Origin of the sequence: Kamptonema sp. PCC 6506 (genome assembly GCF_000180455.1) — a bacterium.
Classification (GTDB): Bacteria; Cyanobacteriota; Cyanobacteriia; order Cyanobacteriales; family Microcoleaceae; genus Kamptonema; species Kamptonema formosum.
Genome location: NZ_CACA01000001.1, coordinates 1 through 56,031, shown reverse-complemented (window position 1 = coordinate 56,031; position 56,031 = coordinate 1). Strand labels below are relative to the sequence as shown.

Sequence of the window (56,031 nt, the reverse complement as noted above, 5' to 3'; positions counted from 1 at the left end):
AATTTAGGATTTTTGAGGGACAAGTAGGAGATATTAGGAAATAAGAGGAAATAAGAGGAAATAGAAGGGTTAAAATATAAAGCTTTTTATTGCCGTCAGTAACAATTGTGGTGTTGTTTCTTCTTACAAAAAGTTGCACCCTCTGTGTGGAGGATGCAACTCGCGCGCGCTTATTCTTCAAGAGAAACTGCTATTTCTGTCAAAGGCGCTCCTAATTTACTATTTAAAACTTCTCCTTAGTAAACCATTGATATACTAATTTACTAAGCACATAGCCACAAAATATACTCATAATAATAGTTAAGCCTGCGCCCGACCATAAACTATATAGGGATATTTGATTTTGACCTCGATCAATGCGTTGGGAAACGGTAGTTTTAATCGGTTCGTAAAGAATTTGACCAATGGCAATTGTTGCACAAGAACCAGTCAGCAGTTGTCCTAATTTAGCTTGTCGCTGATTCTGTTGTTTTTGAAGAGCTGCGTCATCGATACTAACTTGGGTTTGCACGCTTAACATTAGCTTTTCAAATAGTTGGATGCCTGGAGTTAAAAAGCCAATATTTGATTGAATTTGATCGGTGTAAAAGTTGATATCTTTCTCAAATTCAGTGAAAAATTTAGGTGCTTTCTGCCCTAAATCCTGCTCGATTTGTTTGAGGCGTTCTTGATAGTTGCTAAAATTAATTTTAATGGCTCTAGCTTGGTCTTCCAGAAAAGAAAGTTTTTTATAATATTCCAGAGAATCTTGCGGTAGCTTTTTGAGGGATTCGGTACTCCATTTCTGTTGATGATATTCCTCAGTTAATCGCTCGATATCTTCATAAAGTTGGCTAAGTCTCTTTTTTAAAACAAGGCTTTGCGAATAGAAAAAGTTAATTTTGTGATAGCTGAGGAGCAAGTCTTGAAAAATCCGGTAAACTTCATTAGCTGTTTTTTCGGTTTGTTCGTCTTTATAGATAAAAATACAACTTAACCGGATAGATTCAATTGCATACTCATTAACTTTTTTAACCGTAATCGGTTGTTTATAAATACAAAAAGGGCTATCCATAAACTCATTTTTAATCAGCTTTTCAGGCTCAATTGGTGTTTTGTAGTAGCAAGTGAGACATTTAACAGCTAAGGGTAAAATATCTGCATCTGAATAATCGGATTTGGGTATAATTCCAGCTAGAATTACTGTTTGTCCGACTTCTATCGGCAAGGTTGTAATATGGGGGAAGTCGCCAAATCTGTCAAGATGTTGATTGCCGTATTTGGAGGAAACAAAGCTGGTAAAACGCAGGAAATAGGTATCATTTAAACGGCTGACAGCTAAACGACGGCTAATCGTGCCATCATTTAAGTAAAGTAGGTTGTAATTGACACCATTGGTAGGTTTATAGTCATCTGGAACATTGTTTAAATCAAGGACATTGCCCGCATCAGTTGGTTCTTCATGGGGTGGCATTAATTTGACAACTTCATGTGCTTTTTTGCCAGAAGTGACGGTTAATTGGGAGGTGAATTGCTGCAACTGCTGGCTGAAAGTTTCTCGCCGTTTTTCCAAAGTTTCAAAAGATTCATTGATACCATTTCGCAGCACGTAATGATATAGATGCAGCGTGGGAGATAAAACTTGAACGGTGGTACTAATTTGAGTTTGTTGCATTTTGATTTCGTTGATTGGTCTGATTCCGCACGTTATTTGCCCAGCTTTGCAAAGATTGACAGATATCGCGAGATTCGTTTATTCGCTGTCTGGGATTTTGGCTGATAGCAGTTGCTATATCGTCGGGGTCGCCTGTTTTTTTGACTAGCTTATCGATGCCATCTTCATCTAGGGAATCGTAAATTTCTCCCAACCTTTCGTTAAGATTTTCATTTCCCGGTTTCTGACAAAATGCGGTAATGTAGTTTGCCATTGCTGCTGAGTCAAGTTGTTCGGCTGGCGGTATATTTTGTAAGTAATTGGCAATGGCGAGAGGTGTTTCGCTACCGAATTTTTCTGCTAGTTCAGCAGGGGGACTTGCCAAGATTTGGCTGAAGGCTTCGCAAATGAAAAAATCGCTATCGCTAATCATACTATCGCTGCTACTCATGTTTAACACCCAGTTAGGATAAACGCTGCCCAGTAATAAGGATTCTCGAAGGGGATACCCTCTAAACGTTTAAGTGCCTGCTTCAAACGAAACAGTTCTTTAGATTCTAGTTTACTCAAATCCCAGGTATTTGCCCGTTCTCTCAACTTGTCGGCGGTGCAGTGACGCAGCCAGTTTTGGGCGTTTTGCAGGGCTACAGCTTTATTATACGTCTCCTCTAGTTGACGGTAGAACTCATCGAGGAGAAAGGCAGTTGCGATGGAGTTGACTTTCCACAGACTGCTGACGACTGCTTTCGCACCTGCGAGTAAAAAGCCTGTGGGTAGTCCTAAGTATGCTTCGGTAGGCTGAAAGGCATCCACTACACCAGTGCAGCAAGCGGAGAGGGTTACTAAGTCGGCTTGGGGCATAAACATATCGGCAAAGATGGTACTGAGGGTAAGGTTATCATCACTGTTTTCGGACAGCATCAGGTAGGAGTCGAGGGGATTTTCAAAGTTGTATTCGGCGTGACCGGAAAAATGAAAACCTTCATTACACCTAGCAGCTTCGAGGATGGCTAATTTAGATGCTTGGTCGCCACTAAGAATAAATCCTGTCGATTCTTGCTGGTAAGTCTTGAATCGTTTCCTCAATGCCGCTATCTTTCTTAGAAGCAGCTTCGGCAGCAATATCTGATATCCAGGCTTTTGCAATGCTTTCTAAATAAATATGTTTAACTATCAGGCAAAGGTCTTTGGGAATGAGAGGTGCTTCTGCTCCAGGTAGTATCACCATTGTTACCAATTTATTCTCTATAAAGAAAAACTCAAGGACAGCGGTAGCTGGTGGTAGTAATGATTGAACTTCTGTGAAAGAAATCGGGTAAACCTTGGTTTTAGCGATAAATTCAGGATCGATTTCTACAACTTGGCTATATAAATTTTCTAAGCTTCTTTTAGCTTCAGACCATTTAATACTCAGTTCAGTAATCTGATCCTGTTCTAAATTTTTACTGAGTCCATCAGTATATGCCTGCAAAGTATTTCTTTCCAAAAGTTTAGCTGTTTCTATTTGTTTGGATAGATTTATGGGAAGGTTTTCTGGTAAAGGAGCATCATGTTTGGCAAGTCGCTCAACTAAATATCTGTTTCTGGAAGTTTCAGCATAGAAAAAAGCTGCATTGAAGTCACCAGTTTTAATACAGGAATCTACTAAACTTTGATAAATATCTAGATATTGCTTGATAAGAGAACGTCTTTCCTTTACACCCAAGCCATATTCCATGATTTCAAGATGAATGTTCCCTAAATTGTTATAGTCAGATGCCTGATCAAGCTTATTCTGTAGCAAAATATCTATTTGAAGAGCATTTTCATAAAATTCTTTAGCCTGACTATAATATTCCGTACCAAGTTTTTCGTTAGCATTTCCGAGGTTTTTGTATGCCGATCTTTTTAGTTTTAGGTCGTTATACTTGGAAGCTATGGCTAAAACTTGTCTACTCTGTTCAATAACTTCAGCATAACTACCAGTCCTGAACAGTAAATCACAAAATATATTTCTTGCTTTTCCTTCTATTTCAGGCTCATTAAGATTCGGGCATTTATTAATCAATGCAGTGAGAATAATTAATGCACTACTTAAATTATGATTGTTAATATCTAAACGGGCAATGTCAAGCATAGATTCAGGTATATTTCCACCAGCCACTCCAACTAAAAATAACTGTAATCGCCGAAGTAGCCGAAGTAATGGCATTATTTTAACATTAGTTAAAAGGGGAAATAATTTTATTAAATCTATAGCTATAAATAATATAAAAAATTTCATGACTAGCATAGAAAATGGCACCATTAAGTATAAGAGCCACCCGCTTAGTCTTAGTGAAATGAAAAGGTTAATAAACGGAAAACATAATAAACTAAACTGAAATATATTATAGCTGATTTTTATGATTGGTGACTTTTCAAATGGATCTATTAATACTCGTGTTTGCAATAGTGTGCCTAGCAAAAATAATATAGAATAATACAACATTAAATTAGGCTTAAACATTATAAAAAATAAAAAATGTGTTATTACCAAAGATAAAAATAAGTAAAAAACATCTGCCATGAAAATACTCGATGATTTTTCTGGGTAATTGGGCTTGAATTTCATAGTTTTGCTTGGTAATTAAGAATACAAAGTTTTGTAGAATAGATAGAACTGACTTCTGTACCATTTTCTAAATTGAACAAATCAAGCTGGCTCATATTCATTCTCCAGACGCGATCGCTATTACGGTAAATATTTGTTTCTAATCAAGCTGTAGCAAATTCTGTGAAAGGTCGCTTACTGGGATGATGAAATCCTAAAAGGATATTACTCTTAGGAATTTATGCTGCTAATAAATCGTCAACCACGCACAAATCTTGTTTTAAATTCTCTTCTGGATTCTAGCATGAGAAAGGATAGCGATCGCAGCATTTTGAGTTTCGTTGCGATCGCCCCCAGTTCCCCAACCCCCTGCACTCGACTAAACCATTTCCAACTCCCTCGGTTTCGATTCAGGCGCAGGCGTAAAAGTAGTTCGGGACTGAGACAAAGCTTTTTCCCGTTCTACAATCATCTCTTGGAAACGAGCCGCTGCTTGCTCTGTCAGGGGAATTTGAACCTCCCCGGTGTGAACGTTAGCTTTAAACACGGTGCGCTTGGACTCGTTTCTGACAAAGCAATCTCCATTCGGCTGTACGTAAGCCGTCCATTGGTTGTCGCCAAACTTGAAGTGTTGGGTACTATCGGAAGGAAGGTGCGATCGCATAGCCGCCGTCTGTGGGCACCGCCGTTGCTTGTAGGTTTCCGAAACGACGCTAAAGAGGGTATCTTGCAGAGAAAGCCGCCAGTTGTCAGCTTTAGCGTTAGTGGTATCGCGTTTTCCGTTAAATGCTGTTTCTGGTTTTGAAGCCCGTTCTTGTGGGAGTTTTTGGGGTTGGGGCGTGCTATCATTTTGTGCGATCGCACTACGCCCAGTTTTCCCCAACTCAGAACTTTGAGATACTTCAGGTGAATCGATCGAAGGCAATTGAATTTCAGGCAACCGAATCGATTCGCGATCGACTTTTAGCATAACCGATCTACCGCCCTTATCAGGAAAAAGCATTGCTTCAAAAGTAGTTCCAGGCGGAAACTTAGGACTTTCGGGGGAAAATGTACCCAAGTTTTTCCCGTCCAACTGGATAATGGGAGTGCCTTGAAATCGGTAATATTTCTCGTGAGTGGGAGGTAAATCGATCGTTCCCACTTGCAGAGTTACTTTGCGATCCTTCCATTTTGACTTGGAGAAATCTTCCTCTGAGTAATCGTTATCGGGATGTTTGACATTGACTACTTCTATTTGATTTACCCGATAATTTGACAGTGCGATCGTAAATAATACTCTTGTCCTCTTGAAAGCGCTGCACCAAGTCTTTTGCCCATTGTAATTCGTTTTCTTCCCAATATAAATCATTTTCTTTGCTGTGGCGGTAGTCGATTTCTCGCTCTACTAGGGCATTTTTGTACTGATATGGAACGTGCAATTCTTTGCTTTCTTTTTCGCACCATTCATCTACTTTTTCTAGTAAAGTGTCAGGATTTAGACCTGTGTTCTCTTTCACTTCTTTGGCATCTTTACCCCGCAGCGAATTTTTCTGGTAGTCAACTTCGTACTGTTCCATGATGCTAAGAGCGGCAATAAATCGCTTCTGCTGCTTGAGAAATAGCTTTTCATCTTCGCCGGGGGTGGGGAGTGCTGCTGCTACTTTACCGATGGCTAAAGCGACGATTCCGACTTCATTTTGAGAACTGGCAACTCCGATTTGTTCTAGGGTGGTAAACTTGCGATCGCCTGCTTTAACTTTACCTTCTCTAACTTCGGGGTCGTCTTCTCGATACTTAGCTATTGAAAGATCATGCGTCGCTTAATTCCGTCTTCTGGGTCGTGGATGCTGGCACGTAGTTGGTGAGGGTCGGGATTGGATTTGTCAAGTTTAACTATTATTAATGAGTTCAGTTCTTCTGGTTGAAACATTGCTTGCAGAATCGAGTGGCGCAGGATTTCTGGGTTATTGAAGAACTTGCCTACATTGCGCCCTTTGGCATCAGTGTAAGCGGCATCGAAAACGGGTATTTTGAGTCCTTCTTGGGTGGCAATTGTGGCGACCATGAGTTGATTTCTCCTAATATTTGAGTTGAAAAGGTATGGCGGGACTATCTAAGCGTTAGCAGGTTGAAACTCGGTCAAGTGTTGACCGTTGGAAGTGTTTTTGAGGCGGTTGAAATGGGACTAATGGTTGATGCGATCGCTAGTCCGGATCTGTTTGAAGATGAGGATACCAGGCTGGTGGAGTTGGCGATCAAATTAGTCCAATCGAACTGCTGGAAGTGCAATTAGTGAATGCGATCGCGCCCTTCATTCTCAATAGCCAACTCAAGCCATTACTGATGCGATCGCCCTTTGAGCGACGCTTTATTATCAATGTATCGGCGATGGAAGGACAATTTAATCGAGATAGCAAAACCGCATACCATCCTCATACCAATATGGCAAAAGCGGCTTTAAATATGATGACTCGAACGTCGGCGATGGATTATACCCAAGACAATATTTTTATGAACAGCGTAGACACGGGTTGGATTACTGATGAAAATCCCTATCCGAAAAAGACATCCATACAAACGAAGCAAGGGTTCTACACTCCCTTGGATATTATTGATGGCATGGCAAGAATTTACGATCCAATTGTTCAGGGAATTGAAAATCCTGACACCCCGATGTTTGGTTATTTTCTCAAAGATTATCTCCCCTATCCCTGGTAGCCAACCATGATCGATACATCGCTTCACTGCCCACATCCCAAGCCAATAGAAACTTCATTGGATGTTTTAGATAATCTGATAGTGTCTGCCAGCGTTTGGGTTTGGTAGGGGCGAACAGCCGTTCGCCCCTACGTGTTGTTATGGGATATTTACAAAGCTGAGCGTCTTACAAGCCGAAGTAATGCGCGATCGCAGGTAATATATCTTGACAGGTTTTCACCAATTGTGCAGCACTGGGTAAGCCTTCTGCAATGACTTTTAAGAACCCCATTGCCCGTTTTGCCTGCTTTTGTGCGGTTTCCTTGTTGGGGTTTTGTCCAGCTTCTGCCAGGACTTTTACCTGTTCTAATACTTGCGTTTTGTCATCGTCGGCTAAGTTTGGGTCATTAATTGCCGCTTGCAGTTGAACGAGTAGTTCTTTGATTCCCGGTTTATCGGGTTTGGAGGAGTCGGGTAACTGGTTGATGGCATTCCTCACTCCATGCAGCTTGGTATGACTTGTAATGCCCCAGTCTTCAATGTAAGCTCCCGTGAGAGTAGCACCTTTTAAGTCTGCCTCGTCTAGCTGGGTTTGCACTAATTTTGCTCTCGATAGGTCAGCATCTTGCAATTTGGCTGAGCTTAAGTCGGCTGAGATGAAGCTGGCATCGGCTAGGTTAGCGCCTTGTAAGTTGATACCTCGGAGGTTTTGGCGGTTGAAGTTTTGAGCTTGTCCCTGTCCTGTAATCAGTAATTGCCGTATTTTGGCAATCTGAAGATAAGTGGTTCCGGGGAGGACGCGATCGAGCTTTTTGGCTTGGTACCATTGGGTACGGGTAAGGTTAGCCTTTCTGAAGTCTGTACTTTTGAGCGTGGCAGAGGTGAAGTCGGCATCGGTTAAGTCAGCATTGCGAAAACTGGTGCCGCCTGTAGCAGCAATGACAAGGGCAAATTCTCGAAGCCAGAGCAACCCATCATCACCAGCTATAGCTCGCAAAGCTATAGATATGTAAAAAACCACTGAACCTATGCTCACAGCCATAGTTAAGAGGCAAGTGATAAGTATAACCCAAGTCGCTGTTACGGGATATTTTGAAGCTACAGTAAGACCGATAGTTCCAAAGCCTGCTAAAGGTAAGGATATACTCAGAGCTGGCACTATAAACGAAATTGCACCATATCTATTTCCAAACAAAAGTACAAGTATACATACAGAAGTAGCTCCCTCTAATGAAGTAAGAAGGGTTAAAGAGATAACCAAAAACGCTGAAATAGTTACATATATAGCTTGGGAGCCAAAAACACTCGAAATAGAAGTGGCGATAACAGCTACGCCTATAAGCCACAGAGCTTTTACAAATTGATAGCGCTGAGATATGACGAGGAATGAGGCTACTATCGCTGAAACCACAATAATTGACGCTATTATAGCTGCTTCGTTAGAAGCAGACATTCTAGTTATAGTTGCGAATTCTTTAGTGAGTCCAGGGTTGAGAAATATTGCTGACACAATGCCAAGCATCCCAGAGGTAAATCCTGAGAGTAAGGATAGAATCAACGGAAGTATCGCTAGGCTAATTGTCCAACGGCGCTGTAGTCCAGCCTTAGCCTCCCTGAAGTTGGCATTCCTTAGCTTGGCATTGGTAAAGTTTGCTCCTCGGATGTCGGCTTCACTGAAGTTGACCCCGGATAGGTCTTTTCCTTTGAAGGATTGACCTCTGAGATTTTCTCCACTGAAATCTCGTCTCCCGGCGGCGTATCGCTTCAGAACTTCATCAGCCTTCATGATGTGTTTGCCAGCGTTTGGGTGTTGGTAGAGGCGCAATGCATTGCACCCCTCCTAACATTAGCTCAACCTTCAGGGTACTGGTATTTCCCCGTGGGGAAATATTATTCTCGCTAACGCCTTGGAGCGCAATCAAAAATTGTGCCATCTTCTCCTAGATTGCGATCGCTTTGATCCGCAGTATATATCGTTAAGGTTGGGAAACGAAGTGGGCTTTTGGCATAAACTTTTGACTTTTAGCAAACTGGAAACGAAAGAACCATTATTCCTATAGAAGCGTGGGGAACGCCAATTTATGATAAGAGAGGCAACATTACCTATGGAATAGCAGCCTTTCAAGAAATCACCGAACGCAAGAAAGCGGAAGCAGCACAGACTGCTGCGTAATATAAACTGATCGCGCCGTCCCACTCTCCAGATCGAAATAGGTAGCAAATCGTTTGAGATTACCCGCACTCATCCGATACAGGTAATCCGCCGCCTCAGCCGCCACCCGAACATTCACGCTCTCGCCCTGCAAGTTCAGCACTGCCATCTCATCACAAGATAGGTTATTTGTCAACTCTTCAGGTTTCGGTTTCAAAAGGTCAGGAGCCTGAAGCATCGGAGATGGCAGCCTAGCACATCCCAGCCCCCCAAAATTATAGAACTCCGGGTCAGTTTCCAAAGAACTGCCCAGCAAAATTTGTCCGGCTGCTGCATGATTTCCGCAATCCAAATACCACACGCGGGGAATCTCAGAACGGCTGTAAAATTGGTTTAACTCAAGAACCTGGTTAATTGACGCTCTCCCGGCTGCCGTATCCACGCACCCCACCAGGATAGTCAGCTTGTCGTAGGCGTAGCGAATCAGCTTGGGGTCAAATTCCTGCACGAAAGCCGTCGCGTCCACCCCCCAAGCGATAGAGTATCGCAACGCTAGAGCCTGCGCCTTGGACAGTCCGATTTCCTTGTCGCAGAAAGCCTGCCTGCTGATGTTGGCTTCTTCAACTATATCGGGATCTGCGATCGCAAATTGCACCTTCTTCCCCGACTTGCCCAAACTCCGTGCCAGCCGTGCAATATGGTAAGACAGCCAAGAACCAGTTCCTCCCGCCCCAATTAGCCAAAAGTCAATCGAATCAGCCTGTCTGACAATCAGAGGCGAAGCTGACAAATAATCATAATTAAACATGGGGTAAATTTTTAAAAGTTGTTTACAATTCGATAGAGTCATCTAACAAAGATGGCGCAACAGAACTAGAGTAGAATTTATCAATCAAATCGTTTCTTTCTCCGCCAACTGTGACATCTACAATAAAACTCGGAAATTCAAATATCCAGTTAGCAGGAACGTGCCAGAATTGCCGATAAACTCCCACGCGGCAAATAATTTCAGCACTCGATTCAGTTACTTTCCCCAAAACTGCAAAAATGCGGAAACCCCCTTCATCTACATCATCAGCACCAGAGAAGAAAGCCGCCATTCGATTATGTGAATGTATCTCTACAGTGGCGTTAATGTACGAAGAATCTAAACCGTATTCAATCGCTCTGCATTTACCAGAACTTTGCGTTTGATCTGGAATTACCAGCCGCCATTGTCCTTGTTCCTGATGAATGTGGAAAGTGATTTCTAACGGTGGTTCTGCAAGCGCGGCGATACAACTTTCTTTCCACATTTGGATGAGTATCTGCTGAGGTATTCGTCCAGGAGTTAATCGGACCAAAGGCTCAATCGGTTCTAATCCTCTGATTAACGCGGTAAAAAGTTCCACCGGAATTATCACTTCTAAACCCGGTCTAACTGCTTTAGCAAAGATACCATTGCTGCCAATCAGGTACTCGAACATACTGCTAGAGTGAGGCGGCAGATTGTCTCCGAGTTTGACAATCTTATAATCGACCAATTCTAGCTGGTAAGGATTCAATTTTCGTGGTTCAATCATCAGTTATTACTGCAACTAATTTGGCAATTGTTTGCTGGGTAGCAATTAAATCTTTAACAGGGTAAGATGAACGTTTAACCGCTTTTTCGAGTTGTCCGCGTACATCACTGGGTTGTGCCCTAGATTTGCCATCGCTCAAGTGTCCGTTGAAAGGACTAGAGATGAACATTTCCCAAGCTTTTGTAATATTATTGGGCGAAGCAACAGGCGGTTTATTATCTCCCCAGCAGATGCGTCCGCAAGATTGATACGAATGCAAATAAACATTGGGCAGCGGAACGTGAAAAGCTTCTGCTTCTGGGTCAAACTTCGAGCCTTTAATCGCCCAAACCCAGTAATCAGATTTCAACCCGAAAAACACCATTGCTGGTAAAGGAACTAAGTGCTTTGATTCCAACAAATCTATTTCGTGTTTCTGAGGTGGTACAAATTTGATTGTCCATTCCCCATCTAATAGCTGAGTGGCTTTTTTCCATTCACTTGCTAGGAATTTAATCTCTTGAATCGTCCAGGGTCTTACTTCAAAATTACGATTCCAGTAACTTTCACAGCAAACACTTTGGTCTAGCCAAATAATGCCCGTTTCTAAGTCAAGGAGTGCTAATGCTGTCGGCAAATCGCTGATAGGAGGTGCAACACGACGGGCTAATCTTTTAAGAAGTTTGAAGTTAGTTTTTTCGGGATGTGCAATGTCTTTCAAGCTGTATCCAAACGTGCATTCGTACCACGATTCCCCTTCATCACCTGCTACGGATTCCAACCACCATCTACCTGACTGGGAAAGCGGGAGTAATCTCTGCCATCCGCTTCGCAATGCGTCAATTCCTTCTTCATGGTCTTGCCAATCTACTCCTTTGGGTGAGACAGGAATTTGATAGAGGCGTTCTTCATAAGCACCCTCTATAATTATGTCGTCAATGGGAAACAGATGTTCGCTAACTAGCGAAATAAACTCCAACTCCTTCGGACTGTGACTTTCATCTTCAGAGTAGAGTTCGGATTGGCTTTTTGCCCATTCCAAAGGAAACAATTCCTGGTAAAGAGTGAGTAGCTGATAAGTGTTCAGCTTAGTCCACAAATAATCGGTTGCTGATTTAAAGTCGGTGATTGGTTGGCACTGCTGTAATATTTGCAAAGCGGATTTAGCATTCCAAATTGCAGCCATATCAAAACCCCATTGGAATTGCACCAGCTACAGAGCGACTATTTAACAATCGTTCCTTAGTTCGCTCAACTGCTTTTACATCGTCTGTCCCTTTGGAGATAGCTAACTCAATAGCTTTAGCCATTTCTTTCATAGTGGCACTATCGAGTTCTCCCGAAAGCTCTAACCGTTGTAATTTTCGACACATAGATAGTGCAGGATTGACTTCTTCTGGTGCATTGATGAGAGATTCTAAAGGAGTTATTTTCATAGTTAATTTACTCCTTTAGAGCCATTGCGTTTAGCTACTGTAATCAGTTCTCCCGGCTTTCTAATAATGTCGGCGTTAGCGCAATCTGGGTAGTAAGTTGTTAGCAGTTTACGCAGTTCATTATCATCATTTGCTATGTCTTCATCAACAGGATGCTGTTGTCCCTCAAAGGAAATTAGCACTTTCTTTTTTGCAGTCATTTTTTATCTCCCAAAAGTAGGTAAGTTATTCAAATTCCAAATAATGTCAGTTGCGTTCCAGTAGTTTTAGATTCTGTAGGCGTAATGGTGCTACTTGCTTCGCTTCTGGGTTTATTTGGGTTAGTAGTTCTTTTCTTTAGGTTGCGAGTATTAGCAATCTGTCGCCGCACCTGACGATTGGGAAAATCTGCTACAAGTTCCTTCAGCAGTTCTTTTAGAGGAGGCGGTAATTCTCCCAAGGATGACTCCCTTATCATTTGGCTAACAGGAAAGTCGCCGTGACTGCTTGCTGAAATGATTACAATCCGTCCCTCTGAATGACCATCATTTGGTTTAAATGTCAAGTGCAGTTCGACGGTACATTTATCGAAGATATAAGGTTCTTCTTGAGGTTCGGATTGTAAATGGCTAGATTCTTCGGTTTCAGAGAGAGTATTTTCTTCATCTGACTCTGCCCATTTTTCATCATCTATGAAGTCTAAATCGTTCGCAGAGGTTGATGATTCAGTAGCGACTGGTTTTTTAACTTTAGCTGGCGAGAGTAGAGCTAAATAAGGTTTTTTAGCTTGCCAGCGAGTTCGGTCAAATAGCAGCCCAAGTTTTTGAAATCTCTCCTCTATGGTTTCTTCATCTTCAGGTTGAATTGTATACTCAATTAGCTCTTCGCTCGTTACCGATAAACTGGCAGCAACGACTACATTTTTTGGTGTTAGCCATTTCATTTGAGCGGTGTTATTTAATAGAATATCATAGTGTATCTGGGCGATAGCCCCCCTAACTGGTGTTAATTAAAATCATTTTTGTTCAAACCTCCACTTAGTAATAGAAGTGGCTCATCGGCGTAGGCTTCTATTTCCAAATAATCGGTCATTGCTTCAGCGACAGTGGCTCGCATAGAACCAAGGGTTACGAATAATCTCCCATCTTTAATGGGAAAAGATATATCAAGGTGATTGTCTCCTTCCTCAATCAACATGATAAGTTTACCTCGATAAACTCGGTAAGTAATTCTATCAAATGTTGAAATGTCAAACGAGTGGTTATTGTGTCTTTTCATGGAAAGTTATAATAAATTAATTCAAAAAACGGGTTAGCAGATAGCCATATAATAGCTATCTGCTGTTAGTGAAATCTGCTCAATCCTTTTTCTAAAAACCTTCTGCTAACCGACTCGTGCTTTCACATTCTTATTAGAAGTATCAGTGTTTTTAGGAATTGCTTTTTCTTTACTTCCAGTCTTCTGTGTGGTAGAATGAGTTTTCTGAGAGTTGGCAGTAGTACGATTAGAAATTATCTCAGTGGCAGCGGTCAGATTTGATGGCACGATTCCGTATTCAACTCTGAGTTTACGCTCAATTCGAGTACCATCAACGGGAATGCCTCGTTTCCAATCTGCTAGTATTTTGCGTTTGTTGGGTGTAACAACTAACTTTTCTGTCCGGTACTCTGTTGGCAAATCGCAAGGATTGATTAACACTTCGCAACTTGGCGGATTTTCCTTGAGTCGAATGTGACGGGAATGGCCGACAATCTCTGTGGGAATTACTCCCTTTAAGTGAAATTCTAGCAGAGTTTTATCCAGATTATTGCGCCACCGTTCCAGTCGTTCAATTGCCTGATTATGCAGTTCTACTAAGTGCTTTAAGCGTGCTTTGACTGCACATATTTCAGCATCTAGTTGGTCTGCTAGTTCGGCTTGCGTATCAGCAGCAGTTTCCTGGTCTGTCTGAATTTCCCAAATTTCTTTGAGGATAACCTCTTCTTCTTCGGGAGTTTCAGCAGTTTCCAATTGATTCCAGAGTTCAACTGCTTGAATCGAATATCTGGCTAACAAATCTTTAGCTAAATACATTAGTTACCACCTTCCACAACAATGAAAATATTCATCAAAAGTTTCAATTCGAGCGAGTATGGCTAGGGTTCCTGGCGTGAGTTCATCTGGTTCAATTTCTTCATCCCCTACTTCCTTACTTTGCATCTCTGGTATTAGTTCTAGGGAGTCAGATTTGAAATCCACTCCTCCAACTAAATGAGCATTAGTGTAGGGAATGAGGATATCAGCTTCATATTTTTGCAGGGACATATTTGTGTAAAACCTCGTCTCAAGTTTAGGAGTTTAAGAATGCCTGCCATTTCGGTTAGAACCCCTTAAAGTTTCAACCTTTTTCAAAGCAGGAACTCGCTGCTTGCGAGAGGGGATTTTTTCTTCAAATATGTCTGGTAATTCTTCTGAAAGGTCATCTTCATCGTCTTCAATATCGTCATTAGTGAAATCAGCATCGTTATCCTCATCCGCGTCATCCACTTCGCTTTCATCTGTCTGGACTTCTGGTTCAGGCGATACAGCAGGTAAGGTAGTGGAGGTAGCGATGATGTCATAGCCGAGTTCTAGGATTAGCGAATTTACTACGCTTTCCATCTGCTGTTCCGATAACCCAGGAGTCGTTTTCTTGAGTTCCTGCTGTTTCATTAGCATCCACACTTCCAGAGTTTCTTCTGGTGTTGCAGTCTTCAATGCCAATTTGATTTTTCTAGTCAGTTTGTCCCGCGTCGATTTGAGACGGTCTGTGGCGATTTTTTGTGTATTATTGGGCTGATTTGTAGGCATAAGTAGTGGCGTACCAAATTATTATTTCCACCCCAATATCTGGGCGTTATCCCATTTATCAGTCGATGACATCGGAAATTAGGTAGAGGTGTGTATAATTCCTTGGTCTGATGAGATACGACGCGCATATTTAGTAAGTTAAATAGTGAAAATATACATAATTTGAGCTTGTACATCGCCTACAAAAAGCATAACTATGAGCCAAATAAGAGGCTTTTATCCAGTTATTCTTATCCCTGATTCAATTCGTCAGTTCTGCGCGGATAACCCGATACCTATTTGGGAAGAAAGTGCTAGTCCTACAATAAAACCGCCTTTTCCGCCGCGACTGCCAGTTTTCACTAATTCCCGTTACTATTTGGTAATTATGCTTTGGATAGCCAGTGTTGGGGTGGTAATGTTGGTTAACTGGCTGTTTGGCATGAGTTCTATAGCTTTTTGGTCAGCGCTGGTGTGTGCGTCAGTTAGTGCAGTAGCGGCTTTTTCTTATCTGCGATTTGTGGATTTTCAAGTGCGCGATTGTTACAAGCAACGACTAGCTGAGTATCAACAACAGTTAGTTAAATATGAAAGTCATCAATTGCGTCGCTTGCAGTCAAAAGGCAAGGAATTTGAGAGATATAATTTTATGCTACAGAAGCGATCTAAGCGGTTTTTGAGATTGTTGAAAGAGATTGTTGAACAGCCCGCAGGTCAGGGTAAGGGAGGAGTACAGCAAGGGGTCAGTGAAAAGCAGTTTTTTGTTTACTTATGCCGTTATTTTTATGGGTTTTATGACTTCTGTATGGGGGGTGAGTTTTCTATACCTGGTACATCTTTGCGTTACACTGCTGATTTTATTCTAGTTCACCAACCGATTGGTTTAGCGATAGATATCGAGATTGATGAACCTTATGAGGGGCGAACAGGAAAGCCTCATCATTGTGTGGATAGGGGGAAAGATAGTCAGCGCAATCAGTTTTTCTTAGAGAGAAATTGGGCGGTGATTCGGTTTTCTGAGTTGCAAGTTGTCAAATACCCGGACTCGTGTTGTAAAGTTATTGCTAGAGTCATTTTTCAAATCACAGGTGATTATAGAGGTTTAGTTCAATTACAAAATGTTAAAGACTTACTACCTCAGAAACAATGGAAAGTTAAGGAAGCTGTTTATATGGGTAAAACTAAATTTCGCAACTCTTACTTGACAAAATGTTCCTCAAACTGAATAAGGTTTGTAAGTTAGAGTCGCCCAAAAAACAGCATTGATAATTGTAGAGCTTCTTATTCGGGCTGGCTTCGGACTGTTTCTATTGCCTCATTGAGCCAATCTAGATAGGTCTGTTCTCGTCGCGTTACCAACTCCAGTACCAACCCCTGCATTTTCTGCTCGCGAGATGCTTTGGAATCGTCCTTGGAAAGAAGAGCGATCGCCTTGCATTCAGCTAGTTTCTCATGCCGCGCTGCCAACTCTTGCTCTAGCAAATGAATAATCGCCTGATTCGGTAGCTGAGCAGCAAAGTAGAGTTGCACTACCAAGGGTTCTCGCAGAATTGGTAGAGGCTGATGAGTCCCAAGCCATTGATTTAATGCCGCTTCACCTGCTTCTGTAATCTGGTAAACCTTGCGATTAGGGCGATCGTGCTGAATTTCCACCGTGCAGGTAATCCAACCTTGTGCCTCTAGTTTTTCCAATGTGCGATAAATCTGTGCCTGATCTGCTGGCCACAGGTGGGCAATACAATCGTCAAAACACTGAGTTTTGAGGTCGTAGCCAGTCCGCTCCTGTTGCTGAAGCAGACCGAGAATAACGTGGGCGAGAGACATAGACGGTTTACCGAATTAAGGAGTGATACAAGCCCTACTCGTGAGTCTTATATACTACTATACTTCACGCTGCAACCAGGCGCATCCGTTGTCCAAAGAGTACCGAAAGAATACAATGCCTTTGCATATCTGCTGGATGGTTCTGGTTTGTTTGGCACCGAACAGGAGCGCGGTGACGATGGGCAAATGGTGATGTTTGCACCAGATGGGGATGAGGTTGTAATTACCAATCCTGCTGATGCTCAACAACCCCTCGATTTCCTACTAATTGCAGGTGTACCGTTGAATGAGCCTGTGGTGCGCTACGGCCCGTTTGTGATGAACACCGAAGCTGAAATTATACAAGCGATCGCAGATTACCAAAATGGAAGGATGGGACGGATTCATGTTTAATACACTTCAACACCGGATTAATCGACATCAACTTTTGAGCGAGTTACGAATCAAATTGCTGGACTTGCACAAAATATTGTTGAATGCTGAGCGCGTCACTTACGAACAAGTGCGGGGAACTGTTTCCAGAGGGGAATTGCTACAACTGGCGATTAATGACGCTCGATTTGCTTGGTTGCATCAACTCTCCCAATTGATTGTGCAAATTGAGGATCTGATCCATGCCGATGAGCCTGTTACAAAAGAAGCGATCGCTACTCTCATTACTGAGGTTCGGATTTTGCTCACACCTGACGCATCGGGAAATGATTTTGCGATGAAGTATGATGCAGCCCTGCAAAGCAATCCTGATGTGGTGTTAGCCCATGCTGATGTTGTCATGGTGCTAGCTAATAGTGAACAATAAACTGATTCTGTTTGTCCAAGTTGAGTGCAATTTGGACAAACTATTTCTTCAAATTCATTACATTAGGAGATGACTTTGACAACAAACACAATTAGCTACAAGCTACTGCTGCATAATCAGCAATAACAACATCAGAGCGAGTTAAGAGCGAAGTAAATATGAACCAGATGAATCCCGATTCGATTACCGGAACGATTTCGCTAACCGTGCAGCCTCAGACTAATGGACAGTATACGTGCCAGATGTCAACAGATTTGAGTGACTGCCCCACTGCGGACATCCGTTGCTACGGTCAAACAAAGGAACATACAATTGCGATCGCCTTAGAGCAGTTAGCCGAGCGTTATCGCCAGATTGCTGAGGAACGTCAGAATCGAGACTGGGATGCCGTAGAGCGAACTGAGGCAGGTTTGGCGATCGCTAAACATTATCATGTAATTTTGCACTATGAACGTATTGCTGAAGCCGAATCAAAGTTTGAGGCAATGCACGATACGATGATGGGAAATACGGTTGTTGAGAATGCGAAAATTACTATAGTCGAAATTGCTGCTAATTTGCCGATTGAGCCACTGACTTGAACGGTACAACTGTATTTGTGAATGATTGACTGCATATCTGAAAATTTTAGGTGGAATTGGAGGTAATTTGAATTGCATCAACTATTATTAAAATCTATTAATTGAGAGCGCAATTCCAACTCGTCAGCCCCAGTCTTTTGAGTTCTGCAACCATCAATGGATACGCTTCTAAATTCGGGTCACTCTTAACAATTACTACTGCCATACAACGAGCTAAATTCAGCAAATCCTCATCATCCAGTATATTCGCCAAAGCAAATTCTGAAATTCCCGATTGGCGATAGCCCATCACAACTCCCGGCCCACGCAATCGCAAATCCATCTCCGAAATAAAGAACCCATCAGTAGACTTTTCCAACACCTCAAGACGTGCCTTGGCTTCTGCTGTTTTACTGGTATCTAGCAGCAAACAATAGGAACGGTGCGAACCCCGACCGACGCGACCTCTTAACTGGTGCAGTTGAGCTAAGCCAAAGCGATCGGCATGGTCAATTAAAATGACTGTAGCATTGGGAACATCGACGCCCACTTCAACCACAGTGGTGGAAACCAAGATTTGAGTTTTGTTGTCGCGGAAGGATTTGAGCGCTTCATCTTTCTCGGCTGATGTCATCCGACCGTGCAGCAATCCTACCCTAAATTCGGGGAAAATTTCTGTTGAAAGTCGCTCGTATTCGGCTACTGCTGCTCTCAAATCTAGCTTTTCCGATTCTTCCACCAGGGGAAGAATGATGTACGCCTGACGACCTTGAAGTACCTGATGGTGGATGAAATCGTAAGCTGGAGCGCCTTTATTAATCACTTTCGTGTGAATCTTCTGTCGCCCTGGCGGTAACTCGTCAATCTGACTGACATCCAAATCTCCGTGCAACGTCAGTGCTAAGGTACGTGGAATAGGAGTCGCCGTCATTGTCAGTACATGAGGTCTATTTCCCTTGTTGAGTAAATTCTGCCGCTGCTGTACTCCGAATCTATGCTGTTCGTCAATCACCACCAAACCGAGTTGATTGAAGTTGACTTTTTCTTGCAGCAGTGCGTGAGTTCCCACTAACAGGGAAAGTTCGCCCGTTTCCAGTTGGGCGTGGATTTCTCTGCGTTTGGCAGTTTTCGTAGAACCCGTCAGCAATTGAACAGAAACCCCAAGGGGTTCAAACCATGTAGCAATCTTCCTATAATGCTGTTCGGCTAACACTTCTGTAGGGGCCATCAGTGCCGCTTGGTAGCCGGATTGAATAGCGACGAGGATAGCAACGACTGCAACAACCGTTTTACCAGAACCAACATCCCCCTGTACCAATCGGTTCATCGGGGTTTTGGCAGTCATGTCGTTGAGAATATCGTTGATGACCTGACGTTGAGCTAAGGTAAGCGAGAAGGGAAGTTGAGAGTAAAACTGTTCTACCAGTGGGCTAGTAGGGGTTATTTTTGTAATAGCTGAACGTGCTAAAAGTTGACGGCGGCGCACGAGGAATGATAGCTGAAGATAGAAGAATTCATCAAATACCAGGCGACGGCGGGCAGCTTCTAGTTGGGGTTCGTCTGGGGGTTGGTGGATATTTGCGATCGCTACCTGTAATTCCATCAAACCACATTTTCGTCGGAGATGCTGCGGTAGGGGGTCAATTAGTAGCTCAGTCATTTCCAAAGCTGAGGATACTGCTTCTTGAACGATTTCGTTGCTAACTCCTTTTGTTAATGGATAAATCGGGATAATTGAGTTTTTCGTATCCCTTACTTGGTCTAAATCAATTAGTTGAATTTCAGGGGAAGTTAATATCATTCCATAATACCGGTCTGCCTTAACTACCCCCGATACAGTAACAATGCTTCCATTAACGTACATCAAATTTTGCTCGTTTCTCCACTGTTGAGATTGATAATAGGTATGATTGAAGAAACGTTTACAGGCTATGTTACCTGTTTTATCCTTGACGATAAGTGTTTGGATTGTTAGTCGAGGATTTTTAGGCGGACTGATAATTTCGTGTTTCTTAATTTTGCCCACAATTGTGACAGAATCTCCTATTTGTAAACCGGCTATTTTAACTCGCCGATACTTGATGTAGTCGCGGGGAAAGTAAAGCAGTAGGTCGAGGATGCTGGTAATGCCAAGTTTTTCAAGCAGTCGGCAATTGTTTCTGCTTAACGCTGGCAGAGCATGAATTGGTAAATGCAGGTTCATGGGATTTAATAAGTTGAAAGCGCTCGTGCGGCTGCGTTAGCAGCGAGAAAGTAAAAATATTTCTCTTGCTTTCAAAAATAATCAAGGGCTTATTGAAGCGAAAAAGCGCTTTCATTAATACTCTGAAACCGAGAGAATTTGCCCAAAAACAGTTCTCTGTAAAGTGCTTAAATATCAAATGCGATCGCTTTACTGCTGCATGATAGGAAATGTACAAGACACGAACATAGTCTTTTGATTGCTAATCCAAGCTCAAACCAGAATTGCTATCGCGTAATGTGTTCTCTGGCACATCACTTGTTTGATCAACTTCATCTGATTGGGTTTCCATTTCTTGAACATCGGTTATCAGTATCCCATTCCACCCACTAATACCGGGGTTTATTCGTTTGGCTTGAGGTAGTATCGAGATAATTTCTTGGGACAATTTCTCGCCAAATTCATCTCCTTTCAAACCGACTACTATCGCGGGAATACCTCTGAGAAATTCTGTTGGCAAGGAAGATATAGCATCGATACTTAAGTACAAAGTCGGTTTGCGATCAAAATCGGGGTCGAGAGCGATCGCAGACAGCATTTCCACCGGATTGCTGGCAATAACGGCTCTTTCAATATCGTTTTGAGTCGCTATCCAGAAAATACCTTGTTCGCTGTCTTTTGCAAGTGATATTCCCGCATTACTGCCAATGGAAAATGTTCCATTAGACTCCCAAGTGCAGGTTCCCATATAATCTCCGGTAAGCGTGCGGAGAGTAAACACAGCACGGGCTTGGCCATCTATATCTATCCACCCTTTATCGTGTAACAGGTCTATCAATTCGGAGGGGAGGCAGGCATTTTCTACCAGCCTTTCTCGCACGGATTGCCAGTGAAGAGTTAAATCTGGTTCGTTTGTCTCTTGATTTAATGGTTCATCCAGGGATACATCTTCTGACTTAACATTTGAAGAATCAGTGGCACTCTCTTCAACAGACGTTCCTTATTAAAACTGCGAGAAGCTGGTGCCAAGTCGTACTTTTCTTCCAATTTTTGAATCAATTTTTCGCTGCGTAGATAGTTCCAGCTATCGGATACGCAAGTTCCTTTTTCATCCAATTTGATGCGGCTGGCTGCAATATGAATGTGGTCGTGTTCGCGGTCGGTATGGCGGATAATGGCAAATAGGTTTTGATCGAGTCCCATTCCTTCTAGGTAATCAAGAGCGATCGCCCGCCATTTGGCATCGGGGATATACTCGCCAGAAGGTACGCTTAAGGTGGCATGGTAAACTGGTTTTTCAACTCTAGGATTGAGTTGTTTGGAGAAGAGAAACTCCGCAGCTAGTTCCTGGGCATTTTCTCCTACCATATTTCCTCCAATCAGTAAAGCTCCTTCTTTGGAGAAGAGGTAATTGAGCAATGGGGTAAAAGTTTTACCGATTTTCTGCTTACCAATCATTACTAAGCTTAAAACTTGTGTAGTAAAACAAGTGATAATTTGTGGATTTTTTTATTAATAATCTTCGCTAAAACATTCTAAATTTCCCTCAATATCGCTTAAATTCATTAGAACTGGGACGTTCATTTGCTGTTGCTGTACTTGCTTAAGCAGTGCTAAAGTTTCCTCAATCAAATCCTTAAAGTTGGCTGGTTGTGTAATTTTTTCCCCCATCCATAATGCTTGTTCTGTAGCAAGGGCAATCGGTTTAAGCCGGAGGTTAAGTTCAGCTAATTTTTGGCACAAAGCAGGTTGATGTTGTTGTTTAAAAGTGTGGTATCGGAATAAACCGCTGATACTCAATTGGAGATTTTTAGCCAAAGATCCAGCAAGTTGAAGTTCTTCTGGTGTTAGGTATATGGCTATTCTTTTGATTCGTTTGGATTTCGACATGGCTATTTGGTGTTGGGGTAACAAGCTTAGGACTTATGCACTGTAACGCCAGCACAAGGGTTTCAGCTTCTTTACAAGCGCCAAGAATAGGGTAATTTGGCACGGGAGTGCGTAAGTCTTAGAACTTTATCCTTCGATTGCGATCGCTCTGCGCGTTGGTCTAGCCAGTGGTAGGCATATCGAGTAGGCTCAGCAACCATCCTGTCTGGGCGACTTAGACGCACCTCTGACACAGCTTGCTACCAAAAGCTTCGTTTTAGCCTAAGCCGTGAGTCCGATTTTTAGAGGTGCTGGGATTCAGACAACTGGCTGAGGGAGGGGAGGTTTTAGGAGGGTTAATAAGTAGTAAGTGCGTTTTAATCCCTCAATAGCTGTTGTTTTACAGCCTTCTTGTGAGGTAGCACGCTTGGCTTGGCGTGAAAGTTATTTCTGCACGCCCAAAGGTACAGGGCTATTTTTTTACCACTCTTGAAACTTCAATTAGGAAGACTTGCAATATGAGTGAAACTACTATCGAAACTATCTGGCCTCAAGCGATCGCGGCCTACGATTATGGGGGGTCAGCTACCAAAATTCTCTACGCAGGGCCAAAGAATCAAATTCGACTGCTGTGCATGGAACCGGAGGTCGTATCTGTACCGCAGGAATCAGTTTTGGCTTATACCAGAGACCAGTTGGGGTTAGCTGAGCCTGAGAATACGGCTTGGGTTGCCTTTAGGAATGATTACAGAGCAGTGGGGTATTTGGCGAAAGAGAGGTTTCACGCCAATGCTGGCCTTTCGGAACTCAAGTACGAAAGGGCGCTGCACAAAACTCTGGCTGGGATGTGGGCGATTAAGGAAAAGCTGAATTTGCCTGCAAAATTTACGGCGGCGATCGCCGTGTTGTTGCCACCGGGGGAATATGAAGACCGAAATCGGTTCGAGCGGGTGCTGCGTGAAGCTTTAGCGGATTATCAAACTCCTACAGGCTCAATGAGCGTGGAATTGTTGGCGTTTAACTGCAAGCCAGAGGGGGGTGGCATTTACTTAATGCACAACAAGAAAGTTGGTTCTGTTTTGAAAGAGCGGGTGTGTGCGATCGCGATGATTGGCTACCGCAATGCTAGCCTGCTGGTTGTTCAGCGGGGAGATGTCAGGCCGGGAAAAACGAGCGATTTGGGCTTCATCCGCATGGTGGAGAGGGTGGTAGCTAGGACTTCGGGGCAGACTGCTGAGCGATTGACTCCCGCGATCGCCGCAGCGGGATCTGAGTTTAAGGCAGGTTCTTTGATGCGGTTGGCTCGCAGCACGACTAAGCAAGGGCGGGCGGAAGAAGTACAGCAGATGATAGCAGCAATTAAAGAGGCGCGGCCTGAATATGTGCGGAGTCTCACGAGTTGGTTGGATGAGAATTTGCCGCTGGATTGCGATGAATTGGTGTTCTGTGGTGGGACGGCTGATTATCTCCGTAGGGAGTTAAACGAACATTACGATCGCTTCCCGCTTATTTGGAATGCGGAAGTTGCTATGCCACCTATTTTGGCTATGCCGTGCGGCTTTGTTTAGTGAGGATGAGAAGAAGTTTTACGAAGCAGATCGGATTTTTGAATTGGCGTTTGAGAAGAGCGTGATTGTCAATTTACCGGCTCAGGTTTATCCTTTGGTGACTAAGTGGATGGGAAGGAACAATTTAATTGAGTTGGGGAAGCAATCTCGTATTAGTTTTTGCAAGTGGTTTATTTGCACGGGGGGCTACGATAGCGTGCAACTCTTTTTGAAGTCAGTTAAGCATTTTGATAATAAGATTGCTCACGTTCTTGTCCGCAATTTGGGATTGGAGGATGATTGGAGTTCTGTGGAAGAGATGGAGGAGGTGCAGAATGCGATTAAAAAGTATGAGGTGAAGGTGATTGATTTTCCTAAGTTTTATTCGCGGGAAAGGAATGCGATTGATGCTCAGGGGATAACTTTTGATTTGGCAAGAAATAGTCAGGAACTCGGTGTGTTGGGCCGGCAGCGGATTAAGTCGTTTATGTTGTCTGCTTATGAGGCGTTTGAAACTACGGGGATGTTGCCGTGAGTTATGGTGCTGTTGATACTAAATCTTTGCTGGATATTGCTTTAGAGGGGCAATCTGAGGAGTATCGGCGCAAGGTTTTGGAGTTGGCTTTTAAGGGGAAAATTGAGCCGACTGACCCGATTTTTTTGATTTTGTTGGCTACTGGTCGATTGGAAGTATTGATTCAAGAGAGTCCTAAACCGGAGGATTTTGAGTTAGCATTCTAATTATCAGCTACATAATTAACAAATAGCTGAATTAGTATTTCTAGGAAGCGGTATGCAGGCTATAAAAAAGCACCTGTAGGGGTTGTCTCTTGGCAAAAGCTTAACAAAGATTCCACACTGACAGGCTGATTAGCTTGTATTGCTTTATTTAATGCACGACTAATTATTAATTCAACTATATCAGAAGGTGTAAAGCCTATTTCTTTACCATTGATTATTTTGGGTTGTGTAGCTTCTACTAGCCTATCTATATCATCTTTATTGAATCCCATACCTTGTAAAGATGATTCCAATAATATTTGACGGGCTTTTTCATCAGGTCTCTTGAATTCATAATAGTAGCTACGTCGCAATAATGCCGGATCAATCCGTCCTGTTAAATTTGTAGCAAACAAAGCGACAACTCGTGCTTGTAGTCCTTTGCGTAAACTATCTACACCAATAATAATTGAATCGACTATTGCTAAATTCTCTTGCGCTCCCGAACTTGAATCAGTTTGTTCGCGTGAGCCTACCATAGCTTCAGCTTCGTCAAAAAAAAGAATTATAGGTTCTTTATGTTTAATATACTCTTTTTTAACCTGTTCAAATAGTTTTACAATCATGCTACTAGCTCGTCCCTGATATCCCATGCCTCGCATCATCAGCCCCAGGTGTTTAAAATGAACTTTCTCACCTAACTTTTTCGCTAATGCCACTCCCATACTGGTTGCTAGTGCTGTTTTTCCAGTGCCAGGATCGCCACCAAAAACAATTACAGGAGCTTTGTTTGCAGTAGTCAGAAGTGCAGGTAATACAGTTTGATAATATTGCTGACTCCACTTCTCTTTTTTTTCAAATGGAGTTAACAAACTTATCACTTCTAGAAGTATTTCTTCCTTAGCGATCCCAACTAGCGATTTATAAATTTCCATGTAATAAAAATCTAGCTTTTGAGGATTGAATGTTATCTGAAACGTAACAAGTTCATCTAATTCGGAAGTTGGTAAAGGGTCCATAATTATATCTCCTTGAGCTAACGAAGATTTATTAAAATCTTTTTCTGAACTGACATGAAAAGTAGTGGTGTTGTCAACTGTGAAATTGGTAGGTGGATCGATTCTTTCCAGATGTGCAGAAAAGCTTTGTTTTGCACCTCCAACTATTACGGTGATTTTTTCTAAGTACATTCCTATATCACTGGCACTTATTTTTTGTCCTATAATGTGTTGACGAAGCGATTGAATGATAGCTTTTTCTGTTGTGCTAGTTATTGGAAAAAAGCCATAGTCCCAGCAAATCATCCAAAATAAAGATGGCATTTTAGATCCCCTTATCCTAATTTACCTAGAGTTTAGTTTTCCCTAATGTTATCAATCAAAGTATCAAAGGCAGTGCCAATGCACCTTCCCCAGATCGTAGAAATAGCAGTTTTGCCCAAAAAAATAAATAATTTTCCTGTTCTAGTATCCCACCATTTCGGCTGACTTTTTACGGATTTTGCTAACTCCTTCCTAGCATTATCTTTTGCTTTTTTTACATTGTCATTATCATTTTTATCTTCATAGTAAGTAACCTCCTTTGCCATCGTAGTAGCCAAATCGCGAACTTTTTTAACTTCATCGTAAAATTCCTTATCTTGCAGTGATATTCGTGTAACGTTCAACTCCAGAGATTGATCTTGCCAATTAGCTTTTTCTGTAACTAAATAATTATTAATCAAACTGGATATTTTATAAATTTGATTGCTATTTGCTAACTCAAATCCTTTAGCATTGATTTCTTGAATAATATTTTCTACAGATACTAAAGTTGGCAGGCTTAATCGATTAGGTGAAATAGTCAAAGTTGTTTGAATTACTGAAGATGTAGGCAGTTTTAAAAGCTGATAAACTTGCTCCGGTAGATAGAGAAATAAATGTAAATGGCTCATAATTGTTAATTTTAATTTGTTACTAAAATTGATATTTTTCAAGCTTTTTTAAACTTCCAAACTTGCACTTCAACTCCAAGATTACCGCTAGCATAAAGCCCTAAGCTGCTCCAATTTTCTCCCTCGTATCTACGCTGAAAACTGGAGTTTTCTCCTGGTATTGACCATCTTGTATTACTCACAATACTTCTTTGTTGTTCTTTTGACAAATTTGACATAGTATCTGACCAAATAACCCAAGAAGTAAATACTGCTGAACTCGGAATCCAGACTGCTTCTACGGGTTTTCCTCCCGTTCCCTGACGACCTCCATTTGTTACAGATGTGACATCTCCACCTAGAAGAACTTTATATCGATACTCGTGATATACAAGATTTGAGTTAGTTGGATCATATATGCTGAATCCTATATCAGAAACAGCATTATTTATTAGAAGAGTCATAAAGTTATCTTCTAAATCATCGGCTTCATCTGAAGAAAGAAGATTTGGGTAAGCTTTACTTAGACTTTTTAAATCCCTTTTAACCTGTTGAGCTACATAAATTATATCATTTCCGGTAATCGATATCGATGTGGAAATAACAATGCTTTTCATTTTTATCTACCTATAAGTTGAGTTAACATCAAAGCTAGTCTTTAGTGGTAATTAATAATGCGTTTTAAATAATTCAACCAGCCTCTTTTTTTTTTAAAATAAGAGAATCGCTTTTTTCAAAAATTGTATTTTTTATATATAGTTGGTCTTCCTCGGATGTACGTTTAAATTTTTCGGTAAATTTAAGCTGAATTTTCAGGCAGGAATACTCTTTATTTTCTTGATATTGCTCTATTATTAAAGGTAAAGGTTCTCCGGATCGAACTAAATTATTGCTTGAATTCAGTTCAAACTTCCATTGAATTATAATAAGTTTTTTATGATTCTCTAAAATTGAAAACTCTACTCCTCGAATATAATTATTAAGAAAACATTTTTGTAGATCATTAGTAATTTGCTTTGCTGAAATACTACCAAGTAGTTCTGTTTCCGAAGCAAGTTTCAAAAGTTCATTCTCTATTATACTTAAGTCAATACATATATTAGAGTCATTTATTTTTTGCTCTAATGATTCATGTTTATCTCGTAACCCAAGTTTTTTTGAACTTCTATCTAAATCGTTAGTGATTGTATAATTTTTATCCCAAATAGTGTTACAGAGAAGCTTTTCCTGGGAGGGGGGATCTAGCTCTAAAAATTGAGACGACCATTTTACAACACAATCTAAGTATGCTTCTTGTTTAATCTTATTGAGTGATGCAAGAATTGTTTGGATATCTATACCAATTCGTTCTGGGTAATTTTTATCGCTTAAATTGTAACTCCATTTCAATAACTCTTGCTTGTCGCGACCATTGCGTACTGATAGTTCAATCACATCTGCAAGTTCATTAATCAGACAAGTCTCGATACTATCAAAAATATCCGACCTTTCTTCCGCACTTAACACATGGGGATACTGAGAGCGAATATGTCTAAGCTCGGAATTAATTTCATGGGCTATTCCCAAAATGTCCATTATTTTTTCTCCTTGAGTGCATAAGAGTCCGCAGCAGAGTAAGTATGAATTAAATATGAATGTAACCAAACAGCTTACCAACTTAGTAAAATCTTAAGAATTTCTACATAAGATGTATTACCCAGTTCTCTCTGCTCCAGCTTATGCAGTCCACCCCCATATACGCACTCCTCAGCCATCACCACCTCATCAGAAATCTGATCGAGCGCCTGTCACACCTCTTTGAGCAATTCTGGCTTATCCGAAAATATATTGTCAAGAGCAGGTTTAGGATACAACATCAAATAAACATTGGTAGCCGTTGCCCTTGAGTGATCCAGGATAAATCGAAAAGGTCTACCTCTACCAGTATCCTGACGATCCATATAGGTAGAGAGGAACGGCGAAGGAGGATGCTTTTCCTGCGAGTACCAGGGAGTACAATGTTTGCACAGGTAGCGATCGCCCACATCCTCTCTTACCCATTAATAGTCTCTGCTGCTTGACCTTTACCTTTACCTTGAAGTCTAGCCAGACGTTGCTCTCGCAGACCAGTATCTACCATCGCAATTAATTCATCAAGCTGGAGTGTGAGCAAGTCGATTTGTTGGTTAACTTCGCGCCACCTAGCGACACTTCGCGCTCTCGTTTGGGGGTCGGGTATTTGGAGTTGTTGATTCATGGCAGATTCCAATTTTGTTTGGTTTCAGAAATGCTTGCCTCTACAGCACCGATTAATGCCTCAGTCTGCTCAATGGTTTGAGCCAATAAGTTCAGCATAGCATCAGGAGCTATCGGCTGGTATTCAGCTATTCCTAGTGCCAGAGTATGCAAACGTGAGTAAGGCATTCTCAGTCTCTCAACACTGCTTTGCATCTGATCTAGTTCTGGTAGGGTTGCCTCATTCTCACCAAACCGTTCAAATAGATCAAACTCAGTGGCTTTGGCTTCATCAATTAGTTCTACTAACCGTCGCTGCAAGTAAAAGATATTATTTAAAGTTTGGTCTGGTAATTTGGCCATTCTGCCCCAGATATAGAGAAGACAAGACTACATCATACCCAAAAAAGCTGCAACTACCAGGGAAGGTGTTTGCACGCCTGCGATATGCCTCCGGCACACTACGCGAACGCACTTCTAGTTTTTGAGCGCAACTCCAGTCAATCAACCAACTGCTTTGATAAAACTTCAACAACCTTCGCAGCTAAACTATTACCCAATTCCCTCGGTTCCAGCTTATGCAATCCACCCCCATACACGCGCCCCTCACCCATCAGTGCCTCATCAGAAATTTGATCGAGCGCCTGCCACACCTCTTTAAGCAATTCTGGTCGATCTAAAAGCACTTTGGCAAGAGCAGGTTTAGGATACAACATCAAATATACATTGGTAGCCGTCGCCATTGAATGATTCAGAATAAATCGAAAAGGTCTACCTCTACCAGTATCCTGACGGCCCATATAAGTACAGAGGAACGGCGAAGGAGGACGCTTTTCCTGAGAATACCAGGGTGAGCGATGCTTGCACAGGTAGCGATCGCAAATTTCCTGCTCTACTCCCATCTCCAAATATTCCCACAGCGACGGATACTTAGCTTTCACCTCATCAGGGGGCAAATCGCACGATAGTAAGAATAACCGACGATCTAGAATCGGATTTCCCAAGCGATCGCCCTCAATCTCATCAACTGATAACAACCGGGGACTGGGCAAAACTGGCTTGAGAAATTCAAAGGGCAATTTGTAAGCAGAAACTTGCTCTAGTGTTAACACAAAAAAATCGTTCGCTCCCGTCGCCAGCCCCCGTTTAATAGTAAATAAGTCCTTAAGTTTCAACGGCTGTTCTTGAGAATTCACGCTACCAGACATCAGTCCAAACTTAGTCCACTTAGCTGCACTGCGTAGCGACTCCACCGACACGATCAGCGACATTTTAGATGCTGTCAAACTCCCTCCATAGGTAAACTCAACAGCATGGTTAGCAGGTGGCAAAGCTTTCTTAAACCAAACCACTGCTGACGTACAGAGTGCATCTTCAAACTGCGCGTCAGCAGCATCGAAACAGTGAATTCGTAGTAGGGTAACGCGATTTAGCAAGTAATCCTTAATTTGCCGTCCGTAATTCACATCCATAAATCCACTGGGAATCAGCCACCCCGCTAATCCATCAACAGCCATACTCGCATCCGCAATGCACAAAAAATGGCAGTAAAGACTAGCCAACTGACTGAGTTTAACTCCCGCTGTTTGCTGTGCTAGCTGTTGCAGCCGCAGCTTTTCAACTCGGTTCAAATGATGGTGCCGGACATAGGGGGGATTGCAAATTACTAAGTTAGCTTTTGCTTCATCAGAGTTAGGGGGTGTCGCTTGGGTAAAGTCAGCGATATTCAGATGTAGCGAAGTGTCACTCCAAAGCTTAATCGCTTCGTTTCCGTAATGGGGGTCAATTTCATAGCCAACTGCTTTAACAATTTGCGATCGCCCAAATTGCTGCAATAATGCCGAATAAAAAGAACCTGTGCCAAAAGCTGGGTCGAGAAAACGAATTTTAATGTCTGACGGCAACAGCATTGAAGCATATTTGAGAATATCTGCTGCCAGTGTTGGAGGTGTAGCAAACTGACCTAGCTTATTTCGCTGAGCTTGAGTTCTAGCTCCATCCAGTTGCGATTGCCGCAACATTCGTGTCAATTCAATTGTTGCAGTTACATTCATATTTCAAATAGCGCTAAATCATCAATCCGATGTTCCCAAACCCAGTCAATTCCTTCGGCCGCTTCGTAACCCAAATAGCCACTGTCAAAGTAACCGCAAAGAAACAAAATAAAACGCACGTTATTGCCGTAATTGCTCCTCAATTGAGTCATTTTAATAGCTTCTTCCTTGCGTCGCTTATTGGGATTGGTATAGTCACCGGCAGATTTCGCTTCAATCAGTAACGGGAATTCACCAGGGCTAGAATCAATTGGCACGAGCGCAACATCAATAGGGATATTAATTTGTTTGGTGCCGGACTGTAAAAGTACCGGGATATTGAGCCGAAACGAGAAAGTCCCCGGTTGCATTGTCTCAAAACTTAATCCGGCTCCTCCTCTAACATAGGAATAACCACGCTGTTCCAGCCATTGTCTGATCATAGTAAGCTGCCTTCGTTCTTGAGCGTTGCGAACGATCGGGTCAGAAATAGCACCGCAAAGGCGATCGGCTACAATTGTTGCTGCTCTTTGAACTTCACTATCAGTTGGCTGCTGTCGGCTTTCTAGCCAAGGAAAAATATCTTTGTCGAGCAGTCGTGCAATAATTTGACTAATTTTTGTGAGTTCAGCATCCAGAGTTGCAATGTCTGCCCGGGGCGGAATTCGCTGTTTCTCTTCCATATTTTTGACTAGGTTGGGCGACACTCCTGCTAAACCGATCAGGCGATCTCGCGCAATTGGCGGCGCTGCCGCCATGCGTAAAATGGGCAAAACCTCTGGATGCTGTTGCAGCAGGGCAGACGTGATGTTGGTCAGATTGGCTGTCTCAGCTAAGGCGGATTCAACTTGTTGAGTTGTAGCAATGCGAGTGTCGCGGTAGGCTTTTGGAGCAAACTGCATGAACCAATTGTTATAGAAGTCTACCGACAGGGCAATATCGGGTTTCCACAAGTGTGGTTTGTCGGCATTAACTGGCACTGCATCTCCTCTAATCGCGACCCTGGCTTAAATAGCTTAGATTGCTGGAACGTCTCTGTTGTATTATCCACCAAGCGGTTGCTCTTGAAGCGGATTTAGTCAACTAAACCAGCGCGAAGAGCTCTGACAGCCGCTTGAGTGCGATCGTCGCAAGACAGCTTATTAAGGATGTTACGCACATGAGTTTTCACAGTACCGAGGGAAATGTATAGCTGCTTGCAAATTTCCTCATTGCTACAACCTTCAACAATCAACTCTATAACCTCTTTTTCGCGTTCTGTTAAAGGGTTCGCCATTAACAAATGACTGTATTCTGGCTCGACTCCATTGATTGACACAGTGGAAATGGTTGCTGAGTTAACAGCTTCCTTAAAAGGGTTATTCATGCGAGCCAAAACGATTCTGGCAATTGAAGAATCGATCCAGTTTTCACCAGCATTTGTCTCAACAACAGCTTCCACTAACTTTTCAAAACTGACATCTTTCATGCAGTAAGAGTCGGCTCCCGCTGCAAAAGCTGCCAGCACTGATTCCTCATTATCCTGCATCGTCAAAATCAATACTTTCGGTTGGTTATCGACGCTTTGAGTTTGGGCAGTTTGTATGTATTCTTTGAACCTTTTTGTCAGTTCAATCCCATCTATCAACCCTGGCAGTCCGATATCAACGATCGCTACATCAGGCCGGGTTTTCTCCAGTAAAGTTATCCCTTGCAGGCCGTTAGCTGCTTCTCCGATAAATTGAAGTTCTTCGCAGTCTTCTAAAGCTGCTTTGATTCCCGCCCTTGTCAGGTGATGGTCTTCAATTAAGGCAACACTAATTTTATTCATGGTTGGTTTGTTTAAAAAAAGGACAATTGTACTTCAGCGACACGAGTGTGTCCAAGGTAGAACCTATGTGCTCTTTTGTATCCAAACAAGACTTTTAGAGCGAGATGGGGAGCTGTACAGTAAATGTGCTGCCTTGACCCACCGTTGATGTCACGTCAATGCTGCCAGAATGGGCTTCTACAATCCGGTGGGACAAATGCAGCCCCAAGCCGCAACCTGCTCTAGCATGGTTTCCGGTGCGGAATCGTTCAAACAGCGTGGCTTGTTCTGAGGCTCTGATGCCGGGGCCGGTGTCTTCTACACTAATGCTTACCGACTTAACATCTGAACGGACAACGATTTTCACACAACCAAAATCGGTGAATTTAATGGCATTTCCGACTAAGTTGGTGATGACTCGGCGGAGTTCCAGGCGATCGCCCTCAATCCGCAGCGGTTGGGAGTCAGGCTCGTCGAAAGTTAGAACAAGTCCTTTGTCGATAGCCACAGCCTCCAGTTCCTTGACGACCTCTTTGACCAGTTTTTTCAGGTCAAAGGGGGCGATCGCGAGGCTCTTGCAACCAGATTCAAATCGGTGAACTTCCAGTAAAGTATTGACTAACAAAAGCAAATTTTGGTTACTGTTACCGATGGTAGCGATCGCCTCTATCGCTTTTTGAGGTAGTTCGCCGAATTTCCCTCGTTGGAGTAGGGTCAGCATTCTATCAGCGCCGACAAGGGGAATCCGCAAGTCGTGGGTAAGACGAGCCACAAAATCCTCTCGTGCCTTTGTCATTTCCAGCATCGCATCTATGCTGTGTTTGAGTCGGAGGAGGCTGCGGACGCGAGCCAGTAACTCATTTACTTGAATAGGCTTGCAAACGAAATCATCAGCACCCAAGTCTAGCCCATCTGCGATAGTCGTTTATAAGTCTTGTTTTCTGTCGTTTGAGAGCGAATCATTTGGCTGATACTTGTTCCAGGCACGGGCAAAAGCGTTGAGCGACTTTTGAAAATTGGTCAAAAAATAGCCGGACAGGGTTTGATAGTTTGCTGGCAGTGAAAGTTGGCTGCGGTTTGAGAGAGTGTTAGTTTGTACCATATTTATCAACCTTCGCAAGACTTGGTTGGAGTCGGTATTTTTCGGGTTCAGTTCTAAGTGTTAATCTATCAACTACTAAGCTTGAGCTAGCTCTACCTAAAAGCTGATTTTTCCTTCACTGCTGCCAAGCTAATTTCTGATTTAAGGCAGAAGCTAGAATGCGGAGCTTTAATTCAGAATAAGTGTCAAGCGCTTCTGCCTTTGAATAGAATTATCACTTTTTTGGGCTGAACTTTTTCTCTCAACTCGGGTTGTAGCGACTAGCTGGAATGCGGCAGCGCTAAATTTTTCCTAATCTGCTAAGAGGGATTCTAGCTCTGTGAGAATTTTTTGGAGGCGTTTCTGCTTCTTTGGATCGTTCCAAACTTTTGACTTGTTCGCTTTTGTTAAAGCTCCCTTAATTTGGGTTTTCAGATTTTCTTCGGGTTTTTCTACCGAAGTATCTGTCTTTAAATCTGCGATGCGTTCTTTAATTTGAGTTAAAGATAGACCTTCCGCGATCGCAGATTCCAGAAGCAACGTTCTGGCTGGCTCATCTTTAACTTTGGCGATCGCTCGCGCCTTAGTGTACTCGATCTGACCCCGGCGCAGGGCTTCTTGAATGTCTGCTGGCAGCTTCAGCAATCCTAGTCTGTTGCTGACGAAAGACTCCCATGACATCCGCCCCAATTCGCTAAAAACCTTGGTAACTATTTGCATTTCAGGATGAATGATAACGTTATCATTCATCCTCTGCACGTCATTTTGCATCCGGTAGAGCAGGTGTATCACCTCTTCTCGATCGTATTCAAGGTGATGGGAGAGCAGTTGCAAAATCCCCTCTGTTTCTTCAACTGGGTTGAGGTCTTCCCGCTGGAGGTTCTCAACTAAGGCGACGCGCAAAGCTTGTTGTTCTGTCAAATCCCGAACGATAACAGGGACTTCTGTTAATCCTAGTTCTCTAGCTGCCCGATACCGCCTTTCGCCTGCGACTAGCTCGTATTTTTCCTCTCCCAAGGGACGAACTAATAAAGGTTGGAGAATTCCGTCAGTTTTTACTGACTCAACCAAAGCCTGCATTGCTTGGGAGTCAAAGTATCGCCGGGGTTGAGAGGAGGCAATCTGGATCGATTCAATCGATAGAAGTCTCTCTGTTGGTTCTACCACTTCATCATCTCCAAATAAAACGCTCAAATTTGCCTTACCTTTATAGGGTTGGTCATTCTTACTTGACATTGAGTTTCTCCATCTTGGCTGCTAATTGGTCTAATATTTTGACAACGGGATTTTTAGGTTCGTAAACAGCAAGCGGGACTTGTTTCTCCGAAGCATCCGCGAACGCAGTTATGCGGGGAATGGGAGTGTAAACGGGGGCGACGGTCGAAAACTGCTCGTTTATGGCTTTGAGAGTCCGCTTGTCCTGAGAGTTGGCAGCCGCGTAGCGCGAGGGAACAAAACCAGCTACCTGTAAAGAACGGTTCCCCTTCTTCTTGATTCTGGCTACTGTTTGTAACAACAGGTTGGTGCCCTCAAAGGCTTTGTAGTGAGTCTCAACGGGGACTAAGACGTGAGTAGCGGCGATCAGGCTGATGTAGCTGAGCAAGCCTAAACTGGGAGGGCAATCTATGAGGATAAATTCGTAGTTGTCTTGAATGGGGGCGATCGCATCTTTGAGGCGAATTTCCCGAAAATCCATGTTAACCAATTGAATTTCAGCGGCGCTAAGGTTGATGTTTGTAGGAGCCAAATCCATGCCGTGAATACCCGTGTGGATGGGCAGAGGCTCTTCATTGACAATGGCATCAAACACAGTTTTATCCAAGTTCTGAGAGTCAACGCCCATGAAGAGCGTCAGGGAACCTTGAGGATCGATATCGATGAGCAGAACTTTGCGACCGCGCTTAGATAATTGGTAGCCAAGATTGAGCGTGATTGTGGTTTTCCCCACACCGCCGGCTTGGTTGAATAGCGAGATGATCTTTGTCATAACTTGTGCTCCTGTAGCGTGCCGCCATAGTTCCATCCTGCGTGCAAGAGGATGTGGCGGTTAAAACTGTAAGCATATTTGCACTCTTGTTGAAGTCTGGGGATATCTGCACTTTTTGCATAAACCCTATCCTCTGACCGTCTTGTAGAAAAACTTATAGTTATACTCTCATATCAAGGTGATATTTTTTAAGGCGCATTAGGGATTTTTTTATTTTTCCCCAGGTTTAGCAATTGGCAAGAGTCATAGAATTTAACCGCGCCGCAAACCCACCCCATTCGGCTAAGACTTCGACGGTGAGCGCAGTTTGGCTCAACTCACCGTCGAATCCTTCAGGAGGGCGAGAATTATCCACTTAAGAGCCTAATTTTCTGCCAGTTCTGTAAAGAATCCTAAGCTCGCTTTTTGATGGGATTGTAGGGATAAGGATACTTGATTGTTAGTTTGATGGAGCCAGGAAGAACCTCTGGTTGATTAACAATGCAGTAAATGAGATATCCAGCCCGTTCCACTTCTGTCCAAGCTAGAGGCGAGAACTGGGCAGACTCACAAATGGCGCGTTTAACCAATCCCGGTCGGCTACGGTTCTCAAATAAAGCTTGTACGAATTGCGTGGGATTGGCTATGGCAGGAGATAAAAGCTTGGAGAATTTTCTAGGATGAACAGTCCGAAGATAATTGAGAGTAGCTTGTCCATTGAGTGCTTCAATTAGAGATGGGGAAATTTGCAAGTGCTGAAGCAGCAAGTTAATATCTTCGTCAGTATTGCTTACTGCCCATAAATTATTCTCGATCCATCCCCAAACTATCTGCTCAACCTCTTTAATCGTAGCTACGAGAAAGCGATTTCCTTTGTAGGTAAATCCTGATACGTGAGGTAGTTGGGGAAGAGACCAATCGGCAAGGGCGCGATCGCTATCTAGTAGCAATAGGATGGACGCTAGTATGTGCCTCCTGCTATGCCGCAGGGGATCTGCGGGTATAGGCTGTCGAGAACTCTGTTGATGGTTAAATTGCATGGGAACGGCGTTCTCCGATTAACAGTAAAAGTTACTGATTTAAGCTAAAAGCTAAAGGCGGTAAACTCAATCCGCCGTCCTTCCTAATTTCCCACCTCAAAAGTCATTGGCAAAATTACTCTGGCGGACTATTCAAACGCGATTCAGATGCAAAAACTATCGTCCGATTGGTGGTTGTTTGTTCTAATTCCAGCTAGCTATAGCAATAGGCGTTTGTTCGACTACTTTTTGATACAACAAGTACGGCTTTAATGTTCTGTGCCTTGAGAACTAAAGTTATTTACAACTGAGGGTGTACTGAGAATGACAAGAGTGCATGATAGGTTGATTGCTAAAAGATAGACGTACTTTTAAGTGGCGGCAGGCTTATGTTTTTAGGGACGATGCAGAGATTTTCTCCTGAGTATATTTTGAGGCTGAAACAAATAGGGTTAGCTTTTTTTGAGAAGATAGCAACTGACCGAGCAATAGCTGGAGAAACCCAAGATTTTTATCAGGGATTGCTGGCGGGATTGGATGGGGCAGTTAAGTTAATAGATGAAGAAGGCGGGGTACAAACACTTAGCCTTTTAGAAGCTAAAATAGCAACTTTTATCAATGAAGATGACTCACCCCAACAATCTCTAAGTTCGAGTTCAGCAGCAGGCGACTGTAAGCTATCCATTTCTAGGTTGCCTGTTAAATCCATTTCTCAACTCAGACAAATTGGAAGAGAAATCGATTGCGAACCGGCTATAAAAGATTGTGTCTGCATCGGCGAGACTCAAGATTTCTATCACGGCTGCCTCGCTGCTATTGATTTTGCCCTGTCTTTGGCAGGTGAGAAATATGCCTATGCTCAAATCAGTCTGGTAAAAACTAATGCCGCCAATTTCATCGAATTAAGCAAAGATTGGGAACGCCGAGTTCTTGAACTTAAAGGCTTATCCTCCTTAAAGAGGCAAGATGGGCAACCAAAACAAAATTTGCTGGTTTGGCTGTCACAAGTGGATGGTGACAATCAAGTTGGGACATTGGTTGGTGAAGGAGAGGGGGATGAAGCTGATTCGCGATCGACAGAAGCGGGGACTTTAGATACTGAAATACAGGCGCAAGATTTAAAGAGCGATCGCTCTGATTCTAGCGAACTAATCGTACCTCTTGCTTTAAGCAATTTGGCTCTTTTGAAAGACCAGAATGAAAGTGAAGAGGGAGTCCGAGAACAGTTTACAGAAGAGGTAGTAAAGCTAGAAGAAGAAGAGCGCTTAGAGCTAGAGAATTTGCTATCTAGGGCTTTATTAGATGGCTATCAACAGTTGAAGCTGCGGAAATGCAAGGTTATAGAAGATTGGACAGCATTTTTAGAGTCGGGTGAAGCAATTAGGGTGATTTCAGATCGAGACAGCCACATTGTGCTGCGGATTACAGTAGAGGGTGAAGTGCAAAGCGCTTTATCTTATGGCGATGCAGAGGTTTTGGGTGCAACTGTTAAAGAAAACTCAGAGGTTTTGGGTAACTTAAAGCCGATAATTCTGAACCCGCCAGGGGGCGATTTGAATGCTGATTCAGTACAGCCAGCAGCCACAATGGATATTCAGCAGGTAAAAATGGCTGAGTCTATTCTACCAACGGCTCAAAGAGCTTTTGAGTATTTAATCAATTATGCACGCGATCGCGTGCAAGAGACTGATGAGTACACTCGCGTTCGGGTAGGAGATTTGTACGATTTGATAGTGAGAGAGTCGGAGGGGGTTTCGGTGTCTTCTCTGACTGTTTCTGTCCGAGGGGAGTTAATCAAAGTTCGCGGAGAAACTTTGGTTTTAGCTCAGGGTATTTCCTCTGAAGATATTGATTTTTGGGCAGTGGTGGCAGAGGAGCTAGATCGGATAGAGGCGAGGGGTAGGGATTGGGAGCGAGCGGAACCAGATAGTGCTAGTGGTTTAGGGCGCTGAATCGCTGGAAATATAAATTTTCAGGAACAGGGTTCAAAAATTTAACTAAAGATACCCTTATCGAACTGGCGAGAGTTACTTTCTCGTTGTCGCCCCCTGAAGTTTGTAAGAAACTATGGTACGTCTCGTCTATCGACATCGGTTGAAGCAGCTTCCCACCAACTTCGCAGAGGATGGTTTTTAGGCGGTAAATACCGCCCCTTGACCCGAATTGCTTTTAGCGCTTCACGTAGTGCTGACGAATCAACACCTACTTCCTCTGACCAATGCTTGATTATCTCTGATGTTGATAAAATTTGAAGGTGCGAGGCCTCGCGTTTAATAAACGAGATTGCTTTCTTATCGTCGGTTGCGATCGCCCATCCTCGGTGAACAGCGATCGCATCGGTTGCGGACTCACCATCATCTAGAACAGTGGCGTAGTTCACAAACGATTCTGCCTCCTCTTCTGAATCAAAGTCTACAACTATAAGTAGACCTTGTGCAATGGCAGCCTCGAATTGAATTGCACCCTCGTTTTCTTCATTTTCAAGGCGTTGGAGTGTCTTTAACTCGTCTTTTTGCACAACTTGGGTGACTGCAACTTGAGCAGGAATAGACTTCAAGATTGCTAGCAATTGACCCGAAGTGCAAAAGTTGAGAATACAGCAGGCATCGAGAATAACATGGGAGTGAGCAATGTGCATAATTTGACCTCACTTCCCTTTATTCCTGCGGTTGGCGCAAGTCGAAATGAGCAGCTTCCTCTGTCATTCCGCTTGAATGCTCCCGCAACACATTTGCAATGCGGCGGGCCTCCAAGCGGTTAACGCTGAGGAAATCCGCAAAGCGCCCTTCAGTAATGAGACCCTGATCTAGTGCCTCAATTGCAAGGTGTTGGTAGTGAATTGGAACCATATCAGTGCGTTGCGGAATTTCTTCTAAGCCAAGTTCCTGCTGTACTTTTCTCACTTTCAACCCACGGTCGCGCAACTGTTCCCACGTTCCAGATGGTAGAAGCTTCATTGTTTCTAACCGATTGACGAGTGCTTGTATGGATACACCGTAGTAATGCGCCAAAGTAAATAAATTAGTAGGAGTGAACTTACCATGCGTCTGGTACATATCGTTGAACCGCTTAAGCAAGCCACTTGTTGGCATCAGAAAATAGCCGGGAAAGGTGTCACCTAGTCGTTCGCTCTCTGGTTTCCTTCGGTACTGCTCTTCATAGTCAATTGTCGGTTTGCGTCGATGGGTAAGAAAGTGAAGATATTCATGAGCTAACGACCAACGCCGTCGCTCTTCAAAATGTTCAGAATTAATTGCTATACACCCACCAAGTTGGTCATTGTAGCTGTATAGTCCCGAATATTTAGATGGCATTTTCAGATAGAAGATGCGGAGTCCCACGCCCTGTTCTAAAATGTCTCGCAGTAGAGGAATGGGACCATCTCCAAGCCCAAGGCGCTGACGTTCTGCGATCGCAATACTCTCCGCCGCCACCTCGATCGGCATACCAGTCACCTCATACTCTTGAGGATAAATCTGTGGGAGTGGTGCTTCCATTATTTCCTCAAGTTCTAAGTAATGTTGGCACAACTCTTCCAATCGCAGAATGACTGGTTTAATTTGTGCCTCTTCCTCCTCACTGCGTTGATAGGCAGCCCGGAACTGCACGTCAAAAGGTTGCACCACGGGGCGCGGTCGAACAAAGTCGCTGACCGAGCGTCCATAGGCATGGGCGAGCTTAATCAATTCGGTTGCTTTAAGACGGCGATCTCCTTTCTCGATAGCAACCATAGTTGTGCGTGCAGCATCAATAACTTTAGCTGCATCAGCTTGAGTCATGCCGCACTTTTTACGTGCCTGTTCGAGGAATTCCCCCAACTTCCGCAGGTCAATGTTGTCAAGGATATTGGTAGCCATAGCGTTTTCCCTCAACCCTGTTGAGCGGCAACCAAGCTGCCTGATATCTGCTGGTCGCTGCATTTATTCAAGAGTCCAGCCGCAATTTTGGATTCCACAGCCTCCCATTCCGAAACGTAGGTATGGTAAAGCTGAATCAGGCGGCTCCGCATATCGGCAGGCAATAGGTTTTCTGCCACAGCGCTTCGATCAACGATGTCGTCCAATACTGAAAACTCTCGCGTCATAGCTTCCCACTGAAGACCAGGTTCATCTGAGAACCTGGGCAGGCGGCGGAAGGTACGGACTTGCTCAAGCATATTGAGAAAATACAAGCTCGGCTCTTTTACTGAACGTTTTCCGTGCAACACTACGTAGCGAGTTTTGTCTTTGATGTCAGCCGCGGCAAGCGCTTGTCGCCTCAGAAGACAAGAGGAGCAGTAACCACACTGAACAGGTCGCTGGCGATGTGGGCTGTCGCATGACATAGTTAGGGACGGCAAGTCGTGTCTCCTGTCTTTAGCCAATGCTTTACACATTTGAGCTTTAGTCCAGAAGAGAAAAGGGTTTTGTACGCAGAATTCTTCTCCTAAAAGCTCTGATACAACATCGCCTACCATAAGCAAAGTCAGTGGATGAACAGAGCGGGAGTGATCTAGCCCCACAGCAGATGCACGGTAAGGAAGGTTTATCGCCCCAATTCCGTTCTCGTACACGCAGAGAATTCGCTGTTCCATGAGGTACGCACACGCAGCACCAAGCAGAGTGAATACAACACCTCGCGCACGCGAACACTTATTTTTCTGCTGCACATCACTATCGTGGAAGCGGATCGGGACGCGGAAAAGATGACAACGACCAGGGAAGATAGACTGAACCTTTTTCGCTACTCGTTCCTGGCGGGCATAGACAGTATTGCTGCTCCCAGTACCAAACAGCACGAACGACTTTTCTGGATACATCTGAAGACGAGTGTACAGACCTGCAAGGGCATCAAGGCCACCACTCCACAGTGCCACTTCACATCCTCTGGGTACTGTTGGAATAGCTGAGTGCTGCTCAACCGAACGTCCCGGCACTATTCGTTTTTGGAAGTCAAAAACCCATTCGCTCCCTGTTGTCCATTCTAGTAGTTCTTCTAGTTTTATTCGGAACGGTTCGGCGCTCAGTAATTCTGGATGACGTACTGGAAGTATCACATAAAGGCAACGTTGCTCCCGATGCAGATCCTGACCCGCAAGCCGGTCTGCTGCATGGATTGCGACAGCAAGGTCAATGAGGTCAGCAATAACAGATGGGAAATCTGCTTTGACTCGGTATTGGAACTCTTCATCATCCACGTTAATGCCAACACTTAGCTCTTTGCCCTGAGAGTGATCTATAAAGTGTACAGACCCATTACTATTCACCACAGGTTCAAAGTGCAAAGTGTAAACTCTGCGATCGCTGTCGTGAAAGTTCTGTTCAATTGAAGGTTCGTAGTTCATAGCAGATCCTCATTAAGGTCTATTTCTTTCAGGCATAGTCTGACCTCTCAACCTCGGAGTTTGCTTACTATGGTAAAGTTAGCTCGCCTATCTGACAATGTCAAGTATTAATTTCAAATATGAACTCTAAATGTCAGGTATTGGTCGGTAGTGGACAAATGCTGAGCAGAAAGCCACAGCGCTCGCTCGCTACGAGGGACAACCTTACCAGATAACCCGGTGTTTTAAAGAAAGCAAACACAGCAAGTATCTCAAGCCAGGGCAGTGCATTCCATTGTTGGAGCAGCGGGCAGGATTGAGGGAAACGTCAGCCCCGACTGGGTGAGTAGGGCTGTTTTATTCTAAGGTTCAATTGGCGATGCTTCGCTCCATCGTACCCAAGGCTATCCTGTACACTAACAGGCTTACTCCTGGCTTCAATATCGACTCACGCAAGCGATCGCACAGTTCTGTCGAAGTCCAAACTGCCCCATAACTTTCTAGTCTTGGCTGTTGTCGTGTGCGATCGCTAACTCCAATTTCCAACAGTTTTCATCGCAGTCTTGCAAAAACCATAAAAATCCTAAATTGCTGATTTTTACCCCCCTATAACGTCTATTTGACATGGCTTGCTATGCGACTAGCGCACTAACTACGAGGATTGAAGAGGATTTAGAAGGGTCTAAAATACAAAAAATCGCGTCAAAAGCAACAATTCTTTACAAAAAAGATAAGCATTTATACCCATTGCGAAAGCTAAAAGTAGGAATTACGAGGTGTAATGAGTAATAACTGTGCTGTTTTCTCCTCTTTTTTCCTCCTTTTTTAGCTGCCTAAAATTCACATCCAGGTCGAATATAGCTCTAACAAAATAAAATAGCTCTCAATTCAAGGGTGGGTGGGTGGCAATAAGCTTCCCCACTCCTAAAATGAGGAGTAGGGAAGTTGCCCTTAACAGGCAATTTTTGATATTCTTAGTTGCTCAAGCGACTCAATCCAAATCATCAATGTCGTCGTCAGCAACATCCACTTCTTCATGCACACTTTGCGAGCTTGAAGCGACTCCGCTGCTCTGACGGGCGAGCCGTTGATTGCGAATGCCCCGATGCTTGGCACGGCGATCGCGGATTGCATCCATGTCGGTCAATCCGTATAGGATGCGACCAGCACGCATCAATTCCTTTAAAGGTGTCTCGCTGTAGTCAGCGCGAAATTGGGCATTATGTGTCTCCCAATCAAATTGACCGCCGTTAAAGCGAGCAACGCTTGCCAGTTCTCGACCTGATTCTTCTCTCAAAACTTCTAGTACCATTAGGCGAAGTTTATCGTTGTAACTAATGCACTTGTCGAGCGCTTTTATCTGAGTTTTATGAGCTTTAGCGGTATTGGCTGCATTAGTCTTTTGAACTTTTTCAGTGACTCTCATTTCTCAAATTTCCTAAATTCAAGTTTGTTCATATACACAGCAGCAATCGCTGCCTCTTTAAGTTTAATTATTGGGCTTGAATTTTCTCAAAAGCATTAATTGCTGTGTTTAAAATTAATTAAATTCAAATAAATTAAAAGTTTAAATATTCGTATTAAAGTCGATCGTGGTTTAAAATATTAACAATATGAAGAAAATAAAAACTCTACTCTACCGTTTTTAGGGAGAGCAGAGTTTTACATATTCGACAATAGCGATGGTGAAGAAAGCTGTAAAATTTGAGCGATAGTGAAAGATTACTCTAAATCTTCATCTTCGTCCTCATCTTCATCAGCATCATCTTCTTCATCTTCTTCCTCGGTATCGAAATCATCTTCGCTGTCTTCGTCCAAGTCTTTTTCAGATTTATCTGTTTCCTCATCTTCATCAGCATCAAGTTCATCTTCCAAGTCATCCACATCCTCATCTTCATCATCGGATTCATCCTGCTTGTTATAGCTGTTGCGCTTAGCAAGCGATTCTTGATTGAATTTGACAAGACCTTTAATTGCTTCTTGCGGGTCAACCTCGAAAACGTCGTACAGTTTGGCCATTACAAGAGCAATGACTTCGATGTCGTGGCGCAGTGCATCAGGTTGACCGAATAAAGCTGGAAACACTTCATTATTCCAACGCTGCCAGTTCATCGTTTTGCCACGTTTTTTCAACTGAGCAGCAATATCCAAACCAAGTTTTTCTTTGGTAGCGTGACCCACCTTAGTTTGGAGGCGTTTTTCGCGCAGTTGAATTTTGACTCCAAACTTTTTCAGAATGGTAGTTCGCACGCGGCCTAGAAGTGCCTCGGCTTGCTCTTCTACTGTTGCTACTGGACGACGGCTAACCTGCGATTGGGTAGCTGTCGCTGGACTTTTTAACTTAGCAGCATGGTTGTTGAGCGTTGCCGAAGTACCACCATTGCTTTTGCCATTCAAAGTCCCCGCTCCGTTGGATGAGCGAGAGTTATGGTTTTTAGCTGTTGTTGTAGCCATGAAGTTTGATTTTATTAAACTAATTCACGGCTAACAGCGCCGTTAGGCGCTCTCAAATTACACTAATTTTATAATAGTTTTTAAGTATAGTTACTGCTATTAAAATCATAAATTGATGTATGTGTAATTTTGGGGAATCAGCGGAGATAAGTAATTATATCAATTCAGTTACCGTCTCGTGTTGCAACGCAAAGGGTGGTAGAGTTGTTTTGCGATCGCCATCCTGGGCTTGGTGACAAAAGTGACGAGATATTGCAAGCAGAAGTGGTTCGAGCTTGTCAGGGATTGCCCCAAGGTGAGATCGAGTTAATTTTAGAGCGATCGCTAGCTTTTGCTTCGACTGTAGAGGAAATGGCGCGGTTTGTGCTCGACCATAAGGTTAATAAGTTGCGGGGGCGAGGCCTAGAGTTTATTGCCGAGGCAGATGTGCCGGATGCAGGCGGTTTAGACTTGCTAGACGAGTCGCTGTCAAAGGTGGCTTCGTTGTTGAGTCCAGAAGCAGAGAAATACGGATTGAAATTTCCCAAAGGAATGATTCTCTGGGGGCCGCCGGGTACGGGTAAAAGTCTGAGTGCTAAACTTGCAGCTAAGAAGATGGGAGTACCGCTGTTGGCGGCTGATTGGGGTTCGATTGTCGGTTCTTCCAAACCAGATTTAGCTTTGCGCGAACTGCTGGAACTGACTCAGGCTTTAAGTCCTACAATTCTCTATTGGGATGATTTTGATAAAGGCTTTGCAGGATGGAATTCCAATGCAGATGGCGGTGTTTCTAGGCGCTTATCGGGGAAGCTTTTAACGTGGATGCAAGAGCATCAATACCCAATTTATATCGTGGCGACAGTTAACCGTTTGGGGATGTTACCACCGGAATTAATTCGTCGCTTTGATGATATTTTCTTTGTAGATTTGCCTCACGAAGGGGCGATGTATGAGATTTTCAATCTTCATCTGAAAAAATATTTTCCTGAGTTTCGTAATGCTTCTGAGTCGCCTTGGACGGATGATGAATGGCGAATTTTGTTGAGGGATTACAGGCTTTGTACGCCCGCAGAAGTCGGTAATGCTGTGAGAAAATGTGCTGAGGAAATTTACTATCGCGATCGGGTACAAGGGAAACAGCCCGATGAATTGAAGGTGACTTTGCAGGATTTGCGGCAACAGCGTTATCAGTTTACGCCGTCGATGCAGCGGGATGAGGAGCAGATTTTAGCGATTCGCAATCAAGCGACTTATGCTAGATCGGCTAGTGGGCCGGATCGATCGCGATTTTCTATTCCGTTACAGGAATTGTTTGGTTAGTGTCCAAGAGGAATAGAGTTCTTAACTAACTCACTTACTGCAAGCAAGACTTTCCTATGATAGCCACAATGTGTCCGCAATCGCTTTCATCCATGCTGGCGAAAGCCTTTTCAGAGAAGCGTTACAGCCGTGATAGTGAATTAGGTTGACAGATTGCCTACTCTTAAGTTATTAAGTGAATAGGTTCCATCGGTTCGGACTGTAAAGCTCGAATAGGTGAAGCAGTCAAAAGACTGGTATATAAAGACAAAACTAATATGCACTCAAAAGAAAGCGGTGCCGAAATTCAGGCACGAGCGCCCAAGTCTTCTATTGATCTGGCTACGCTCGTAGATCTAATTGCTAAAGCACTTTCACCAAACAACCTGACGGAAAATGCTGACAACAAAGACCCCAAATACAAGCCAGCATTGATTTTTCAGCTAAAAGACAAACGCCTCAGACTTTGTACTTCAGCCGTTCTTCTCCGGTTATTTTCACAGCCGGAATTCACAAAAGCTTTCAATCCAACTAAAGGCGATGGGTTTATTCAGAACTTGCCAATGCCCGCATACGGCACTCGCTCTCGCATAGGAGGCTGTTTGACTGAAGGCAATGCAGCGAAGTTGCCTGCTGCCCTTGACCGATTAATCGCTGCGATAGACCAGGCAATCGATACTGCTTTACCCCAAGAAGCCTCTTTATCTTCACTGCTGTTAGAGCAACCCATTCAGCAAATCAATCAACTGGCACAAGCAGCGGGTACTCCTTTCAAAAATCAAGCCAACACAGCTAATCTTATCCCCCTAGAATTTCAATCCGCAGATGTTAAGCCGGATAATTCTTCCACAACTGTAGCCAAAGTAATATCAGCAATTGAACGAGTTGAGGCTATTGATTATTTTGAACAAATGTGCAAGGCAGTCAGCCAGCATCTTGTTCAGCGTGACTGTGATGAAGATGACATTGAATCAGCTCTTGATAGTCTAGCTGCGGAACAGGAAAGAGAGGATAGCCAAATCAATCGTTTTTTGAACTTTTTAGATGATGAAGCATTAGCCCGCGTTCGCCTAACAATTACCTTCCAGATTATGGAAGCGATCGCAGAAAATGCCCAGATGCTTAATAAACCGGAATATCAACTATTAGCAGAATACGTCAATCGGGTACTTACTCTATTTGAATCTGCCAAAGAAACCAGTTACACCGTCGATTTAACCGCTCATTTCGGCAATGCTGCTGAATTCGACTTGCTAGATTACTTGAGCAAAGCAATCTTCTATTCCTGTCTTCCGGTTTGGGCTGAATGGAAAACCCAAATTTTTGAGGAAAAAGTGAGAAATCAAGCAGCAACCAGTTCCAGTTATGGCGTTATTCGGGAGGTCAGCTATCGCTTTCGAGTCAACGGACAAAATCCTGAATTGGGCAAACCTGCTTTTGAGGGGCGACTCGATCAAATCAGAGCAGAATTAATTGGCGATAATGAAGTTTCACCTCATCCTTGTCGTCGGTTAGCTGAACTTATATTTTTAGCAGTCGTTGTTCCAAAAGAGGATGAAGCATCGCTAAGTAAAGAATCACTATCGAATTCAGTACAGCAACTCCTTAAAACGCTAAAAACTGGCGGCGTGGCTTCTGTTAGTCAGGTGCTACAGGATTTAGAGAAACGCGCCCCCTCAATGGAATTAATTGCAACAGCTTTGATTTCCATACTCCGCACAAAAAGCCAAAAGATTATTTCTCAAGTTCAGCATCGTTCCTCCCAACAATTCATCTGCGTGAACCGAGATATCATCGAGTGGTCGCGATTAGAAGGGGCAGAATCTGGTGTTCGAGATTTACTTGTGGGACCCCAGCAACGTTCTCGCGAACAGGTGGAATGGTTTAAATATATTGAAATTTGCGATCGACCAGAAATGCAGGGGCTTCTATTCTCAGTCAAGGTGAGTGCTGAACTTTCTGAATATAATTTGGCAACCAAAGGACCTCCACATTCAATTCAGGTACAGCGCTTATTGCCACAGAAAATTCTTCAAATTTGTTGGGTTCCGACTTCTTCTCATAAAGGAGAAGATAATAAATGGATCTACAAATTTACGAGACCTACAAAATCAATCGAAGGATGGATATTACCAGCCGCTCTCCAAGTTGAATACGATGTTAAAACTTTGAAGCGACGAGCAGATAAAAAAGGAGCTGAGGAAAGTAAACAGTATCATGCAGCAGCAGTTACTGCATTTATAGTGTTAGTTTACTGCTGCTTATGGCGGGTTATTCAACGCTTGAAACAATCTGGTGATTTGGAGCCAGTTGAGTTTACAACTTTGATGCTGCGATTACAAGAAATAGGTAAACAGAGTGATGAAGGAAATGGTGATTCCTATGTTTATGCAGCAGCCCAAGCTCTTGAAGCAATTTTGAGTGAAAACACTCCTATCCGAATGCAAGGGGTTGTTCTTCAAAATCTTGAGAGTAAAAATTCCAAATATATTAAATGGGGCATTTTTAACGCTTTGTTGAGTGCATTTCCCATTGCCATCAGTACACCAACTCCGCCAACAGTTCCGAAAATTGGTTTAATTTCCTATGCAACCCGTCCCTGCGATGAGATAAATTGTTTGAGCGAAGATGAAAAGGGCTATCTTTTTCTAACTCAAAGTTACATTGCTACAGCTATTAATCAACCGTTTTCAGGTTACAAACTTAAGATGGATAGAATGCAGTCAGACGTAGTTGATTCTCCAGAACGGTTGAGAAAACAACGACTGGTGCAAGAAGAGATTGGTTATCTAAAAGCCAAAGGATGCCAGCATATTATTTTATTGTCTCATGCCTATGGCGGTCGTCGAATAAATCGGGCAGCAGATTACAATTCTCCCTTAACTCATAAAGAATTCCTTGAAGAAGTCTTTCAAACTTTCCCCGATTTGACGATTTATACAATGCAGCGGGATGTATTTCCAGCTACGAGATTACGGAAGCGAAATTCTAATGAAGCCGCCTTTGAAATTTTACGGGCTGGAGACCATACGAGTTTTTTGATGTCTGTTGAAAAAGTTCGCGTGCGCGATGTGATTCCGGTTTATACATTTGCCACACTTTTTGCAATTCAAGAAGCGCAGCGTCCTCAGTCGGGTTTCTGCGTTTATTTCCTAGTATCTGACCAGCGGGTTAGCAATATTGACTGGACTGAACGTAGCCGTCAGCATTTAGTTAATCCAGAACAGCAGTCTAGCGTTCATCCCTGTTTAATTTCAGTGCTGCGAGGATTGCATTTTATTGAAGCCGAACGAGGGGTCCAAAATGGACAACTGATCCCGGTACTAGACCCATTTAGCTGGATATCACCTACCACTACTGAAGCGGCTGGAGAAGTGGAAGTTTTGCACACTCGTCGGAAAGGACGGGTATTACTCAGCTACCCCGCCTTACTCAGTCATGTTTCTCAAGTTTTACACCGGAGGAAGTAATGCAATTATCGTTTCTTCGTCAGGCATCTATTTGGGGTCAGGTGTTTGAAATTGCCGTCAAACGCGGGGTACTACTACATCTGATTCATCAAGGATTGCTTCAGGATAATCATCCGGTTCTCCAACCTTGGCAAGCGTTCAAGAATGCAGATATTAACAATCAATTGGTTAGAAGCTTTCAACTAACAGATACGAATGCCAAAGAATGGGCAGGGACGATGGTGCGTCATCTGCTAGTAATGGGCTATGGTTTAGGCTGGACGGCGATGCGGGAATGCCTTAAGCACAATCCTGTTCGTAAAGCAAAGCTGGAAGCAATTTGGTGTCCTCTGGCACTTCCAGGGGAACTATCTGGCAGAGATGAAGAGAAAGAAAAGACAGCTAAGGCATTTCAAACGGCTTTCAATCTACCTGGAAAACCAGATCGGGCTTTACTTTACACAGGAGAACCTGCTAGAGCCGATTTTCTCTTATGGTTATCAACTGAGGAGAACACAGAAGGTAATTTAACGAGTAAATATGCAAGATTTCTGACCCAAAAGGAAAACAAACGTCAGAAATTCGAGCACTTTATCCTCTGTCTAGAGTTCTCGTATAACGCACCTGCAAACTTGGCAGACTTTAGAACTGAAACGTCTCACCAACAAGAAATTAATCGCTATGCCCGCTATATGGATGCACGGGGAGTTTTTTCTAAGGTTTGTGCTGAGGTAGAAGGTGAGGAGTTTTCGCTTTCGTCCAAATTGGCGAGTCATTTATCGGCATTTAGTAGTTCTGATAAACCTTTGTTCAAGCTCTGTCAGGCATCATCTTACACTGAACGCCTGATTCACTTGTTGCGATCGCGCGATCGCTTAAAGGGAACTTGTAGTGCCAGAGCGATCGCAGTAACATCTAATGGGTTTGAAAGCCTCACAGCTCATTTCATCGATCGAGAGCCAGAACCAGACCCTAGAGCTAGATTGATGAAATCATTGGGGGAAGCCTATCGAAATGTTCGCAAACTGAGCGATGATGCCCCCGGCGAACTAGAGCAAGAAATTCGTGTAGTGTTCAATAAGTTGGTGCGATCGCTACCTCCTAATTTCAAGCAGCAAGCGAAGCAAATTGCTCAACTACCTGAATTGGGAGGAGATATTCACTTCCTATTTCAGGAGAACGTAGAGGGATTTTATAGCCCGATGCAGGAGATTTTACGGGAGGATGCGATCGCCGCCATTGAGGAAACAGCAGAACTGAAGGAGTTTTTTGGTGAAAATCCTCAGTCCCAGTTTGCACTTGCCCTTGATATACAGAGTCAACAAAACGCACAAATTCCATTACGCAAAGTTCATGCTGCCGCAGTCGTTGCAGGTTTAAATGCTGCCCAATCGGGGAGAATAAATGTAATTGCTTTAGAGGGAAATCCGGGAATTGGTAAAACTACGGCTGTTATAGACTTTCTTACTCAACAGTCTGAAGGATTCCTATTTCTTTACGTCAGTCCGCGAGTGGTGATTAATCGAGATGTAACAGCAAACCTCGCTAGAAAAAACGGTAATGCTACTGGTATATTGACCCTAACAAGTAATGCTAATTTAATTGCTTCAGCTTCTAAATGGTACAAGCAACAAATCGAGAAACATGGATTGGAATATCGCCGTATTGATGGTGCTGTTGTTGTTGATGGCATTGAAAAACTCAATCATCCCGATTGCAGTACCGTCTTCGTGACCCCCGAAGAGGAACACGAAATTGATTGTAATGTTGTCGCCTCTACCCGCTATAAACATTCTCTTTCCGAACGAGAGGACAGTATGGCCTCATCTCAACCTCCGGGTGTCTTACGTACCCTAGCAGGCGCGGCGCGACGATTGCTAGAAGCTAATCCGCAGGTGAATCGTCTGGTTATGACTGCTGCGATTCAAGGCTATCGTTTGCTCGATCAAAAAACCACAGTCGATGCCCTCAGTAATTTGTTTAGAAAAAAAGCGCATACGACTTTGGGAAAAAATGAACGTCAGACCTTTGCGAAGCAAATTCCTACAATTATTGTAATGGTAGATGAACTAGCTGGCGATGGTGCAGGAGCGCCCTTTGTTCATAAGTTAGCCGAATGGTTACACGAACAATTTATTGAACCATTTGAAGGAACTCAATCGCCCTTTAAGGTTGTTCTGATTGTTGCCGATGCCTCGTTGAGCAATGAAATTGTTCTCAATAACTTTCTTAATTCAGGGAATCGCGCTCCTGACAAAGTGCTAATTAGTGCAAGTCAGGGTGAAGCTGCATTTCGGGTGACGGGTACTTATACAAAAGTCGGTCCCAAAAAATACCCGACACTGCACGTAATGACAAATAGCTATCCAGCTTCAAAACTGAACATTGACTATAGTATTCGCCTTTCACTTGTCACACCCGAGTTAATCAGTGATGGCAGAAAGCAGGGAATCCGACAAGCGATTAGAGAACAACTACAAGACAAATTTTTGATGAATGCTTATCAAGAAATCCAAAACGGGTTAAAACAAGGAGCAGAGCAGCTAATCTTCTTTGCCCAAGATAAAAGATTTCTCCGTCAGTTGCGTGAGAAATTGACAATGGGAACAGATGCTCTATGCGAGAACGAACAGGTAGCGGTTTTGGATCAAAGCGTGCCACCGCATCAACGCTTGGAACTGGTACAGGAACCACGACGCGATCAGATCCGAGTTTTTCTGATGACTTCTTCAGGGGCGAGAGGAATTTCTTTCCCTAAAACCGATTGGATTATTGCGGCAATTCCCCGCTTCAATATTGAAGCCGCTTTGATGGAAATTGCACAACTGATTTATCGAGGTCGGGGAAAATATACAAATCCAGAAACTAGAGAGAAAGTTTCTGGAGATGACAAAAATCGACGGTTAGTTATGCTCATCAACGATGTTATCGTTGTAGAAGAAGATATCGATCGTCAAAGAGTCTGGTTGCGTCAGGCAAGCGATTTATTGACTTTGCTCGTGATGCTGCGTTCTACCATTTACACGCGCATCAAAGGGGATGCCGGACTGAAGCGGCAGCGAATTGCCTTTGTCCCAGTTGGTTCAGTTGGTGACACAGAATTATTGAGCTTGATGTCTGAAGATGTTTGGAGTTTCTTGCATGAGGCTAGAGTTTTTATTTACGATCCTCACCATGAAGATGTTAAAGGAATTGTCAGTAAGGCAATGCAGCTAACGAGAAAAATTTTTGCTCGTTTCAAATTGCAAGGTTTAGCACCGGATAAAAATGCTAAGTCTTATGTAGATTATCAAACCCTAGAAGCGATGATCAAGACTGTTTCTCGTCCTTCAAGTCGGTTATTGCCCTCGTTGGAAAACGATGCGTTGGTGATTCCAGAGAGCTTAACTTGTATCGGACCATTTTGGATGGAAGACTGGAGCGATCGCAAAACCGAGGAACGATTCAGCTTTGAGGGATGGCGAACGGATATTCAGGAAAATAGCAATCATCTTTTAGGATTACTACGACAAATTTATGAAGGAAATAAGTTTCCACCAAAACTCAAACGTCCGGCAAAAGAATTGCATAAGTTATTGATTCGCGAACAGCAGGAAAGCATCATTGAATACTCAACTATTCAGGCTTTCAAAACAAAAAATATGGTAATTGGTCTACCATTGGATTATCCCCATTTTTGGAGCGAGCAGTTAGAGGATGGGATTGGCGAACAGGTATTAGAAGACGCGGAAATTTGGAGGAATGCACTAGGACGCTCCCTAACACCTCAAGGTTTAGTGATGCCTGTAATAGCACAATATGAATCATTCCCTTGGGTGGCTGTGGCAGGCCGGCGAGTATTTGCACAATTAGAAACCGTTTTCGCCGATCGCTATTTTATGGCATCTAGCGAACTGAATCTTCTCAACACTATCTTGCTTGAAGATGAAGTCGAGTAAAACTTCTCAATTCTAATTAAATTCAAGCCCAAGAAGAAGCAATTTTTACTTCCACTTCAACCGGAACTTGCTGCAAATATAGCTCTCCAGCCTCCACCATAACTTTTTTTAGAATGCAACTGGTTCTTTTTAAAGTTGTTTGCGGACACTCTAACAAAATCTCGTCATGTACCACAGCAATCAACTTTGCTCCTGTTTTGGGTAGGAGTTTGAACAAACGAGCGATCGCCACTTTTAACATATCAGCCGAAGTTCCTTGAACAGGGTGATTTAGCAACTCAGAAAGCCTGGGTTTCTTTGCCCACCGTCTTCTACGTCCGCCAATTGTACGAATTTGCTTGATGTCTTTGACGTACACAGTTCTCCTGATGCTGTCATGCCATCTTTTAACTCCAGAATAAGCTTGGAAAAATCGTTTTCTAAACTCTTTAGCTTCCTCCAAAGTTAAAAGAACATCGTACTTTTCTTCAGCATAAGCTTGAAGTTTAGCAGCACCCATGCCATAAATTAATCCGAAATTAACTGATTTAGCAATCCGTCTATCCTCTGTCGTTACCTCCTCTAATAGTTTTCCCGTAATCAAAGAAGCCGTTAAAGTATGCAAATCTTCACCTTTAACATAGGCATCTAACATTTTTGCATCGCCAGATATTTCAGCGACAATCCTTAGCTCGATTTGGCTGTAATCTGCTTTAATAATTTGATATCCGGGAGGAGCAATAAAGCAGGCACGCATTCCTTTTACCGTACAATTTCTGGGAACATTTTGCAGGTTTGGCTGCTTACAACTAAAGCGTCCAGAACGCGCACCACATTGCCGATAACTGGGATGAATTCTCCCCGTGATCTGGTGAATATGTTTCGGTAATGCCTCAGCAAAATTTGAGCACAAAGATGCTAATTTTCGATAATTCAGTAACAACTGGATAACCGGATATTGGCGAGCTATAGGAATAAGTTCGCTCTTGCTTGTTGACTTAATTGGAATATTGAGAGCCTGAAGAGCACTTAAAACTTGTACAGATGAGCGGGGATTTATGGTTTCCACCATATCTGGAAATAGCGAAAGTTGTGCGCTAGGGGCTGGTTTAAGACCGGCTTTCACTAATTCCACCAGCGTAGCCTGCTTTTGAGCTTTCAGTTCCTCACCCACCAAATGCCACTGTTCTACATCCAGTAACATTCCATTTAGTTCCATTTGGGCTACAGCAGGCATCGCTGCAAATTCAATTTTGGCGGTTTCTAGTAACCCAGCACTCCGAAGTTTTGAGTGCAGCCGCGCTCTAAGTTTCAGCAGGACAGCAGCATCTAAAGCGGCGTATTCTAACTGAGAAGCTGATAGTTTTCCTGCGAAATTGCTTGACTGTAAGCTCTTATCAAGTTTTATTCCTAAAAATTCAAAGGTAAGGGATTGTAGATCGTGGTCTTTCTTCAGTCCCGAACGCAATACCTGACTCGCTAACATCACATCAAAAAATGGGCCAGACGGTCTAAGCCCAGCCATTTCTAGTACCTGCCAGTCGAACTTACCATTTTGAAATACTTTGAGCGCACTGCTGTTTAGAAGTGCTTTTAAAGGCGATAATTCGCTGTCAGCAAGAGCAGCTAGATCGACAATTATCACTGGGTGCTGAGGAGCAGCTATTTGGATAAGTCGGATGCGTTCTGTAAGTGGATCTAGCCCAGTAGTTTCTGTGTCTATGCCTATAACACGAGCTTTCATCAAAGGTGATAGAATCTCAGAGAGCTTGGAAGAGTTCGCAATCAGCTCGTATTGCACCACATGGGCTGGGGTATTGGGTAGGGAGTTATTCATAACAGGAGAGGGATTTTAAGGTAATAGCTTTAGTTATAAAATTGACCGTGCTAGCGTAGATATTTCTGGATATTTCACAGCGATATCTGTTGTGTTTTATCAGAGAGTTATCTAAGTCTCAAGGGATTATCTTTGATTGAGACTTAGAAATTGAGAGTTAATTTCTAATTATCAATAAAGTGCTGTCCCCACTAACCAAACGGTATAGTGGGGAAGCAATCATCTACTTTTTGTCTATTACGACTAGGTAGCTCTCAACAGTCACCGGGCGATCGCTTCCCCAAAATATCTCTAAGGGAAGTTCAATTAACTTAGCTGACGTGCGCTTAAGGAAAGCTCGAAATGATTGAGATCGCGGATCGGCTCGAACATTCATGGAATTGCTAACAACACTTACCAGCCGTCCAGATTTTGCTAGAAAAAGGTTATAGGCACGTTGTATAATATCTAAATCCACTCCTTTGATGTGGGGCGTAGAAAATGGGGGATTTGCCAAGATTCTGCTATATCGCCTTTGGGGTTCAGTTGTTAAAAAGTCGTTTCCAACTAAATTAAACCCTTTTTGGAACAGGAGTTCTTGTAGCAGAGGGTTAATCTCAATTACATCAACAATTGCACCCGCTCTAACCATAGCTTGCGCTAATAAGCCATCTCCGGCTGTTGGTTCTAAGGCGTACATTCCTGAAACAATTTGAGCTTCTTCAAGCATAAGCTCAATTAGCTCTGGGGGAGACGGAAACCAGGAATAAGGTGGAGCTTCTCGGATTCGCTCATATAGCATTTCTGCAAGCGATGAACTATCTTTCATTTTAATTTTACTGCTTTATTTTGGGACTATTTGCGTTTGCCCTAGCCTTGGACGCTGCATGGCAAACAATGCTTTTACTAATTGCTCTAGCCAAATAGCGATCGTCATTTTGGATGCCGTGAAAGTTCACGACTAAAAATTCAGGTAAGGGCGATCGCCCTTACATATCCGCCGATAGGCGGTAGTTTAATTACGACTATCGGATGAAACCCCCACTCGTTATCCCTAGCTACGCTGAATTGTTGATTCTTACTACTTTGTAGCTACAGGATTTATGAACGAGCCAAACAATATCTATGGCACTGAACCAGGTTACAGGGCTGATGGCTATGCTAGCGGCTATGAAAGTAACCCGTGCGAGTCCTCCCTTAACGGGTATCGAAACAACGGTTATAGCAGTCAGCAAACAGAGGGATATGGTACTCCTGACTACTTTGCTGATGGCTACCGAGAGAACGTTTTTGAAGGCAATTTGAATTTAGCAGATACCCCCTGGGCGGAGACGGCTGCTAACCCTAATCCTTATTTTGATGGAATAGTAGATAACTCTAATTCCTGTCAAAATCAAAGGGCTAATTATCATTTCGACGGCGATGACTTAGAACTGTAATGCTTTGCGCCGAGGCTTCTCTCTGTAAAGCCTCGGTAGGCTACTTCATTAACCAATAAAT

64 protein-coding genes and 1 pseudogene are annotated in these 56,031 nt (G+C 43.2%); 16 read left to right on the top strand and 49 right to left on the bottom strand.

The features are described from left to right. Positions 1-223: 223 nt before the first annotated feature. The 8 genes from OSCI_RS00295 to OSCI_RS00265 form a co-directional block, all read right to left on the bottom strand. Positions 224-1,654, bottom strand: coding sequence for a hypothetical protein (locus tag OSCI_RS00295; RefSeq protein ID WP_007352828.1), 1,431 nt, complete (start codon positions 1,652-1,654; stop codon positions 224-226). Continuing rightward, positions 1,635-2,084 (bottom strand): hypothetical protein, encoded by a 450-nt coding sequence (locus OSCI_RS00290; RefSeq protein WP_007352827.1) that lies wholly within the window; start codon positions 2,082-2,084, stop codon positions 1,635-1,637. Before OSCI_RS00290 ends, OSCI_RS00295 begins: the two co-directional genes overlap by 20 nt. Before the next feature lie 2 nt (positions 2,085-2,086). Further along, on the bottom strand, positions 2,087-2,719 hold the full coding sequence (locus tag OSCI_RS31190; protein ID WP_007352826.1) for a CHAT domain-containing protein: 633 nt from the start codon (positions 2,717-2,719) through the stop codon (positions 2,087-2,089). Continuing rightward, positions 2,667-4,226, bottom strand: coding sequence for a tetratricopeptide repeat protein (locus OSCI_RS28970; RefSeq protein ID WP_234708673.1), 1,560 nt, complete (start codon positions 4,224-4,226; stop codon positions 2,667-2,669). The genes OSCI_RS31190 and OSCI_RS28970 overlap by 53 nt, the downstream gene beginning before the upstream one ends. Positions 4,227-4,369: 143 nt before the next feature. Then, the gene (locus OSCI_RS32185; protein WP_324603640.1) at positions 4,370-4,444 is read right to left on the bottom strand and encodes a hypothetical protein; all 75 of its coding nucleotides are present in this window, start codon (positions 4,442-4,444) and stop codon (positions 4,370-4,372) included. Between the two features lie 140 nt (positions 4,445-4,584). Beyond that, positions 4,585-5,349 carry a hypothetical protein gene (locus OSCI_RS00275; RefSeq protein WP_007352823.1) on the bottom strand — a complete coding sequence of 255 codons (765 nt, stop codon included), beginning with the start codon at positions 5,347-5,349 and terminating at the stop codon, positions 4,585-4,587. A gap of 61 nt (positions 5,350-5,410) precedes the next feature. Continuing rightward, a complete protein-coding gene (locus tag OSCI_RS00270) occupies positions 5,411-5,764 on the bottom strand; it encodes a hypothetical protein (RefSeq protein WP_007352822.1) in 354 nt (117 codons plus the stop codon). 221 nt (positions 5,765-5,985) lie between these two features. Beyond that, entirely contained in the window at positions 5,986-6,252 is a 267-nt protein-coding gene (locus OSCI_RS00265; RefSeq protein WP_007352821.1) for a hypothetical protein, read from the bottom strand. Positions 6,253-6,315: 63 nt separating this feature from the next. Here OSCI_RS00265 and OSCI_RS30510 point away from each other — a divergent pair, with 63 nt between their 5' ends. Together OSCI_RS30510 and OSCI_RS00260 are read left to right on the top strand one after the other, a co-directional pair. Then, positions 6,316-6,480: a hypothetical protein gene (locus OSCI_RS30510; RefSeq protein ID WP_007352820.1), complete on the top strand. Its 165-nt coding sequence runs from the start codon at positions 6,316-6,318 to the stop codon at positions 6,478-6,480. Next, on the top strand, positions 6,471-6,905 hold the full coding sequence (locus OSCI_RS00260; protein ID WP_019488102.1) for an SDR family oxidoreductase: 435 nt from the start codon (positions 6,471-6,473) through the stop codon (positions 6,903-6,905). Before OSCI_RS30510 ends, OSCI_RS00260 begins: the two co-directional genes overlap by 10 nt. Positions 6,906-7,071: 166 nt before the next feature. On the opposite strand, the gene OSCI_RS31185 is transcribed toward OSCI_RS00260, so the two are convergent. Next, entirely contained in the window at positions 7,072-7,926 is an 855-nt protein-coding gene (locus OSCI_RS31185) for a pentapeptide repeat-containing protein (protein ID WP_234708674.1), read from the bottom strand. Here OSCI_RS31185 and OSCI_RS31180 point away from each other — a divergent pair. Beyond that, positions 7,913-8,248 (top strand): hypothetical protein, encoded by a 336-nt coding sequence (locus OSCI_RS31180; RefSeq protein WP_019488100.1) that lies wholly within the window; start codon positions 7,913-7,915, stop codon positions 8,246-8,248. The genes OSCI_RS31185 and OSCI_RS31180 overlap by 14 nt on opposite strands. A 12-nt stretch (positions 8,249-8,260) precedes the next feature. Continuing rightward, entirely contained in the window at positions 8,261-8,599 is a 339-nt protein-coding gene (locus tag OSCI_RS31175) for a hypothetical protein (protein ID WP_007352818.1), read from the top strand. On the opposite strand, the pseudogene OSCI_RS32340 reads toward OSCI_RS31175, so the two are convergent. From OSCI_RS32340 to OSCI_RS00190, 11 genes and pseudogenes are all read right to left on the bottom strand, one after another. Continuing rightward, positions 8,530-8,670, bottom strand: a pseudogene (locus tag OSCI_RS32340) (pentapeptide repeat-containing protein); the annotation flags it as partial. The gene OSCI_RS31175 and the pseudogene OSCI_RS32340 overlap by 70 nt on opposite strands. A gap of 343 nt (positions 8,671-9,013) precedes the next feature. Continuing rightward, entirely contained in the window at positions 9,014-9,844 is an 831-nt protein-coding gene (locus tag OSCI_RS00240; protein WP_007352815.1) for a ThiF family adenylyltransferase, read from the bottom strand. Between the two features lie 22 nt (positions 9,845-9,866). Continuing rightward, positions 9,867-10,598, bottom strand: coding sequence for a hypothetical protein (locus OSCI_RS00235; RefSeq protein ID WP_007352814.1), 732 nt, complete (start codon positions 10,596-10,598; stop codon positions 9,867-9,869). Then, positions 10,591-11,763, bottom strand: coding sequence for a hypothetical protein (locus tag OSCI_RS31165; protein WP_007352813.1), 1,173 nt, complete (start codon positions 11,761-11,763; stop codon positions 10,591-10,593). Before OSCI_RS31165 ends, OSCI_RS00235 begins: the two co-directional genes overlap by 8 nt. Position 11,764: 1 nt before the next feature. Beyond that, positions 11,765-12,013: a hypothetical protein gene (locus tag OSCI_RS00220; RefSeq protein WP_007352812.1), complete on the bottom strand. Its 249-nt coding sequence runs from the start codon at positions 12,011-12,013 to the stop codon at positions 11,765-11,767. Positions 12,014-12,015: 2 nt separating this feature from the next. Then, the gene (locus tag OSCI_RS00215) at positions 12,016-12,213 is read right to left on the bottom strand and encodes a hypothetical protein (RefSeq protein ID WP_007352811.1); all 198 of its coding nucleotides are present in this window, start codon (positions 12,211-12,213) and stop codon (positions 12,016-12,018) included. Between the two features lie 29 nt (positions 12,214-12,242). Beyond that, the gene (locus tag OSCI_RS00210; protein ID WP_007352810.1) at positions 12,243-12,935 is read right to left on the bottom strand and encodes a hypothetical protein; all 693 of its coding nucleotides are present in this window, start codon (positions 12,933-12,935) and stop codon (positions 12,243-12,245) included. A 62-nt stretch (positions 12,936-12,997) separates the two neighbouring features. Then, positions 12,998-13,270 (bottom strand): hypothetical protein, encoded by a 273-nt coding sequence (locus OSCI_RS00205; RefSeq protein ID WP_234708672.1) that lies wholly within the window; start codon positions 13,268-13,270, stop codon positions 12,998-13,000. A gap of 105 nt (positions 13,271-13,375) precedes the next feature. Then, the gene (locus tag OSCI_RS00200; protein WP_007352808.1) at positions 13,376-14,065 is read right to left on the bottom strand and encodes a siphovirus Gp157 family protein; all 690 of its coding nucleotides are present in this window, start codon (positions 14,063-14,065) and stop codon (positions 13,376-13,378) included. 3 nt (positions 14,066-14,068) lie between these two features. Then, positions 14,069-14,296: a hypothetical protein gene (locus OSCI_RS00195; protein ID WP_007352807.1), complete on the bottom strand. Its 228-nt coding sequence runs from the start codon at positions 14,294-14,296 to the stop codon at positions 14,069-14,071. Between the two features lie 33 nt (positions 14,297-14,329). After that, positions 14,330-14,821, bottom strand: coding sequence for a hypothetical protein (locus OSCI_RS00190; protein WP_007352806.1), 492 nt, complete (start codon positions 14,819-14,821; stop codon positions 14,330-14,332). Between the two features lie 196 nt (positions 14,822-15,017). Here OSCI_RS00190 and OSCI_RS00185 point away from each other — a divergent pair, with 196 nt between their 5' ends. Further along, positions 15,018-16,025, top strand: coding sequence for a hypothetical protein (locus OSCI_RS00185; protein WP_007352805.1), 1,008 nt, complete (start codon positions 15,018-15,020; stop codon positions 16,023-16,025). A gap of 56 nt (positions 16,026-16,081) precedes the next feature. Here the strand turns inward: OSCI_RS00185 and OSCI_RS00180 are convergent, their stop codons facing one another. Further along, a complete protein-coding gene (locus OSCI_RS00180; RefSeq protein WP_007352804.1) occupies positions 16,082-16,624 on the bottom strand; it encodes a PadR family transcriptional regulator in 543 nt (180 codons plus the stop codon). Here OSCI_RS00180 and OSCI_RS00175 point away from each other — a divergent pair. The 3 genes from OSCI_RS00175 (at position 16,610) to OSCI_RS00165 (ending at position 18,004) form a co-directional block, all read left to right on the top strand. Continuing rightward, entirely contained in the window at positions 16,610-17,017 is a 408-nt protein-coding gene (locus OSCI_RS00175) for a pirin-like C-terminal cupin domain-containing protein (protein ID WP_234708671.1), read from the top strand. The two genes, OSCI_RS00180 and OSCI_RS00175, sit on opposite strands and share 15 nt — an antisense overlap. Further along, positions 17,010-17,423, top strand: a complete 414-nt coding sequence (locus tag OSCI_RS00170; RefSeq protein ID WP_007352802.1) for a hypothetical protein — start codon at positions 17,010-17,012, stop codon at positions 17,421-17,423. Before OSCI_RS00175 ends, OSCI_RS00170 begins: the two co-directional genes overlap by 8 nt. Positions 17,424-17,581: 158 nt before the next feature. After that, complete coding sequence (locus OSCI_RS00165) at positions 17,582-18,004, top strand: hypothetical protein (RefSeq protein WP_007352801.1); 423 nt, start codon at positions 17,582-17,584, stop codon at positions 18,002-18,004. Positions 18,005-18,101: 97 nt separating this feature from the next. Here the strand turns inward: OSCI_RS00165 and recG are convergent, their stop codons facing one another. The 4 genes from recG to OSCI_RS00145 all read right to left on the bottom strand — a co-directional run bounded on the left by recG (position 18,102) and on the right by OSCI_RS00145 (position 22,055). Further along, positions 18,102-20,186: an ATP-dependent DNA helicase RecG gene (gene recG / locus OSCI_RS00160; RefSeq protein WP_007352800.1), complete on the bottom strand. Its 2,085-nt coding sequence runs from the start codon at positions 20,184-20,186 to the stop codon at positions 18,102-18,104. A gap of 241 nt (positions 20,187-20,427) precedes the next feature. Then, on the bottom strand, positions 20,428-21,045 hold the full coding sequence (locus OSCI_RS31160) for a hypothetical protein (RefSeq protein ID WP_007352799.1): 618 nt from the start codon (positions 21,043-21,045) through the stop codon (positions 20,428-20,430). 44 nt (positions 21,046-21,089) lie between these two features. Further along, on the bottom strand, positions 21,090-21,623 hold the full coding sequence (locus OSCI_RS31155; RefSeq protein ID WP_007352798.1) for a relaxase/mobilization nuclease domain-containing protein: 534 nt from the start codon (positions 21,621-21,623) through the stop codon (positions 21,090-21,092). 54 nt (positions 21,624-21,677) lie between these two features. Then, on the bottom strand, positions 21,678-22,055 hold the full coding sequence (locus tag OSCI_RS00145; RefSeq protein ID WP_007352797.1) for a hypothetical protein: 378 nt from the start codon (positions 22,053-22,055) through the stop codon (positions 21,678-21,680). A gap of 497 nt (positions 22,056-22,552) precedes the next feature. Between OSCI_RS00145 and OSCI_RS00140 the strand changes: the two genes are divergently transcribed. From OSCI_RS00140 to OSCI_RS00130, 3 genes are read left to right on the top strand one after another with little or no spacing between them, the layout of a single operon-like run. After that, positions 22,553-23,602 carry a ParM/StbA family protein gene (locus OSCI_RS00140; protein WP_007352796.1) on the top strand — a complete coding sequence of 350 codons (1,050 nt, stop codon included), beginning with the start codon at positions 22,553-22,555 and terminating at the stop codon, positions 23,600-23,602. Beyond that, on the top strand, positions 23,559-24,116 hold the full coding sequence (locus OSCI_RS00135; RefSeq protein ID WP_193387009.1) for a mobilization protein: 558 nt from the start codon (positions 23,559-23,561) through the stop codon (positions 24,114-24,116). The genes OSCI_RS00140 and OSCI_RS00135 overlap by 44 nt, the downstream gene beginning before the upstream one ends. Further along, positions 24,113-24,322, top strand: a complete 210-nt coding sequence (locus OSCI_RS00130) for a DUF6753 family protein (RefSeq protein ID WP_007352794.1) — start codon at positions 24,113-24,115, stop codon at positions 24,320-24,322. Before OSCI_RS00135 ends, OSCI_RS00130 begins: the two co-directional genes overlap by 4 nt. 59 nt (positions 24,323-24,381) lie before the next feature. Here the strand turns inward: OSCI_RS00130 and OSCI_RS00125 are convergent, their stop codons facing one another. From OSCI_RS00125 to OSCI_RS00065, 16 genes are all read right to left on the bottom strand, one after another. After that, positions 24,382-25,623 carry an AAA family ATPase gene (locus OSCI_RS00125; RefSeq protein ID WP_007352793.1) on the bottom strand — a complete coding sequence of 414 codons (1,242 nt, stop codon included), beginning with the start codon at positions 25,621-25,623 and terminating at the stop codon, positions 24,382-24,384. A 32-nt stretch (positions 25,624-25,655) separates the two neighbouring features. Then, positions 25,656-26,276, bottom strand: coding sequence for a hypothetical protein (locus OSCI_RS00120; protein ID WP_019488090.1), 621 nt, complete (start codon positions 26,274-26,276; stop codon positions 25,656-25,658). Then, positions 26,273-26,830, bottom strand: coding sequence for a hypothetical protein (locus tag OSCI_RS00115; RefSeq protein WP_007352791.1), 558 nt, complete (start codon positions 26,828-26,830; stop codon positions 26,273-26,275). Before OSCI_RS00115 ends, OSCI_RS00120 begins: the two co-directional genes overlap by 4 nt. Positions 26,831-26,903: 73 nt before the next feature. Next, positions 26,904-27,788 carry a hypothetical protein gene (locus tag OSCI_RS00110; RefSeq protein ID WP_007352790.1) on the bottom strand — a complete coding sequence of 295 codons (885 nt, stop codon included), beginning with the start codon at positions 27,786-27,788 and terminating at the stop codon, positions 26,904-26,906. A 212-nt stretch (positions 27,789-28,000) separates the two neighbouring features. Then, positions 28,001-28,237, bottom strand: a complete 237-nt coding sequence (locus OSCI_RS29415) for a hypothetical protein (protein WP_148288981.1) — start codon at positions 28,235-28,237, stop codon at positions 28,001-28,003. Between the two features lie 8 nt (positions 28,238-28,245). Beyond that, positions 28,246-28,449, bottom strand: a complete 204-nt coding sequence (locus OSCI_RS00105) for a hypothetical protein (protein WP_007352788.1) — start codon at positions 28,447-28,449, stop codon at positions 28,246-28,248. Continuing rightward, entirely contained in the window at positions 28,446-28,790 is a 345-nt protein-coding gene (locus OSCI_RS00100) for a hypothetical protein (protein WP_007352787.1), read from the bottom strand. Before OSCI_RS00100 ends, OSCI_RS00105 begins: the two co-directional genes overlap by 4 nt. Before the next feature lie 137 nt (positions 28,791-28,927). Continuing rightward, entirely contained in the window at positions 28,928-30,481 is a 1,554-nt protein-coding gene (locus OSCI_RS00095) for an Eco57I restriction-modification methylase domain-containing protein (protein WP_007352786.1), read from the bottom strand. Beyond that, positions 30,478-31,440 carry a XamI family restriction endonuclease gene (locus OSCI_RS00090; protein ID WP_007352785.1) on the bottom strand — a complete coding sequence of 321 codons (963 nt, stop codon included), beginning with the start codon at positions 31,438-31,440 and terminating at the stop codon, positions 30,478-30,480. Before OSCI_RS00090 ends, OSCI_RS00095 begins: the two co-directional genes overlap by 4 nt. Positions 31,441-31,535: 95 nt before the next feature. After that, positions 31,536-32,270 (bottom strand): response regulator, encoded by a 735-nt coding sequence (locus OSCI_RS00085; RefSeq protein WP_007352784.1) that lies wholly within the window; start codon positions 32,268-32,270, stop codon positions 31,536-31,538. A 94-nt stretch (positions 32,271-32,364) separates the two neighbouring features. Further along, positions 32,365-33,150: a hybrid sensor histidine kinase/response regulator gene (locus OSCI_RS00080; protein WP_007352783.1), complete on the bottom strand. Its 786-nt coding sequence runs from the start codon at positions 33,148-33,150 to the stop codon at positions 32,365-32,367. Between the two features lie 24 nt (positions 33,151-33,174). Beyond that, complete coding sequence (locus tag OSCI_RS29410) at positions 33,175-33,351, bottom strand: hypothetical protein (RefSeq protein WP_157135534.1); 177 nt, start codon at positions 33,349-33,351, stop codon at positions 33,175-33,177. Between the two features lie 291 nt (positions 33,352-33,642). Further along, positions 33,643-34,566, bottom strand: a complete 924-nt coding sequence (locus OSCI_RS00075) for a ParB/RepB/Spo0J family partition protein (protein WP_007352782.1) — start codon at positions 34,564-34,566, stop codon at positions 33,643-33,645. Further along, positions 34,556-35,317: a ParA family protein gene (locus tag OSCI_RS00070; protein ID WP_019488086.1), complete on the bottom strand. Its 762-nt coding sequence runs from the start codon at positions 35,315-35,317 to the stop codon at positions 34,556-34,558. The genes OSCI_RS00075 and OSCI_RS00070 overlap by 11 nt, the downstream gene beginning before the upstream one ends. Before the next feature lie 226 nt (positions 35,318-35,543). Beyond that, positions 35,544-35,672: a hypothetical protein gene (locus OSCI_RS31800; RefSeq protein ID WP_007352780.1), complete on the bottom strand. Its 129-nt coding sequence runs from the start codon at positions 35,670-35,672 to the stop codon at positions 35,544-35,546. 37 nt (positions 35,673-35,709) lie between these two features. After that, entirely contained in the window at positions 35,710-36,336 is a 627-nt protein-coding gene (locus tag OSCI_RS00065) for a hypothetical protein (protein WP_007352779.1), read from the bottom strand. 383 nt (positions 36,337-36,719) lie between these two features. Here OSCI_RS00065 and OSCI_RS00060 point away from each other — a divergent pair, with 383 nt between their 5' ends. Next, complete coding sequence (locus OSCI_RS00060) at positions 36,720-38,267, top strand: hypothetical protein (protein ID WP_234708670.1); 1,548 nt, start codon at positions 36,720-36,722, stop codon at positions 38,265-38,267. A 113-nt stretch (positions 38,268-38,380) separates the two neighbouring features. Here OSCI_RS00060 and OSCI_RS00055 read toward each other — a convergent pair whose 3' ends face one another. The 6 genes from OSCI_RS00055 to OSCI_RS30505 all read right to left on the bottom strand — a co-directional run bounded on the left by OSCI_RS00055 (position 38,381) and on the right by OSCI_RS30505 (position 44,071). Beyond that, complete coding sequence (locus tag OSCI_RS00055; protein ID WP_007352777.1) at positions 38,381-38,953, bottom strand: hypothetical protein; 573 nt, start codon at positions 38,951-38,953, stop codon at positions 38,381-38,383. Positions 38,954-38,972: 19 nt separating this feature from the next. Continuing rightward, positions 38,973-40,172 (bottom strand): XRE family transcriptional regulator, encoded by a 1,200-nt coding sequence (locus tag OSCI_RS00050; protein ID WP_007352776.1) that lies wholly within the window; start codon positions 40,170-40,172, stop codon positions 38,973-38,975. Between the two features lie 11 nt (positions 40,173-40,183). After that, positions 40,184-41,638, bottom strand: coding sequence for a 7-cyano-7-deazaguanine synthase (locus OSCI_RS00045; RefSeq protein WP_007352775.1), 1,455 nt, complete (start codon positions 41,636-41,638; stop codon positions 40,184-40,186). Positions 41,639-41,986: 348 nt separating this feature from the next. Further along, the gene (locus OSCI_RS29405) at positions 41,987-42,163 is read right to left on the bottom strand and encodes a hypothetical protein (protein ID WP_007352774.1); all 177 of its coding nucleotides are present in this window, start codon (positions 42,161-42,163) and stop codon (positions 41,987-41,989) included. Positions 42,164-42,608: 445 nt separating this feature from the next. After that, a complete protein-coding gene (locus tag OSCI_RS00040) occupies positions 42,609-43,043 on the bottom strand; it encodes a hypothetical protein (RefSeq protein WP_007352772.1) in 435 nt (144 codons plus the stop codon). A gap of 296 nt (positions 43,044-43,339) precedes the next feature. Continuing rightward, positions 43,340-44,071, bottom strand: coding sequence for a hypothetical protein (locus OSCI_RS30505; protein WP_007352771.1), 732 nt, complete (start codon positions 44,069-44,071; stop codon positions 43,340-43,342). Positions 44,072-44,266: 195 nt separating this feature from the next. On the opposite strand from OSCI_RS30505, the gene OSCI_RS00030 reads away from it, so the two are divergent. The 3 genes from OSCI_RS00030 (at position 44,267) to OSCI_RS00020 (ending at position 52,736) form a co-directional block, all read left to right on the top strand. Next, positions 44,267-45,370 (top strand): AAA family ATPase, encoded by a 1,104-nt coding sequence (locus OSCI_RS00030; protein ID WP_007352770.1) that lies wholly within the window; start codon positions 44,267-44,269, stop codon positions 45,368-45,370. Positions 45,371-45,627: 257 nt separating this feature from the next. Continuing rightward, complete coding sequence (locus OSCI_RS00025) at positions 45,628-48,819, top strand: hypothetical protein (protein WP_007352769.1); 3,192 nt, start codon at positions 45,628-45,630, stop codon at positions 48,817-48,819. Continuing rightward, the gene (locus tag OSCI_RS00020) at positions 48,819-52,736 is read left to right on the top strand and encodes a helicase-related protein (protein WP_007352768.1); all 3,918 of its coding nucleotides are present in this window, start codon (positions 48,819-48,821) and stop codon (positions 52,734-52,736) included. The genes OSCI_RS00025 and OSCI_RS00020 overlap by 1 nt, the downstream gene beginning before the upstream one ends. A 22-nt stretch (positions 52,737-52,758) precedes the next feature. Here the strand turns inward: OSCI_RS00020 and OSCI_RS00015 are convergent, their stop codons facing one another. Further along, entirely contained in the window at positions 52,759-54,552 is a 1,794-nt protein-coding gene (locus tag OSCI_RS00015; protein ID WP_007352767.1) for a bifunctional 3'-5' exonuclease/DNA polymerase, read from the bottom strand. Between the two features lie 223 nt (positions 54,553-54,775). Then, positions 54,776-55,360 (bottom strand): hypothetical protein, encoded by a 585-nt coding sequence (locus OSCI_RS00010; RefSeq protein WP_007352766.1) that lies wholly within the window; start codon positions 55,358-55,360, stop codon positions 54,776-54,778. 274 nt (positions 55,361-55,634) lie between these two features. Between OSCI_RS00010 and OSCI_RS00005 the strand changes: the two genes are divergently transcribed. Beyond that, positions 55,635-55,970, top strand: a complete 336-nt coding sequence (locus OSCI_RS00005) for a hypothetical protein (protein WP_007352765.1) — start codon at positions 55,635-55,637, stop codon at positions 55,968-55,970. Positions 55,971-56,031 lie beyond the last annotated feature (61 nt).

Bases quoted from the DNA above. Each gene is read 5' to 3' on its own strand.
- OSCI_RS00020 (WP_007352768.1), top strand. From the start codon at position 48,819: ATGCAATTATCGTTTCTTCGTCAGGCATCTATTTGGGGTCAGGTGTTT.
- OSCI_RS00105 (WP_007352788.1), bottom strand. From the start codon at position 28,449: ATGAATCAACAACTCCAAATACCCGACCCCCAAACGAGAGCGCGAAGT.
- OSCI_RS30505 (WP_007352771.1), bottom strand. From the start codon at position 44,071: ATGGCTACAACAACAGCTAAAAACCATAACTCTCGCTCATCCAACGGA.
- OSCI_RS31180 (WP_019488100.1), top strand. From the start codon at position 7,913: ATGCTCACAGCCATAGTTAAGAGGCAAGTGATAAGTATAACCCAAGTC.
- OSCI_RS00170 (WP_007352802.1), top strand. From the start codon at position 17,010: ATGTTTAATACACTTCAACACCGGATTAATCGACATCAACTTTTGAGC.
- OSCI_RS31165 (WP_007352813.1), bottom strand. From the start codon at position 11,763: ATGGCTGCAATTTGGAATGCTAAATCCGCTTTGCAAATATTACAGCAG.
- OSCI_RS00125 (WP_007352793.1), bottom strand. From the start codon at position 25,623: ATGCCATCTTTATTTTGGATGATTTGCTGGGACTATGGCTTTTTTCCA.
- OSCI_RS28970 (WP_234708673.1), bottom strand. From the start codon at position 4,226: ATGAAATTCAAGCCCAATTACCCAGAAAAATCATCGAGTATTTTCATG.
- OSCI_RS00050 (WP_007352776.1), bottom strand. From the start codon at position 40,172: ATGGCTACCAATATCCTTGACAACATTGACCTGCGGAAGTTGGGGGAA.
- OSCI_RS00190 (WP_007352806.1), bottom strand. From the start codon at position 14,821: ATGCCTACAAATCAGCCCAATAATACACAAAAAATCGCCACAGACCGT.
- OSCI_RS00165 (WP_007352801.1), top strand. From the start codon at position 17,582: ATGAACCAGATGAATCCCGATTCGATTACCGGAACGATTTCGCTAACC.
- recG (WP_007352800.1), bottom strand. From the start codon at position 20,186: ATGAACCTGCATTTACCAATTCATGCTCTGCCAGCGTTAAGCAGAAAC.
- OSCI_RS00180 (WP_007352804.1), bottom strand. From the start codon at position 16,624: ATGTCTCTCGCCCACGTTATTCTCGGTCTGCTTCAGCAACAGGAGCGG.
- OSCI_RS00075 (WP_007352782.1), bottom strand. From the start codon at position 34,566: ATGTCAAGTAAGAATGACCAACCCTATAAAGGTAAGGCAAATTTGAGC.
- OSCI_RS00100 (WP_007352787.1), bottom strand. From the start codon at position 28,790: ATGGCCAAATTACCAGACCAAACTTTAAATAATATCTTTTACTTGCAG.
- OSCI_RS00240 (WP_007352815.1), bottom strand. From the start codon at position 9,844: ATGTTTAATTATGATTATTTGTCAGCTTCGCCTCTGATTGTCAGACAG.
- OSCI_RS00010 (WP_007352766.1), bottom strand. From the start codon at position 55,360: ATGAAAGATAGTTCATCGCTTGCAGAAATGCTATATGAGCGAATCCGA.
- OSCI_RS00145 (WP_007352797.1), bottom strand. From the start codon at position 22,055: ATGTCGAAATCCAAACGAATCAAAAGAATAGCCATATACCTAACACCA.
- OSCI_RS00205 (WP_234708672.1), bottom strand. From the start codon at position 13,270: ATGAAAAGACACAATAACCACTCGTTTGACATTTCAACATTTGATAGA.
- OSCI_RS00095 (WP_007352786.1), bottom strand. From the start codon at position 30,481: ATGAATGTAACTGCAACAATTGAATTGACACGAATGTTGCGGCAATCG.
- OSCI_RS00200 (WP_007352808.1), bottom strand. From the start codon at position 14,065: ATGTATTTAGCTAAAGATTTGTTAGCCAGATATTCGATTCAAGCAGTT.
- OSCI_RS00270 (WP_007352822.1), bottom strand. From the start codon at position 5,764: ATGGAACAGTACGAAGTTGACTACCAGAAAAATTCGCTGCGGGGTAAA.
- OSCI_RS00085 (WP_007352784.1), bottom strand. From the start codon at position 32,270: ATGAATAAAATTAGTGTTGCCTTAATTGAAGACCATCACCTGACAAGG.
- OSCI_RS00290 (WP_007352827.1), bottom strand. From the start codon at position 2,084: ATGAGTAGCAGCGATAGTATGATTAGCGATAGCGATTTTTTCATTTGC.
- OSCI_RS00215 (WP_007352811.1), bottom strand. From the start codon at position 12,213: ATGACTGCAAAAAAGAAAGTGCTAATTTCCTTTGAGGGACAACAGCAT.
- OSCI_RS00185 (WP_007352805.1), top strand. From the start codon at position 15,018: ATGAGCCAAATAAGAGGCTTTTATCCAGTTATTCTTATCCCTGATTCA.
- OSCI_RS00295 (WP_007352828.1), bottom strand. From the start codon at position 1,654: ATGCAACAAACTCAAATTAGTACCACCGTTCAAGTTTTATCTCCCACG.
- OSCI_RS31185 (WP_234708674.1), bottom strand. From the start codon at position 7,926: ATGGCTGTGAGCATAGGTTCAGTGGTTTTTTACATATCTATAGCTTTG.
- OSCI_RS00220 (WP_007352812.1), bottom strand. From the start codon at position 12,013: ATGAAAATAACTCCTTTAGAATCTCTCATCAATGCACCAGAAGAAGTC.
- OSCI_RS00055 (WP_007352777.1), bottom strand. From the start codon at position 38,953: ATGCACATTGCTCACTCCCATGTTATTCTCGATGCCTGCTGTATTCTC.
- OSCI_RS00025 (WP_007352769.1), top strand. From the start codon at position 45,628: ATGCACTCAAAAGAAAGCGGTGCCGAAATTCAGGCACGAGCGCCCAAG.
- OSCI_RS31175 (WP_007352818.1), top strand. From the start codon at position 8,261: ATGACGAGGAATGAGGCTACTATCGCTGAAACCACAATAATTGACGCT.
- OSCI_RS00235 (WP_007352814.1), bottom strand. From the start codon at position 10,598: ATGATTGAACCACGAAAATTGAATCCTTACCAGCTAGAATTGGTCGAT.
- OSCI_RS00045 (WP_007352775.1), bottom strand. From the start codon at position 41,638: ATGAACTACGAACCTTCAATTGAACAGAACTTTCACGACAGCGATCGC.
- OSCI_RS00015 (WP_007352767.1), bottom strand. From the start codon at position 54,552: ATGAATAACTCCCTACCCAATACCCCAGCCCATGTGGTGCAATACGAG.
- OSCI_RS29410 (WP_157135534.1), bottom strand. From the start codon at position 33,351: ATGGTACAAACTAACACTCTCTCAAACCGCAGCCAACTTTCACTGCCA.
- OSCI_RS00210 (WP_007352810.1), bottom strand. From the start codon at position 12,935: ATGAAATGGCTAACACCAAAAAATGTAGTCGTTGCTGCCAGTTTATCG.
- OSCI_RS00005 (WP_007352765.1), top strand. From the start codon at position 55,635: ATGAACGAGCCAAACAATATCTATGGCACTGAACCAGGTTACAGGGCT.
- OSCI_RS31155 (WP_007352798.1), bottom strand. From the start codon at position 21,623: ATGATTGGTAAGCAGAAAATCGGTAAAACTTTTACCCCATTGCTCAAT.
- OSCI_RS00140 (WP_007352796.1), top strand. From the start codon at position 22,553: ATGAGTGAAACTACTATCGAAACTATCTGGCCTCAAGCGATCGCGGCC.
- OSCI_RS00115 (WP_007352791.1), bottom strand. From the start codon at position 26,830: ATGAAAAGCATTGTTATTTCCACATCGATATCGATTACCGGAAATGAT.
- OSCI_RS00195 (WP_007352807.1), bottom strand. From the start codon at position 14,296: ATGTCCCTGCAAAAATATGAAGCTGATATCCTCATTCCCTACACTAAT.
- OSCI_RS00065 (WP_007352779.1), bottom strand. From the start codon at position 36,336: ATGCAATTTAACCATCAACAGAGTTCTCGACAGCCTATACCCGCAGAT.
- OSCI_RS00040 (WP_007352772.1), bottom strand. From the start codon at position 43,043: ATGAGAGTCACTGAAAAAGTTCAAAAGACTAATGCAGCCAATACCGCT.
- OSCI_RS00265 (WP_007352821.1), bottom strand. From the start codon at position 6,252: ATGGTCGCCACAATTGCCACCCAAGAAGGACTCAAAATACCCGTTTTC.
- OSCI_RS00110 (WP_007352790.1), bottom strand. From the start codon at position 27,788: ATGGACATTTTGGGAATAGCCCATGAAATTAATTCCGAGCTTAGACAT.
- OSCI_RS00060 (WP_234708670.1), top strand. From the start codon at position 36,720: ATGCAGAGATTTTCTCCTGAGTATATTTTGAGGCTGAAACAAATAGGG.
- OSCI_RS00070 (WP_019488086.1), bottom strand. From the start codon at position 35,317: ATGACAAAGATCATCTCGCTATTCAACCAAGCCGGCGGTGTGGGGAAA.